A 57202-nucleotide genomic window follows, 5' to 3' on the forward strand; every position below is an offset into this window, starting at 1 on the left:
GGCGGATGGGCCCCGGCTTCATCGGGGGCGATGCCGGGTCGGCCCTGGTGCTGACCAAGCGGCCCGGCTTCGCCCGGCTCCGCTCGCTGGCCTCCAAGGGGCTGCCGGAGATCGAGTCGCTGCACCGGGGTGACGAGCCGCTGTTCCCGCCGAGCATCACCCGGGGCCGCCCCACCGACTTCAGTGCCCGTATCGGCCAGCAGTTCGCCACCCGCAGTCCCGCCTCCGTGGCGATGGCCCAGATCCAGGACCACATGACGGAGATCGCCGAGCGCGCGCTGGCCGGGGCCGGGATCACCATGCAGGACGTCGCCCGCGTGTCCTTCATGAACTACTCGCGCGAAGTGGTCGAGCAGCGCTGCATGGCGGCCTGGGGCCTGCCGCTGTCCCGGTCGACCTGGGAGTTCGGCCGGGAGGTCGGCCACTGCGGGGCCAGCGACCACCTGCTCTCCATGGAACACCTGGTACGGACCGGCGAACTGGGCCCCGGTGACCACGTCCTGCAACTCGCCACGGCCCCCGGCCTGGTGGTCTCCAGCGCCGTCCTGGAGGTCCTCGAATCTCCGGACTGGACCGCATGACGAACCCGGGCCACGAAGAACCGTGCGTGACGAACCGGGGCGACGGAGAGCCACGCATGACGAACCCGGGCGACGGAGCACCACGCATGACGAACACGGGCAACGACGAACGGAGTACTGCCGTGAACCCCATCGAGCACCCGACGGGCTCCCTCCCCCCGGTGGCCGTGGTCGGTGTCGGATGCCGGTTTCCCGGGGGCGTCAACTCGCCCGGTGAGTTCTGGGACCTGCTGATGGCCGGGCGCAACACCGTCGGTGAGATTCCCCCCGGCCGCTGGGAGAGCTACCGGGACTTCGGCCCGCGGTTCGACGCGGCGCTGCGGACGGCCATCCGCTCCGGCAGCTTCCTGGACGACGACATCGCGGGCTTCGACGCCGAGTTCTTCGGCATCTCGCCCCGCGAGGCCGAGCTGATGGACCCGCAGCAGCGCCTCGTGCTGGAGGTGGCCTGGCAGGCACTGGAGCACGCGGGCATCGCGCCGCACACCCTGGCGGGCAGCGACACCGGTGTGTTCGCCGGCGTCTGCACCTACGACTACGGCGCCGGCCGGCTGGAGGACCTGCCGGACATCGAGGCGTGGACGGGCATCGGGGCGGCGGTCTGCGGGGTGTCGAACCGCGTCTCCCACGCGCTCGACCTGCGCGGGCCCAGCCTCTCCGTCGACACCGCGTGCTCGGCCTCGCTGGTGGCGCTGCACACCGCCGCGCAGAGCCTGCGGCTCGGCGAGTGCACCCTGGCGCTGGCCGGGGGAGTCAACCTGGTGGTCTCACCGGGGCAGACGCTCGCCCTGGGCGCGGCGGGCGCGCTGGCGCCCGACGGCCGGAGCAAGCCGTTCTCCGCGTCCGCCGACGGGTACGGGCGGGGCGAGGGCTGCGGTGTCCTGGTCCTCAAGCTGCTGGCGGACGCCGAACGCGACGGTGACCGGGTGCTCGCGGTACTGCGCGGCAGCGCCGTCAACCAGGACGGCCGGACCAACGGCATCATGGCCCCCTGCGGGCAGGCTCAGGAGCACGTCATGCGGCGCGCGCTGGCCGCCGCGGGCGTCACGGCCGACACGGTCGGCTTCGTGGAGGCCCACGGCACCGGCACCCGCGTCGGCGACCCCATGGAGGTCGGGGCGATCGGCGCGGTCTACGGCCAGGGCCGCTCCGGCGACGAGGCCTGCGTGATCGGGTCCGTGAAGTCCAACATCGGGCACCTGGAAGGGGCCGCCGGGGTCGCCGGGGTCATCAAGGCGGTCCTCACCCTCGGTGCCGACGTGATCCCGGCCAGCCTGCTCGACGGTGCGCCGAACCCCGAGATCGACTGGGCAGGCCTCGACATCCGGCTGGCGACGAGTGCCGTGCCGTGGCCGGAGCGCCCGCACCCCCGCCGGGCCGCCGTGTCCGGGTTCGGCTACGGCGGGACCGTGGCCCACGTGGTCCTGGAACAGGCGCCCACGGCAGCGGTTCCCGCACCGGACGCGGAGCCGGCCGGAGCCCTGTTCCCGGTGTCCGCGGCCTCCCCCGGGGCGCTGGGCGACCGGGCCGCCGCGCTCGCGCGACGGGTCGAGGAGGGCGCGGACCTGGCCTCGCTCGGGCACACCCTGGCCCACCGGCTCTCCCCGCTGGAGCACCGGGCCGCGGTCGTGGCCACCGATCGCGAGGAACTGGCCGCGGGGCTGCGCGCGCTGGCCGCGGGCGAGCCCGCGCCCGGTGTCGTCACCGGCGCCGCCCTGCCGGCCGCCGGCCGTCCCGTCTGGGTCTTCTCGGGCCATGGCTCCCAGTGGGCCGGGATGGGCCGCGAACTCCTGGAGGCGGAGCCGGTCTTCGCCGAGGTGATCGACTCGCTGGAGCCGGTGTTCAAGGAGGAGATCGGGTTCTCGCCCCGGCAGATGCTGCTGGAGAGCGAGCACACCGAGGTCGACGGCGCCCAGACCATGATCTTCGCGATGCAGCTCGGGCTCGCCGCGCTGTGGCGCTCCCGGGGCGTCGAGCCCGCCGCCGTCGTGGGCCACTCGGTCGGCGAGATCGCCGCCGCCGTCACCGCGGGGGCACTGAGCACGACCGACGGGGCCCGGCTGATCTGCCGCAGGTCGTCGCTGCTGCGCGAGGTCGCGGGGCGCGGCGCGATGGCGATGGTCTCGCTGCCCTTCGACGAGGTCGCCGAGCGCCTCGCGGGCAACGGGGCGGTCGTCGCGGCCATCGCGTCCTCGACGGCATCCACCGTGATCTCGGGCGACCCGGGGGCGGTGGAGGAGATCGTCGGCCGCTGGAGCGAGGAGGGGACGGTGGTACGGCGGGTCGCGTCCGACGTGGCCTTCCACAGCCCGCACATGGACCCCCTGCTGGAGCGGCTGCGCGCGGACGCCGGCGAACTGGAGCCGCGCACCCCGCACACCCGCCTGTACACGACCGCGCTCGCGGATCCGCGGGCCGGGGTGAGCGCCGACGGCGCGTACTGGGCGGCGAACCTGCGCAACCCGGTACGGCTCGCCGCCGCGGTCGCCGCCGCGGCCGAGGACGGCCACCGCGCGTTCGTCGAGCTGTCCCCGCACCCCGTGGTCGCGCACTCGATCCACGAGACGCTGGCCGCGTGCGACGTGGAGGACGTGTTCGTCGGCACCACGCTCCGGCGGAACCGGCCCGAGGCCGCCACCTTCCGGGCCGCCGTGGGCGCGGCCCACTGCCACGACGTGGCCGTGGACTGGTCGACGCTCCAGCCCGGCGGGCCGCAGCACTTCGAGACCCTGCCGTCCTACCCCTGGCAGCACCGCCCGCTCTGGCGGTCCGCCGCCGGGACGCGGGGCGGCGAGCGGGGTCACGACGTCGGCTCCCACACGCTGCTCGGCACGCCCGGTGGCGTCGCGGGCAGTGAGGTGCGGCTGTGGCACAGCACGCTGGACGACGACAGCCGCCCGTACCCGGGCAGCCACGCCCTCAACGGCGTGGAGATCGTCCCGGCCGCCGTGCTGGTGGCCACCTTCCTGGCCGCCCGGCCCGAGGACGGCGAGAGCGTCGCACTGGCGGACATGACGATGACCCACCCGGTGCTGACGGCAGGTCAGCGGCAGATCCAGGTCGTCCGCGACGGCGCGGCGGTGCGGCTGGCCTCGCGCACGGTCGCCGACGCGTCCGACCCGAACCCCGGCTGGCTCGTCCACACCGAGGCCCGGACGGTCGCGCCCGACCTCGACGGCCTGGCGCGGCAGTCCCTGCTGGATCCCGGCGAGCACCGTCTCGAACCCGCCGACCCCGGCATGGTCGCCCGGCGGCTGGCCGAGGTGGGTGTGCCCTCGACCGGTTTCGAGTGGGGCGTGGAGAGCCTGTCCGCCGGTCTCGGCGTGCTGCGCGCCCTGGTCTCCTCGCCGGACACCACGTCCTGGGCCCCGCTCCTGGACGCGGTGATGTCGATCGCGCCCGCCGCCTTCGAGGGCCTTCCGCTGCTCCGCATGGTCGTGCGCGTCGACGGGATCACCGTGGCGGGCCCGCCCCCGAGCACCGCGACGGTCGAGGTGGTGCCCGACCCCGGTGTCGCCGACACCGTGCACGCCCTGGTCACCGATCAGGACGGCCGCCCGGTGGCGAGCCTGCGCGGCCTGCGCTACCCGGTGGTCGAGCAGTCGCCCGTACCGGAGGCGAACGAGCCGGGGAGCGAGGCGCTCCCCGAAGCGGTGTCGTTCTCGGGTCTCGCGCCGGACGAACTGCGCTCCCGGCTGCTCGAAGTGGTGCGCGAACAGATCGCGCAGGAGATGCGACTCGCGCCGGCCTCCCTGCACGTCCGCCGCCCGCTGGTGGAGCAGGGGCTCGACTCGGTGATGACGGTGGTGGTGCGCCGCCGGCTGGAGAAGCGACTCGGCCGGGACGTGCCCGCCGACATCTTCTGGAAGCTGCCCACCATCAACGCCATCGTCGACCACCTCACCGAGAGGTTCACCGAGGACGGCCGTGCGTCCTGATTCCCGTACGGATACCGCACGGCCCCGGGGACGGCGAGGTGAAAAGGCCGCGTGGGGCGGCGAAAAAGCTTAGGGAAAACCTGAAGAACACGCCCGTAGGATCGTTGTTGAGCGGAGACAGCCGATGCCAATCGGAGCGCCCTTGAAACGACTTGAGCCAATGGCTCTGACTGCAAGGTGTGGGATATGAAGGCACTCGTACTGGTGGGTGGAATTGGCTCCAGATTGCGGCCGATAACGCACACCTCGGCAAAACAACTCATCCCGGTGGCCAACAGGTCCGTTCTGGCCTACGTACTGGATTCCCTCAAGGAAGTCGGAATTACGGAGGTCGGGATAGTCGTCGGGACGACCGCGGCGGAGATCCAGGCGGCGGTGGGCGACGGTGCGCAGTTCGGACTGGACGTCACCTACATCATGCAGGACGTCCCGCGCGGTCTGGCTGACGCCGTACTCATCAGCCGCGACTTCCTCGGTGACGACGACTTCGTCATGTACCTGGGTGACAACTACGTCGTGGACGGCATCGTCGACTTCGTCGCGGACTTCCGCAGGGACTCGCCGGCCGCCCAGGTCATGCTCGCCCAGGTCGCCGACCCGCGTGCGTTCGGCGTGGCCGAGCTCGACGCCGACGGCCGGGTCACCGCGCTGGTGGAGAAGCCGCAGGATCCCAGGAGCGACCTGGCGGTCGTCGGCGTCTACATCTTCGGACCGCAGGTGCACGAGGCCGTGGCCCACATCGTCCCCTCCTGGCGCAACGAGCTGGAGATCACGGACGCGATGCAGTGGCTGATCGACCACGGGTCGGCCGTCGGCGCCACGGTGATCGACCGGTACTGGAAGGACGCCGGGAACGTCACCGACATGCTGGAGATGAACCGGCACCTGCTGGAGACGCTGGAGCGGCGCGTCGACGGCGAGGTGGACGAGGCCAGCGAGCTCGTGGGCCGGGTGGTGGTGGAGGCGGGAGCGAAGATCACCGGCTCGCGCATCGTCGGCCCGGTGGTCATCGGTCCTGACACGGTGGTGCAGGACTCGTACATCGGTCCTTTCACCTCCGTCGAGGGCAACTGCCGGGTCGCGCACAGCGAGCTCCAGTACTCGATCGTGATGCGCGGCGCCTCGATCGAGGGTGTCGCCCGGGTCGAGAACTCCCTGATCGGCCGGGACAGCGAGGTCAACGCCGCACCACGGACGTCGACCGCGCACTGTCTGGTGCTGGGCGACCACAGCAGGGTCCAGGTCGCAGGTTGAACACGCCCCCGGGGACGGTGAGTACGACGGTGGACGCACGGCAGGAGGACCCGCGGCACGACGGCGCGGGCGCGGAACGGGGACGGCACGTCCTGGTCATCGGCGGCGCCGGTTTCATCGGCTCGCACTACGTGCGCGAACTGGTCCGCGACGGCGGCCCGGCGCGGGTGACCGTGCTGGACAAGCTGACGTACGCCGGGAACAGGGCGAACCTGGCACCCGTCGCGGGCCGCCACACCTTCGTCCAGGGCGACATCTGCGACGCCCGGCTGCTCGCGGAGGTGGTCCCAGGACACGACCTGGTGGTCAACTTCGCGGCCGAGTCGCACGTCGACCGCTCGATCGCCGACGCGGCTCCTTTCGTACGCACCAACGTGCAGGGGGTGCAGACCCTCATGCAGGTGTGCCTGGAGGCCGGCACGCCCAGGATCGTGCAGGTCTCCACCGACGAGGTCTACGGCAGCATCGAGAGCGGCTCCTGGGACGAGGACGCGCCGCTCTCGCCCAACTCCCCCTACGCGGCGTCCAAGGCGGGCGGCGACCTGGTCGCCCTCTCCTACGCCCGTACGCACGGGCTGCCGGTGAGCGTGACGCGCTGCGGCAACAACTACGGGCCGTACCAGTTCCCCGAGAAGGTCGTCCCGCTGTTCACCACCCGGCTGCTGGACGGGTACGGCGTCCCGCTGTACGGGGACGGCGGCAACGTCCGGGACTGGATCCACGCGGCGGACCACGTGCGGGGCATCCGGCTGGTCGCCGAACGCGGCCTGCCGGGGCAGATCTACCACATCGCGGGCACGGCGGAACTGACCAACCTCGAACTCACTCAGCACCTGCTGCACGCGTTGGGCGCCGGCTGGGACCGGGTCGAGCGGGTCGCCGACCGCAAGGGGCACGACCGGCGTTACTCGCTCTGCGACGCCCGGCTGCGGGCGCTCGGCTACGCGCCGGGCGTGCCGTTCGAGCAGGGCCTCGCCGACACGGTGCGCTGGTACGCCGAGAACCGGGACTGGTGGCAGCCGCTGTGCGACCGCGCCCCGGCCCCGGGCACGGCGGGTGCGGCCCCGGTGGGCGCCGCCCGCACCCATGACTAGGCAGACACCGTCCGAGGTGTCGCCCTTCGCCGGCGAAGTTCCCCTTCGCGTTGATTCCCAGATTCCCAGATTCCCAGATTCCCAGATTCCCAGGAGATTTGATGGCGCACTGTCTGGTGACCGGCGGAGCCGGTTTCATCGGCTCCCACGTGGCGGAGGCCCTGCTCGCGCGCGGGCACCGGGTATCGGTTCTGGACGACCTCAGTGGCGGCAGCGCCGAGCGTGTTCCCGAGGGCGCGCAGCTGTTCACCGGTTCGGTGACCGACGCGGAACTGGTCGAGGGACTCTTCGCGGAACAGCGGTTCGACCGGGTGTTCCACTTCGCCGCGTTCGCGGCGGAGGCCATCAGCCACTCGGTGAAGAGTCTGAACTACGGCACCAACGTGATGGGCAGCGTGAACCTCATCAACGCGGCGCTGCGCACCGGTGTCTCGTTCTTCTGCTTCGCCTCCTCGGTGGCGGTGTACGGGCACGGCGAGACCCCGATGCGGGAATCGTCGATCCCGGTACCGGCCGACAGTTACGGCAACGCCAAGCTCACGGTCGAGCGCGAGCTGGAGACGACGATGCGGTCCCAGGGGCTGCCGTTCACCGCTTTCCGTATGCACAACGTGTACGGCGAATGGCAGAACATGCGCGACCCCTATCGCAACGCGGTCGCCATCTTCTTCAACCAGATCCTGCGCGGCGAACCGATATCGGTCTACGGCGACGGCGGCCAGGTACGGGCCTTCAGTTACGTCAAGGACGTGGTGGACGTCATCGTGCGCGCCCCGGAGACCGAGCGGGCGCACGGCCGCGCGTTCAACGTCGGCTCGTCCCGCACCAACACGGTCCTGGAGCTGGCGCAGGCCGTGCGCCGCGCGGCCGGGGTCCCCGACCACCCCATCGCGCACCTGCCCGCCAGGGACGAGGTGATGGTCGCCTACACCGCCACCGACGCGGCCCGCGAGACCTTCGGCGACTGGGCGGACACACCGCTGACGGACGGGCTGGCCGCGACCGCCGCGTGGGCCGCTTCCGTCGGCCCCGCGGAGCTGCGCCCCTCCTTCGAGATCGAGATCGGCGGAGAGCGCGTCCCGGAGTGGGCGCAGTGCGTGGCCGACCGGCTGGGAGCCGCGAGCCGATGACCGCCGGCACGAGCACGTCGCACTTCGAAGCGCACCTGACAGTGGAGGTAGGACACAGTGAACGAGCTTGAGATTCGGCGCCGGGTGCAGGAACTGGAGCCGTGGGTCAACGACTTCGTCTTCGAAGGAGTCCGTTATGCCACCGCCTCCACGCGCGACTACCTGCTGAGCCACCCCCCGCAGGAGCGGGCCGACGCGTTCTTCGCGGCCTTTCCCGCGGCCAAGCGGGTCCTGGAACTCGGCGCGCTGGAGGGCGCGGACACGCTGGCGATGGCGGGCCGGTCCGGCGTCGAGATCCTCGCCCTGGAGGGGCGCGCGGAGAACCTGCGGCGGGCCGAGTTCGTCATGGAGGTGCACGGGGCCGGCAACGTCGAACTGCGGCTCGCCGACGTGGAGTCGATGGACTTCGCAGAGCTCGGCCACTTCGACGCCACGCTGTGTGCCGGGCTCCTCTACCACGTGCAGCGGCCCTGGCAGCTCCTCGCGGACATCGGCGCCGTCTCCGACTGCCTCTATGTCTCCACCCACTACTGGGGCGGTGCGCAGGGGCTGACCGACATCGAGGGTTACGACGTCCACCTCGTCCGCGAGGACCACCCCGAGCCGCAGGCCCGCGGCCTGAGCGTCGACGTGCGCTGGCTGGACCGGCCGTCGCTGATGCGCGCCCTGGAGGAGGCGGGCTTCACCGACGTCGAGGTCCTCCAGGAGCGCAGGACGGACGAGGTCTGCAACATCGTGGCCGCCTGCCGCAAGGCCGGCGTGCCCCGCTCGTGACGGTCCGGGCCGAGAGGGAGGAAGTGGACGGATCCATGACTGCACCAGCACACCACCGCGCCACGGCGGTCGAGCAGTTCCGGCGGGACGGTTTCGCGAACGCGGGCGCGGTGCTCCCCCCGGAGGCGGTCGCCCGCCTCAAGGAGGGCGCCGTCCGGCTCATCGCCGCCTTCACCGACGAGGGCCTGCGCGCCGACGACTACTGGAACTTCCCCGTCGAGGGGGACGAGCGTCCCGTTCTCTACCGCGTGCACAACCTGGAGAAGCAGGACTGGTCCCCCGAGCGGGAGTTGCTGCACCGCGAGGAACTGGCGGAGCTCGCCGCCGCCTTCGTGGGAGGGCCGGTCGTGCCCACCGCCTACGCACTCGTCCTCAAGGAGCCGTACCGCGCCGCGGAGGTCCCCTGGCACCGCGACCGCGTCAACGTCGGCCCGCACACGGTCTGCAACCTGAGCATCTGCCTGGACGACGCCGGCCCGCAGAACGGCTGCCTGGAGGCCGTCCCGGGCTCCCACCTGCTCCCCGACGACGCCGAGGTCCCCGAGGTCCGTGCGAGCGGACCCGTGGTTGCGGTCCCGGCGCGCGAGGGCGACGTGGTGGTGCACGACGTCCGGCTCGTCCACGGTTCGGGCCAGAACACCAACGGCGCCTGGCGGCGGACCATCGTCATCGAGTACGCCGACCCGGCCGCACCGCCGGCGCCCTGAGCGCCGAGCCGCAGGGCACAACATCGACCGGCAGGTCAGGGAGTCTTTCGGATGAGAATTCTGTTCACCGCCTCGAACTGGGCGGGGCATTACATGTGCATGGTGCCCCTGGCCTGGGCGCTGCGCGCCGCGGGACACGAGATCCGGGTGGCGTGCCCGCCGTCGCAGGAGCGGGGCGTCGCCGCGACCGGCCTGATGCCGGTTCCGGTGCTCGACGGCCCGGACATGATGGAGAGCGCCCGGCTGGCGTTCTACGTGCAGGCCATGTACACACCGCCGCAGTCCGGTCCGCGCCCGCTGCCGCTGCACCCCTTCACCGGTCAGTCGATGCAGTCGCTCAACGACTTCGACCCCGGCGAACTGCGTGACTTCTGGAAGAAGTCGATCGACGCGGTGCAGCGCAGCTACGACAACGCGGTGAACTTCGGCGAGCACTGGCGGCCCGACCTGGTGGTGCACGACATCATGGCCGTCGAGGGCGCGCTGGTCGCCGCGCTCCGCGGGGTGCCGAGTGTCTACGTCTCCCCGGGGTTCATCGGCACCGTGGAGACCGAGCCGGGGCTCGACCTGGTGTCGGCGGACCCGCTGTCGTGCTTCGAGAAGTACGGGGTCGAGTGGGGCCGCGACAAGATCGAGTACGCCGTGGACCCCTCGCCCGACGTGGCGGTGCCGCCGATGGGCGGCGCACTGCGGCTGCCCATGCGCTACGTCCCGTACAACGGCGCCCAGGGCGTGGACCCCTGGCAGCTGGGGCCGGTCCGGGGCAAACGCGTGTGCATCGTCTGGGGGAAGTCGGCATCGGGCATCTTCGGCGCCGACGTACCGGCGCTGCGGCACGCCATCGACACGTCGGTACGCCAGGGCGCGGAGGTGGTGCTGACCGCGCCGGTGGAGCAGGTGGACAAGCTGGGCACCCTGCCGGCCGGCGTCCGGGTGCTGCGCGACTGCCCGCTGGAACTCATCCTTCCGCAGTGTGACCTGCTGATTCACCACGGCAGCGCCAACTGCTACATGAACGGCATCGTGGCCGGGGTTCCGCAGCTCTCGCTCGCCCTCAACTACGACACGCTCATCTGCGGCCGGCGCATCGACCCGGCCGGCGCGACCGTGACCCTCTCCGGGCTCGAGGCCTCGGCCGAGAAGGTCGAGGAGGCGCTGGGCAAGGTGCTGTTCGACCACCGCTACCGCCTGGCGGCGCAGAAACTCCGGGACGGCGTCGAGCAGGCACCCTCGCCCGCCGCGGTCGCCGGGCTGCTGACCCGCCTCGCGCAAGAGGGCGGGCTCTCGGCGCAGGACGTCGCCGGGATCACCAACCACACCGCACAGGCCCGGAGGATCTCATGACGGTCGGGCCGGCGAAGGGGCAGCACGCCGTGGTCACCGGGGGCGCCGGCTTCATCGGCTCCCACCTGTGCGAGCGGCTCGTCGAGCAGGGCCTGCGGGTGACCTGCGTGGACAACCTGTCGACCGGCAGGACCGCCAACCTCGAGGCGCTGGCGGGCGACGAGCGGTTCACGCTGCTGCGGGCCGACGTGAGCGAGCCGTTCTCGGTCCAGGGGCCGGTGCACCACGTCGTGCACCTGGCGTCACCGGCGTCCCCCCTGGACTATCTGGCGCTCCCGCTGGAGACGCTGCGGGTCGGCTCGGCCGGGACCGAGAACGCGCTGCGCCTGGCGCACGAGCACGGCGCCCGCTTCGTGGTGGCCTCCACCTCGGAGATCTACGGCGACCCCGCCCAGCACCCGCAACGCGAGAGCTACTGGGGCAACGTCAACCCGATCGGCCCGCGGTCGGTGTACGACGAGGCGAAACGGTTCACCGAGGCGCTGACCGCCGCCTACTCACGCACGCTGGGCGTGAACACCGGCATCGCCCGCCTCTTCAACTCCTACGGTCCGCGGATGCGCCGCGACGACGGCCGGGTGGTGCCGACGTTCATCGGCCAGGCACTCGCCGGTTCGCCGCTCACCATCAACGGGACCGGCGACCAGACCCGGTCGCTCTGCTTCGTCGAGGACACGGTGCGGGGGCTGCTGGCCCTGATGGGCTCCTCCTTCCCCGGCCCGGTGAACATCGGCGCGACCGGCGAGATGACCGTCCGTGAGATCGCCGAGGCGATCGCCGGACACGCGGGGGCCGAGCTGCGGACGGAGTTCCGCGAGCCGGCCGAGGACGAGCCTGGCCGGCGCTGCCCCGACATCGAGACCGCCAGGGTGCAGCTGGGCTGGAAGCCCGAGGTGCCGCTGGCCGAAGGCATCAGACGCACCCTGCTCTGGTGGGGGAGCACCTACGCGCACGACACGGACCGCGACGGCGTGAACGAACCGAGCGACATCGGAAGTGGAGCGGCATGACAGGCGAGACACCCGCGGTCAAGGGAGTGCGTATCCCGAGGACCGTCGAGGAGCTCAACATGGTCTGGGAGTGGAACGACCCGGAGGGGATGCAGGTGCGCCTCGCGGGCTACCAGCCGCGCGACGAGTACCTGCACGACCGGGCCGGGCGGATCGACCAGATCGCCGGGGCACTGTCCCTGGACGCGGGCACCGACCTGTTCGAACTCGGCAGCGGCGAGGGTGTCATGGCCCGCGAGCTGGCGCTCCGGGTCAACAGCCTGCTGTGCGCGGACGTCAGCCTGTCCTTCCTCGACAAGGCCCGCGCCACCTGCGAGGGCAGGCAGAACGTGGCCTTCCACCACATCGAGAACGACTACCTGGCCCAGCTGCCCGAGGCCTCCTTCGACGCCGGGTTCGCGCTCAACGTCTTCATCCATCTGAACGCCTTCGAGGCCTTCCTCTACCTGCGGGAGATCCGGCGGGTGCTGCGCCCGGGCGGCCGGTTCCTCTTCAACTACCTCGACTTCGGCGAGGTGACCGGGCCGCAGTTCCACGAGTACGTCAAGAGCTACCCGGGCGCCCACCCGGTCGCCGTGAAGGGGTTCATGTCCTGGCTCGGCAGCGACGTGGTCCGCAAACTCGCCGCGGAGGCCGGGCTGGCACCGGTGCCCGGCTCGCAGGAGGACCACGGCGGCGTCTGCTTCCTCACCCTGTGCAGGCAGGAGGAGGCATGAGGTACCGCACGCTGGGACGCGAGGGCCCCAAGGTCTCCTCCGTCTGCCTGGGCACCTGGGCGCTGAGCGGATTCTGGGGCAGCAGCACCGAGCCGGCCGTGGAGGCGGTACGGCGCGCCTTCGACCTGGGCGTGAACTTCTTCGACAGCGCGCACTCCTACGGCGAGGGCAAGGCCGAGGCCGGCCTGGCCCGCGGTCTCGGCGACCTGCTGCGCACCCACCGCTCCGAGCTCGTCATCGCCACGAAGGGCGGGCTTGAGCTGCACGGCAACGGTGTGGTCCGCAACAGCGACGCCGCCTTCCTGCGGGCCAACCTGACCGACAGCCTGCGCACCCTGGGGACCGATTACGTGGACGTGTTCCTGGTCCACTGGCCCGACCCCCGCATCCCGCAGGCCGAGACCGCGGGTGTGCTGGCCGACCTCGTGGCGGAGGGGCTCACCCGGCAGGTGGGCGTCTCGAACCACACCGTCGAGGAGATGACCGAGTTCTCCGCCGTGACACCCCCGCAGGTCGCCCAGGTCCCCTTCAACATGCTCGACCGCTCGGTCGAGAAGCGGGTGCTGCCGCACTGCGAGGCCACCGGGACCGGCGTCATGGGATGGTCGGCGCTCGCCCACGGGGTGCTGGCGGGAGCGCTCCGCCCCGGCCAGGTGTTCCCGCCCGACGACTGGCGCGCCTACTCCCCGATCTTCCGGGGCGAGCGCTTCGCCGAACTGCTCGCGGCCGTGGACAGGCTGCGGGGATTCGCCGCCGAACGCGGGCACAGCGTGGCCCAGCTCGCGCTGGCCTCAGTGCTGGCCCACCCCGCCCAGGTCGTCCCGGTCATCGGCGCCCAGCTTCCCGAGCACCTGGAGGACAGCGTGCGGGCCGTGGACATCCACCTCGACGAGAGCGATCTGCTGGCGCTGGAAGGCCTGTTGGCCGGTGCGCCCGAGCTGGACGGCAGCGGGGACCAGCCGCCCGCGCGTGCGGAGAGGGCGGCCTGAGATGACGTCACACATCCCGGTGCAGGAGCTCAACGACTGGTACGACCGGCTCACCGTCGAGATCATCGAGCGGGTCTGCGAGCCGGACTCCTGCTGTCTGGACATCGGCGCCGGAGGCGGCGAGATACTCACGCACATGCGGCGGGCCGCCCCGCGCGGCCGGCACCTGGCAGTCGAGCCCCTGCCGCACTACGCCGAACAGCTGCGCGGCGACTTCCCCGAGGTCACGGTGTGGCAGGCCGCCGCCGCCGCGACCGCGGGCCGCGACAGCTTCGTCCACGTGGTCTCCAACCCCGGCTACAGCGGCCTGCGCCGGCGCCCGTACGACCGTGCCGACGAGACCCTGGTGGAGATCGCGGTCGACACCGTACGGCTGGACGACGTGGTCCCCGACGGCACCCGCCTGGACCTGGTGAAGGTGGACGTCGAGGGGGGCGAGGTGGGCGCCCTGCGCGGAGCCGCCGAGCTGCTGCGCAGACAGCGCCCCGTGGTGGTCTTCGAGCACGGCGGTGACCACGCCATGCGCGACTACGGCACCACCAGCGACGACCTGTGGGCGCTGCTGGTCGACGACCTCGGCTACACGCTGTACACCCTGTCGGCCTGGCTGGCGGCGGAACCGGGCCTGGACCGGGCCGCCTTCGCCGACGAGCTGCGCGCGCAGTGGTACTTCGTCGCCGACCACGAGCCCCCGTCCGCCCGTTCCCTCCGAGGAGAGGTGACCCCGTCATGACCGAGACAACCGACCCCTCCCTCGCCTCCCGCACCGTCCCCGAGTGCCGCATCCGGGAGACCGGCCTGCTCCCCGAGCACGTCACCGCCTTCCGGCGGCAGGGTGTGCTGGCCGTGCGCGGCCTGCTCGACCCCGCCGAACTGCAGTCGGTGCAGGAGGCCGCGGGCGGCCTGATCGACGACGCCTGGCGCACCCGGTCGATGCACGACACCATCTGGACGCTGGAGCCCGACGACCCCGACGCGGCCCCGGTGCGCATCGAGTACGTCATGGACAAGTCCCCGGTGCTGGCCCGGCTGGCGGGCCACCCGCTGCTGCTGCGGGCCATGGAGACCCTGGTGGGTCCGAACGTCATCCCGACCTGGGACAGCATGGTGTTCAAGACCACGGCGGGCGCGCCCCGGCTGCCCTGGCACCGCGACGGCCAGATGTACCCCGAGGCGGTCGCCGTCACCGGCGGCGGGCGCGTCATCGACGTGGGCATCTACCTCGACCCCGCGCCCGAGGACAACTGCGTCTGGGCCGTCCCGCAGTCCAACTACTGGCCGGACGAGCGGTTCACCGAGACCGCCGCCCGGCTGAACGCCACCGAGTGGGACACCACCGGGGCCGTCCCCGCCGTGATGGAGCCGGGCGACGCCCTGCTGCACAACATCCTGACGCTGCACGGCGCCCCGGCGGTGGTCGGCAAGCAGCGCAGGGTCGTCTACTACGAGTACCGGCCGGGCGAGGTGGAGCACCACCTGGGCCCGCACGTGCCCGCGTACGTGGGGCTCAAGCAGCAGGTGCTGCGCGCCTGCCTGGAGCAACGGGCGGCGTCCGCGGCCCACCGCGACGAGGAGCCCTTCGACTACCGCCCGGTGGAGCAGTACCGGCTGTGGGACGAGTCCCCCGAGATCTCCGGTCTGCGGTTCCCGCACGAGGAGTACTGGCGGTGACGAATCTGCTCCACCGCCTGCCGCTGCCGGGCACGCGGACCCCGGCGGCGCCCGCGCGCCCGCGCCGCACACCCACCGCCCAGGAGATCGTCGCCGAACGGTACCGGGAGCGGACGGACCCGCGCCCCGGTGACTGGGCCTACGCCCACCTCCTCGACCTGCGGCTGGCCCTCGCCGAGCAGCTCGCCGGGGCGTCCGGACGCTGGCTCGACCTCGGTGCGGGCACCTCGCCGTACCGCGAACTGCTCCCCGGCGCCCGGCTGGAGACCGCCGAGATGCGCGGCGGCGAGGACCTGAGCGCCGATCACGAGCTCGACGACGAGGGGCTGAGCAGCCTGCCCGACGGCTCGTTCGACGGTGTGCTCTCCACCCAGGTCCTGGAACACGTGACGGACCCGGACCGGCATCTGCGGGAGGCGCTGCGGCTGCTGCGGCCCGGCGGCACGCTGGTGCTCTCCACGCACGGGGTCTGGGAGGAACACGGCGGACAGGACCTGTGGCGCTGGACCGCCGACGGACTCACCGCGCAGGCCGAGCGGGCCGGCTTCACCGTGGACCGCGCGGTCAAGCTCACCTGCGGGCCCCGGGGGCTGCTGCTCCTGCTGCGCCACCACGGCCGGCAGCACGGCTGGCCCGGCGGCGGTCCGGTGGGACTGCTGCTGCGCGCCCTGGCCCTGGCCGACCGGCTGCGCCCGCGCGTCCTCGACGACTACCTCGACCGGGTCTTCGCGGACCTCGGCCGAGCCGAGGGCCCGGCCGAGCCGTTCTACCTGGACATCCTGCTGGCCGCCACCAAGCCCCGTACGCCGGAGAACCCGGAAAGAGACGCGAAGTGACCCAGAACCCGCCGAGCCCCACCATGTGCGTGCTGCCGTGGATCCATCAGTGCGCCTCCATCGACGGTGTCTACGGCCGCTGTTGCGTGGACGACTCGATGTACCACAACGAGCTGTACGAGTCCGTGGGCGAACCGGTCTTCAAGCTGAACGCCGACGCCATCGGCTGTACCCCCCACTCGCGGTACGCGGCGGACAACCCCGACGAGGTGCGGGGGCTGACCGAGGCGTTCAACAGCCCCAACATGCGGCGGACCCGGCTGGCGATGCTGGCCGGCGAGCGCGTGTCCGCGTGCGACTACTGCTACCACCGCGAGGACCGGGGCGCGACCTCCTACCGGCAGAGCATCAACGAACGGTTCGCCGACACGGTGGACCTGGACGAGCTGGCCGCACGCACCGCCGACGACGGGACGTACGACGAGTTCCCGTTCTTCCTCGACATCCGCTTCGGCAACACCTGCAACCTGCGCTGCGTGATGTGCGCCTACCCGGTCAGCTCCGGCTGGGGCGCCAAGAAACGGCCGTCCTGGTCGTCCGCGGTGATCGACCCCTACCGCGCGGACGAGGAGCTGTGGGCGACGCTGCGCGAGAACGCCCACCTCATCCGGCGGCTGTACTTCGCGGGCGGCGAGCCGTTCATGCAGCCGGGCCACTTCGCGACGCTGGACCTGCTGATCGAGACCGGCAACGCGGGCAACGTCGACATCGTCTACAACTCCAACCTCACGGTGCTGCCGGAGAAGGTCTTCGGCCTCTTCCCGCACTTCAAGAGCGTCGGGATCGGTGCCTCCTGCGACGGGGTGGGCGAGGTCTTCGAGCTCATCCGCGAGGGCGCGAAGTGGGACGTCTTCGTGGCGAACCTGCGCCGCATGAAGGGGGAGGTGGACCTGTGGCTCCAGGTCGCCCCGCAGCGGCTGAACCTGTGGGGGCTGCGGGACCTGCTGCTGTTCGCCCGTGCGGAGGGCCTGGAGGCGGACCTGGCCAACGTCGTGCAGTGGCCCGACGACCTGTCGGTCGCCAACCTCCCGGACGAGGAGAAACGCCGGGCGACCGTCGAGCTGACCGAACTGGCCGAGTGGTGCGACGGCCTTGGCTGGACCAAGCCCGCCGCGCACCTGCGGGCGCTGCGCGCGTTCATGAACGCGGCGGACCCGGCCGAACTGATCACTGAAGGAGGAGTATGAGCGGGTCGGCGAAAGCTGCCTTGATCGCCGAGGGGCTGCGCAAGACGTACGGGGCCGAGAGCGCGCTGGACGGTTTCGACCTCGTGGTGCCCGAGGGCACGGTGTGCGCCCTGCTCGGTCCCAACGGCGCGGGCAAGACCACCGCCGTGAGGATCCTGAGCACCCTGCTCAAACCGGACGGCGGCCGTGCCGTGGTGGCGGGCCACGACGTGACGCGCGCGCCCGCCGAGGTGCGCCGCTCGATCGGCGTCACCGGCCAGTACCCGGCGGTCGAGGAGATCCTGACCGGCCGCGAGAACCTGGAGATGTGGGGCCGCCTCTACCACGTGGGCGTCAAGGAGGCACGGCGCCGTACGGAGGAGCTGCTGGAGCTGTTCGAGCTGACCGAGGCCGCCGACAAGCGGCTCAAGCACTACTCGGGCGGTATGCGGCGCAGGCTGGACCTGGCGGCCGGCTTCTTCACCGTGCCCAAGGTGCTCTTCCTCGACGAGCCCACCACCGGCCTGGACCCCCGCAACCGCAACGAGGTCTGGAAGATGGTCCGTTCGATGGTCGGTCAGGGCACCACCGTGCTGCTCACCACGCAGTACCTGGAGGAGGCGGACCGGCTCGCGGACCAGATATCCGTGATCGACCAGGGACGCGCGGTCGTCGAGGGCACCCCCGAGACCCTCAAGTCCCTGGTCGGCGGCGACCGGATCGTGGTGACGCTGGCAGCCGGGTCCGACCTCGCGGGCGCCGCGGCGGACGTCGCCCGCCTGGCGGGGGCCGAACCCGAGGTCGACACCGAGACCCGCCGCATCGACGCGCCGGTACGGGACCGGGTCGGGGACCTGGTGGAGATCGTGCAGTCGCTGCGCGAACGGGGGCACCAGGTCGCCGACGTGGCGCTGCGCCGTCCGACGCTGGACGACGTGTTCCTGCACGTGACCAACCGTGCCGCTCGTAGGAAGGAGCCGGTCGGATGATGACCGTGCTGGAAAAGACCCGCTGGGCCGCCGTCGACGGCTGGGTGGTCGGCCGCGCCAACATGATCAACTGGCGCCGCAACCCCGGACTGATCTTCTACTGCGCGATGTTCCCGATCATGACCGTGGTCTTCGGCTACGTGTTCGGCAGCGCCATGTCCGTGGCGGGCGGCGGGGACTACCGCGAGTTCCTGATGCCGGGGCTGTTCGGCCAGGCGATGATGTTCGGCGTGGTGACGAGCATGCTGGCCGTCACCAGCGCGGTCTCCCGGGGGGTGACCGACCGGTTCCGCGCGATGCCGATGGCGCAGTCGGGCGTCGCGCTCGGCCGCAGTTTCGCCGACATGTTCAGCTCGGTGATCGAGCTGACGATCCTCCTCGGCTGCGGCCTGCTGGTCGGCTGGCGCTGGCACGAGGGAACCGGCAACGCGCTGGCGGCCCTCGGACTGCTCCTGCTGTGGCGCTACTCCCTCATCTGGGTCGGCGTCTATCTGGGGCTGCTGCTGCCCCCGGAGGCGGCCGGCGCGGCCTATGTGCCGATCCTGCCGCTGACGATGCTGGCCAACACCTTCGTGTCACCGGAGAAGATGCCCGGCTGGCTGGGCACCATCTCGGAGTGGAACCCGCTGTCTTCCACGGTGACCGCCTGCCGGGAGCTGTTCGGCAACCCGGGTGTCACGGGCAGTTCCTGGGTCGCCCAGCACGCGATCGAACTGGCCGTCGCCTGGCCCCTCGTACTGCTGCTGATCTTCGTACCGCTGTCGGTACGCCGCTACCGGACGCTCAGCCGGTGACCACAGGAGAAGGGACACCGGCGATGGAAGCCGAGTCGCGAGCCGTCCGGCTCTACCGGACGATGCGCCTGATCAGGGAATTCGAGGAGCGCTGCCTGGCGATGTCGCTGACCGGCGAGATCGTCGGCGGTATCCACCCCTACATCGGCCAGGAGGCGGTGGCCGCGGGCGTCTGCGCCGCACTCGGCCGCGATGACATCCTGACCAGCACTCACCGGGGCCACGGCCACGTCCTCGCCAAGGGCGCCGACCCGAGGCGGACGCTGGCCGAGCTGTGCGGGACGACCGCCGGCCTGAACCGGGGCCGGGGCGGTTCGATGCACGCCGCCGACGTCGGTCTCGGTGTGTACGGCGCGAACGGCATCGTGGGGGCGGGCGCGCCCATCGCCGCCGGTGCGGCCTGGACGTTCCAGCAGCGCGGCGACGACCGGGTGGCGGTGAGCTTCTTCGGCGACGGCGCGCTCAGCCAGGGCGTGGTGCTGGAGTCGTTCAACCTGGCCGCCCTGTGGCAGCTGCCGGTGGTCTTCGTCTGCGAGAACAACGGCTGGGCGACCAGCCTGCCGCTGAAGCGGTCGCTGGCCGGTGACGCGGTGGAGCGGGCCGCCGGGTTCGGTCTGACGGCGCGCGCGGTGGACGGCATGGACGCCGACGCCACCGCGGACGCCGCCGCCGAGGCCGTCGCACGCTGCCGCGAGGGCGGCGGCCCCACCTTCCTGGAGTGCCGGACCTACCGCTTCCACGGCCACCACTCCTTCGAGGAGCAGGTGGGGCTGACCTACCGGGACGCCGCCGAGGTCGGCGACTGGCACGCGCGCGACCCGCTCGTCGCCCAGAGCGCCCGGGTGCCGGAGGCCACGGCCGGCGCCATCGACGCCGAGATCAGCACGCTGATCGACGAGGCCGTGGAGTTCGCCCGCGCCGGGCAGGCCCCCGAGGCGGACGAAGCGCTCCACCACCTCTATGCCGACGGCACGACCGCGCGACCCGGAGTGATGATCTGATGGCTGCAGTTGCGTACATCACGGCGCTGAACCAGGCGCTCCACGACGAGATGGCCGTCGACGACCGCGTCTGCGTGTTCGGCGAGGACGTACGGCTCGGCCTCACCCAGGTCTCCAAGGGGCTGCACGAGCGCTACGGCGACGGACGGGTCGTCGACACACCGCTGTCCGAGCAGGCCTTCACCAGCCTGGCCACCGGCGCGGCGATGGCGGGGCAGCGGCCCGTCGTGGAGTACCAGATCCCCTCGCTGCTCTATCTGGTGTTCGAGCAGATCGCCAACCAGGCGCACAAGTTCTCGCTGATGACCGGGGGACAGGTGGAGGTCCCGGTGACCTACCTGGTGCCGGGTTCCGGTTCGCGCTCGGGGATGGCGGGCCAGCACTCCGACCACCCCTACAGCCTGTTCGCGCACGTGGGCGTCAAGACCGTGCTGCCCGCCACCGCGTCCGACGCCTACGGCCTGCTCCTGTCGGCCGTGCGCGACCCGGACCCGGTGATCGTCTTCGCGCCGAGCATGCTGATGGGGACGGTCGAGGAGGTGCCCGGCGAACTCGGCCCGGTACCGCTGGGCTCGGCCCGGATCCACCGTACGGGCGAGGACGTCACCGTCGTCGCCACCGGCCACTGCGTGCACGTCGCGCTGGCCGTCGCCGAGGCGATGGCGGACGAGGCCTCCATCGAGGTGGTGGACCCGCGCACGATCTACCCGATGGACTGGGAGACGATCCGTGCGTCGACGCAGAAGACCGGCCGGCTGGTCGTGATCGACGACGCCAACCGGATGAGCGGCATCGGCGGTGAGGTGCTGGCCACCGCGGCGGAGCAGTTCGACCTGGTGACCCGGCCCCGGCGGGTGACGCGGCCGGACGGCGCCGTCATCCCGTACGCGCTCGTGCTGGACCAGGCGCTGCTGCCGAACGCGGGCCAGCTGACCGACGCGATCCGCGCCGTCCTGAAGTGACGCGACGACGCGATCCGGATTCGAACGGAAGACGGGAGAGAAGATGAGTTCCGAACGCCGGCCCCGAGTCATGACGATCACCGTGGGGACCAACGAGCTGCGCTGGCTGGACCGTTGCATCCAATCCTTGCTGGACAGCGACACCACCGGGTTCGACCTGGAGGTCTGCTACGTCGACAACGACTCGGCGGACGGCAGTGTCGAGCACGTGCGTACGGCCTACCCCGCGGTGACGGTCATCCGCAACGAGCGCAACCTGGGCTTCGCCGGGGCGAACAACGTCGGCATGCGCCGGGCGCTGGAGACCGGCGCGGACCACGTGTTCCTCGTCAACCCCGACACCTGGACACCGCCCGGCCTCGTGCGGGGACTGACCGAAGTGGCCGAGCAGTGGCCGCAGTACGGCATCCTCGGCCCGCTCCAGTACCGCTACGACGCCGACTCCACCTCGCTCGACGAGTTCAACGAGTGGACGCAGACCGCGCTGTGGCTCGGTGAGCAACACGCCTTCGCCGGCGACGGGCTCGACCACCCGTCGCCGGCCGGCCCCGCGCAGGGGCGGGCCCCGCGGACCCTGGAACACGCCTACGTACAGGGCGCGGCGCTCTTCGCCAGGACCGAGATGCTGCGCGAGACCGGGCTGTTCGACGAGGTGCTGCACACCTACTACGAGGAGACCGACCTGTGCCGCCGGGCCCGCTGGGCGGGCTGGCGGGTGGCCCTGCACCTGGACCTGGGCATCCAGCACCGGGGCGCCGGAGGGGCCGCCGTGGCCAGTACGTACAGCCGGGTCCACATGCGGCGCAACCGCTACTACTACCTGCTGACCGACGTCGACTGGCACCCGGCGAAGGCCGCCAGGCTCGCCGGGCGGTGGCTCGTGGCGGACCTCCTGGGGCACAGCGTCGTCGGCCGCGTCCCCGCCGCGACGGGAGCGCGCGAGACGGCCGAGGCGCTGCGCTGGCTCGCCGACCGGGTGCCGACCATGCGCACCCGCCGCCGGGACCACCGCGCGCTGCGCTCCCGGGGCGGGCGGACCGCGCCGAAGGGAGCCCTGCGGTGAAGCCGTTGAAGGTCGCGCTGGTCAACATCCCGCTGCGGGTGCCGGGGAGCGACAAGTGGATCACCGTGCCCCCGCAGGGGTACGGAGGCATCCAGTGGGTCGTCGCCAACCTGATGGACGGACTGCTGGAACTCGGGCACGAGGTCTTCCTGCTGGGAGCCCCCGGCAGCCTGGCCGGGCGCCCCGGGCTGACCGTCGTGCCGGTCGGCGAACCGCAGGAGATCCAGCAGTGGCTGCGGACCTCGGACGTCGACGTGGTGCACGACCACAGCGGGGGCGTGATCGGTCCGGCCGGGCTGCCGCCGGCCACCGCGTTCCTCAGTTCGCACCACTTCACCACCCGGGCGGTCAACCCCGTGGGCTGCACCTACAGTTCACGGGCGCAGCGCGCGCACTGCGGCGGCGGTGACGACGCACCCGTGATCCCCATCCCGGTCGACCCGGCGCGCTACCGGCCGGCCGGGGGCGGGGTGGCCAAGGAGGACTTCCTGCTCTTCCTGGGGCGGGTCTCCCCGCACAAGGGCGCGTTGGAGGCTGCGGCGTTCGCGCACGCGTGCGGCGTGCGCCTGGTGCTCGGCGGGCCCGTCTGGGAGCCGGAGTACTTCGAGGAGATCACCCGCCGGTACGGCTCGGTCGTCGAGCCGATCGGTGAGGTGGGCGGTGAACGGCGGCTCGGCCTGCTCGCCTCCGCCCGTGCGGTGCTGGTCATGTCCCAGCCCGTCACCGGTCCGTGGGGCGGTGTGTGGTGCGAGCCCGGCGCCACGGTGGTCTCCGAGGCCGCCGCGAGCGGCACGCCCGTCGTGGGCACCGGCAACGGCTGTCTGGCGGAGATCGTGCCCTCGGTCGGCAGGATCGTGGACTACGGAACCGGCTTCGCGCCGGACGCGGCCCGCGGGACCCTGGAGGAGTTGCCGGCGCCGGACGAGGTGCGGAGCGCGGCGGAGCGGCTGTGGGGCCATGTGTCGATCGCCGGGCGCTATGTGGAGCAGTACCGGAGGCTGTTGTCCGGCGTGACCTGGAAGTGAGATGCCGGAGGCTGTTGTCCGGCGTGACCTGGAAGTGAGCTGCCGAGGTCCGCGGCGGCCGGGCCGCCCGGACCTCGGCAGCTTTTCAGCGCTCGTCCAGCCAGGGCCGCGGTTCGGGGTCGGTGACCTCCTCGACCGGCCCCATGAAGACCAGCACGTAGGCCCTGCGCGGCTGTCCGGTGAGGTTCGGGCCCGCGTAGTGCGGAGCGCGCAGGGCGTGCACCACGGCCTCCCCGGGCGCGAGGGGGACGGGCGCCCCCGCGGCCGGGTCCACCGCGTCGGTCACCAGGCCCCGGATGCGGTCGTCGCCGTCTATGTGCCGGTGCGGCAGTACCGGGCCCAGGTGGCCGCCGGGCACGTAGTGCAGACAGCCGCTGTCCACGGTGGCCTCGTCCAGCGTGGTCCAGATGCTCAGCCCCCGGCGGCGCCAGCGCGGGTCCATGTAGCCCTCGTCCTGGTGCCAGGGCGTCGCCGCGCCGTAGTTCGCCGGTTTCGAAATGGCGTGCCCGTAGAAGTCGAGTTCGTCCTCGGGGATTTCCAGGAGCCGCGCGGCGATCGCCCGGCACCGCTGGAAATGGGCGCTCTCGACCAATTCGGGGACGAACTTCTCCGGACGTACGATCTGCGGCAGCCGGGCCGGCTGATCGGAATCCTGTCGTGCCGCGATGTCGAAGTAGTCACCCGTCGCGAAGTCGGCGTTCTCGGAGAACAGGCGGTCGTACACACCGCGCAGCCACTCCAGCTCCGTGTCGTCCACCAGGCGTGGCAGCGACGCGAATCCGTCGTCCCGGAAGGCTGCCCGGTGCTCTTCGCCGATCACCGTTTCCATGGCCTCCATCAATGGCTCCCTTCGTCAGGTATTCGAGGAGTACGATATGGTCCTCCCCGAAATATGGCATCAGCTTCGGCCGGAGAATAGTGAATTAACTAGACTCTTTCCGGCGGTGTGGATTCCCCGGCCTGCGGGCGGCAATCCCATTGATACGCGTGCAATACTCTCGCAGCGACGTATGCAAAATACGGGAGCTGGTTTCTATGAGTGGACACAGTGCGATTGCATTGGATGTCGGGGGAGTCATCTACTTTGACGAGCCCTTCGAACTGGCATGGCTTCAGGGGACCTTCGATCTCGCGGTCGCCGCCGATCCCGGAGTCACCCTGCGGGATTTCGTCGAGGACACCGAGCGCTTCTACCTGGGCGGCGCCGCGCCCGACGGCCGGCCCGGCCTGCTCGCCTCGGCGGCGGCCGACGCGAGCTGGGCGCGCGTGCGCCGGGCCTGGCGCGAACTGGCCCAGGAGATACCAGGTTCCGTCGGGGCGGTGCGGGCGCTCGCCCTCGAACTGCCGACGGCCGTGGTCGCCAACCAGCCGCCGGAGTGCGCCGACGTGCTCGCCGACTGGGGGCTGACCGACTCCCTGGCGCCGGTGGTCCTCGACTGCTTCGAAGGGGTCGCCAAGCCCGACCCGCGACTGCTCGGCATCGCCCTGGCCAGACTGGACGTCCCGCCCGACAGGCTGCTGGTGGTGGGCAACCGCGTCGACCACGACGTGACACCCGCCCGCTCACTGGGCTGCCCGGCGGTCTTCGTGCTGGCGCGGGACGACTACCGCGTACCGCCGGGCGTCCATCCGGACATCACCCGGGCCTACCGCGCGCTGCGCCAGGTCCGTACCGCGCCGCCGGGGGACGACGTGCCGCGGGTGGCCTCGCTCGCCGAGCTGGTGGCGTCGCCCCTGCTGCGTCTCGGAGCGACGTGACCACGGCGGACCGGCCGCCCGGCCCGCGCACGGCGGTGATCGGGGCCACCGGTTTCATCGGGTCCCATCTGGTGGCGGGGCTCACCGCCGAAGGGTCGGGGCCCCCGGCCGCCTTCAACCGGGCGTTCCCACCGGTGACCGGCGGCCGTGCGGCCCCGGGGCTCGCGGCGGCGGACGTCGTGTACTTCCTGGCCGCCGGACTGAGCCCGGTCCTCGCCGAGCAGCGCCCCGACCTGGTGGAGGCCGAACGCGCCCTGCTGGCACAGGTGTTGGAGGCGCTGTCCGCACAGGGGCGCCGTCCGGTGCTCGTACTGGCCAGCTCGGGCGGGTCCGTCTACGCACCCGAGATCGCGCCCCCGTACCGCGAGGCCACGCCCACCAGGCCCGACTCCGCCTACGGGCACGCCAAGCTCCGCCTCGAGAACGAACTGGCGCAGTACGCGGACGCCGTCCGTGCCGTGGTGGCCAGGCTGAGCAATGTCTACGGCCCCGGCCAGCGGGCGGCGCGCGGGTTCGGTGTGCTGCCGCACTGGCTGTCGGCGGCCGCCAGGGGCGAACCCGTCCGGGTGTTCGGCGATCCGCACGTGGTGCGGGACTACGTCCACGTCGACGACGTCACCCGGCTCCTGCTCACGCTGCGCCGCGGGGCGCACGGCGGCCGTCTGCCCGCCGTGGTGAACGTCGGATCGGGCGCACCCACCTCGCTGAGCGGGCTGCTGGACATCGTCTCCACGGTGACCGGCGGCTCCGTCGCGGTGCGCTGGGAGCGGGGACGCTCCTTCGACCACCGGGGCAACTGGCTGGACGTCTCACGGGCCCGCGCCGAACTCGGCTGGCAGGCCACCGTGCCGCTGGCCGAGGGCGTACGGCAGTGCTGGGCCCGGGTGCTCGACGACCTCGCCCGGGTCCGGTCCGTCCCGACGCGCTAGGCCCGCGGTTCGCCCCCCGGGGCCCGGCCCGCTGCTCACCGGGGCCCGGAGGGGCGGGTGTTGCTCCGGTCAGGCCTTGGCCCGGCCGATTCCCAGGGTCGGGCTGGTCACCAGGTAGAGCCCGGTCGCGGGGTCGTAGAGGTCGTGCGCGTCCATCTTCCCGGGCGCCTCGCTGACCGGGGCCCGCGGCGTGCGGGCCGCCGCCATCAGCCGCGCGCTCTCGGCCGCCTCCAGCAGCTGGCGCACGGAGTTGTCCCCCGGCAGGGCGACCGCGTCGGCGTGCGCCTGCTGCGCGTGGTCCTCGTGCGTGCCGGTGACGGCGTCGTGGATGTCGGCGAGCCCCGCGACCAGCTCGGCGAACGCCACCGCGCCGTCGACCTGCTCGTACTCGGTGCCGGCCCGCTCCGGGGCCATCGCGTCGGCGAGCTCGAAGTAGGCCTCCTTGCCCGCGTGTTGCTGGTACACGCCGGACACCAGGGTAAACAGCCGCTGGTAGGAGTTGCGGTACAGCGACTCGTAGAACGTCCCGGCCTCCTGCTCGGTGACGTCCTCGTTCACCGTGGCCAGCACCGAGGCCGCCGCCAGCATGCCGCTGTACAGGGCCAGGTGGACGCCGGTGGAGAGCAGCGGGTCGAGGAAGCAGGCGGCGTCGCCCGCGATGTAGTAGCCGGGGCCGTGGAAGCTGTCGGCCACGTAGGAGAAGTCCTGCTCCACGTGGACGCCCGGCTGGTACTCGCCGTTCGCCATGAGGTCGCGGACGGTCGGGGACTCCTCGACCAGCGCGGCCAGCAGCCCCTCCAGGTCGTCGTGGTCCCGGCGGCGCTCCAGGAACCGGTCCTGGTGGCAGACGAAACCGACGCTGTAGCGGTCCCCGCGAAGCGGGATCACCCAGTACCAGCCGTCCTTGGCGCCGATGACGTTGATGCCGCCCGTGGGCGAGGTGGGCAGCAGGGAGCCGCCCTGCCAGTAACCCCAGATCGCGACGTTGCGGAAGATCTCCTGCGGGCGGCGGTTCTTCAGGTGCTGAGAGGAGATGACGCCGGCCCGCCCCGATGCGTCGATGACGTAGTCGAACTCCCCGCCGACCAGTTCACCGGTGTCGGGGTCCAGCCACTCGGCCCCGGTCGCCCGGTCGCCGTCGAACAGCACGCGCTTGACCGTGACGCCCTCGGTGACGTCGACGCCCTGCTTGACCGCGTTCTTCAGGAGCACGTGGTCGAAGTCGTCGCGGTCGACCTGCCAGGAGCGGACGTCCGAGCCGAAGATCTTCGGCCAGTCGATCGACCAGTCCTCCTTGCCCCAGCGGAGCAGCACGCCGTTCTTCACGGTGTAGCCGCGGGAGTCGACCTCCTCCAGGGCGCCGACGAGGTCGACTATCGTGCGGCACGAGGAGGCGATGGATTCGCCGATGTGGTAGCGGGGAAATGTCTCCCGTTCCAACAGCTTGACGGACATTCCCGCCTTGCTGAGCAAGGAGGCCGCCGTGGACCCTGCCGGCCCACCGCCGATCACGAGCACATTGTTGGACATCCGACTCCTCGCTAGGAATTCAGGTTTCACGGCGCAGGGCATTGCACATGCCTAATCGTGAAATACTTTCCAAAGTGTAGTCGTGACGCTCTAGTGGAATTTCTAGTACTTCTTCGCACGCGGCTATGTAGCATCCCGCTTCGGGGTTGGTGTCGAACTAAGCGACCCCGGTAAAGGAGCGTCATGGGAACCTGCGTACTGACCGGGGCACAGCTCGACAGCTTCGTCTCCGACGGCTTCATCCACCTGCCGGGTGCGTTCCCCGCGGAGCTCGCCGACGAGGCGCGCGCCCTGCTGTGGCGGCAGCTGGAGATGGACCCCGACGACCCGGCCACCTGGACGCGCGAGGTCGTCCGGCTGGGGGTGCGCGACGACGACGTGTTCGTCCGCGCCGCCAACACCCCCGTCCTGCACGCCGCCTACGACCAGCTCGCGGGGGAGGGCCGGTGGCAGCCGCTGACCCAGGTCGGCACCTTCCCGGTGCGCTTCCCCGTACCGAAGAGGCCGGAGGAGACCGAGGACTACGGCTGGCACATCGACGCCAGCTTCCTGGCCGACGACGCGGACGCCGACCGGGACTGGTCCGGTGAGCTGGACGTGATCCCGCCGGACTACGACAAGGTCTTCCGGTACAACGTGCGCTCCCGCGGCCGGGCGCTGCTGCTGCTGTTCCTGTTCTCCGACACCGGGGAACAGGACGCGCCGACGCTGATCCGCGCCGGCTCCCACCTGGACGTGCCACCGCTGCTGGAGCCGTACGGCGAGGCGGGCACCTACCTGGAGGCCGCCGAGGTGGGACGGGACCGTCCGCTCAGGTCCGCGACGGGCAAGGCCGGGGACGTCTATCTGTGCCACCCCTTCCTGGTGCACACACCGGTGGCCAACACCGGCTCCCGCCCGCGGTTCATGGCGCAGCCCAACCTGCTCCCCGTGGGGGAGCTCGAACTCGACCGCCCCGACGGGCGGTACACCCCGGTGGAGCGGGCCGTGCGCAGAGGCCTCGGCGAGGACGCGCCGCAGACGAGAGGACCGGTGACGCGATGACGGAGCAGCGGACCGAGGCGCCCCCCTGGACGGATTTGGTCAGGCTGGTGTTCGGCGGGATGGCCACCCAGGTGGTGGGCCTCGCGGTGCGGCTCGGCCTGCCCGACGCGATCGGGGACGGGGAGCGGGACGCCGGCGCCCTGGCCCGTGACTTCGGCAGCGAACCCACCGCCATGAACCGGCTGTTGCGCGGCCTGGCCGCGCTCGGGGTGCTGCGCGAGCGGGAGCCGGGCGTCTTCGCGCTGACCCAGGTCGGGCAGTTGCTGCGGGCGGAGAGTACGCCCTCCTTCCACTCACTGGCCCGGATGCTCACCGACCCCGCGGTCGCCACGGCATGGCAGCACCTGGACCACAGCGTCCGCACCGGCGGCCCGGCCTTCGACGAGGTGTTCGGCCGCGACTTCTTCGCGTACCTGGCTGGCGACGCCGACCTGTCGGGGCTCTACAACGCGGCGATGAGCCAGGGCACCCGGGGCGTCGCCTCGCTGGTCGCGTCCGAGCAGGACTTCTCGGCCGTCCGCACGGTGGTGGACGTCGGGGGCGGCGACGGGACGCTGCTGGCCGAGGTGCTGCGCGCACACCCGGCGCTGCGCGGAGTGCTGTACGACACGGAGGCGGGGGCCGCCCAGGCCAAGGACGTGCTGTCGGCGGAGGGCGTCGCGGACCGCTGCACGGTGGAGGTCGGCGACTTCTTCGCCGCCGTCCCCGGGGGCGGCGACCTCTACCTGCTCAAGAGTGTCGTCCACGGCTGGGAGGACGAGCGGGCCGCGACGATCCTCGCGCACTGCCGCCGGGCCCTGCCGGCGCACGGCCGGGTCGTCATGGTCGAGCACCTGCTGCCTGACACGGTGCCCGCGGACGCCGTGCCCACGACCTACCTCAACGACCTCAACCTGCTCGTCAACGGCAACGGCCTGGAGCGCACCCGCGGCGACTTCGAGCGGCTGTGCGCGGCGGCCGGTCTGACGGTCCTGGCGCTCGCACCGCTGGCCGGCACCGACCTGTGGCTGATCGAGGCCGTGCCCGCCCCGGCGGGGACGCCAGGATGACGTCCGTACGACTTCCCACGCCTCCCACCGGGCCCGACGAATATCATTTCCGGCTTTCGGTGAATTTCCGGACGGCCGCTGAGGGACGCTAGTGAATTCCCTATACTGCCGATCCGGACAGTGATTCACCTGAGTTTGTCACGTAGCATTTGCAATGACTGGTGATACGTATTTGCCCCGCGGTGTGTGGCAGCAGAATCCATGTGATCACGCCGTTCTGTGGGTCCCTCACGGCTGGGAGACGATTCTGTCTAAGAGAGCGCTCATAACGGGAATCACTGGCCAGGACGGCACTTATCTCGCGCGTCAACTCATCGAGTCCGGATACGAGGTATTCGGAATGGCCCGGGGCCAGGGCCGGCCCTACGCCCGCGACGGCCGTCCCCTGCACCCGGACATCCGCGTGGTGAGCGGCGACCTGCTCGACCAGACGAGCCTGATCGCCGCCGTCGAGCAGTCCGACCCGACGGAGATCTACAACCTCGGGGCCCTGTCGTACGTACCGGTCTCCTGGCAACAGCCCACCGTCGCAGCGGAGGTGACCGGCAAGGGCGTGCTGCGGATGCTGGAGGCCATCCGCATCACGGCGGGGCTCAGCAGCTCACGGACCACCAGCAGGGGCGTGCCACGGTTCTACCAGGCGTCGACGTCGGAGATGTTCGGCAAGGTACGGGAGACCCCGCAGAACGAGGGCACGCCCTTCCACCCCCGTAGTCCGTACGGGGTGGCCAAGGCGTTCGGGCACTACATGGTGCAGAACTACCGGGAGTCCTACGGGATGTTCGCGGTGAGCGGCATCCTGTTCAACCACGAGTCGCCGGTCCGCGGCCCCGAGTTCGTCACCCGGAAGGTGTCCCTCGCCGTGGCCGCCGTGAAGCTCGGCCTGATGGACAAGCTCCAGCTCGGCAACCTCGACGCGGAACGCGACTGGGGCTTCGCCGGGGACTACGTACGGGGCATGACCATGATGCTCGCCCAGGACGAGCCGGAGGACTTCGTCCTGGGCACCGGGATCACCCACCGGGTGCGCGACCTGGTGGAGTTCGCCTTCGCGCACGCCGGTCTCGACTGGCGTGAGCACGTGGAGGTGGACCCCCGGCTGCTGCGCCCGGCGGAGGTGGAGCTGCTCTGCGCCGACCTGAGCCGGGCCCGGCAGAAGCTCGGCTGGAAGCCCGAGGTCTCCTTCGAGGAACTGGTCACCATGATGGTCGACCACGACCTTCGGCTGCTGACCGACAGCGAGAAGGCCGTCGGCGAGGTCGTGCTCGAACAGGCCGGTCTGTGGTAGGCCTCCCGGCAGGCCGGGCGACGGACGTCGTGGACCTCCCCTCCCCGCCGTACCCGCCGGAGGCCGCGGGTGCGGAGTTCCACGACTGGTTCACGCGCTTCTCCGCCGCCGCGCAGTGCCTGGTGACCCGGGCGCCGCTGACCGAGCTGCGCGGATGGCGCTTCGACGCGGACACGGGCAACCTCGCCCACGAGTCCGGGGCCTTCTTCTCCGTCGAGGGCCTGCGGGTGCACACCAGTTACGGGCCGGTGCCCGAGTGGAGCCAGCCCATCATCAACCAGCCCGAGATCGGCATCCTCGGCATGCTGGTCAAGGAGGTGGACGGCGTCCCGCACTGCCTCGTGCAGGCGAAGATCGAGCCGGGCAACCACAACCGCGTCCAGCTGTCACCGACCGTCCAGGCCACCCGCAGCAACTACACACGTATCCACCGCGGCCGCAGCACCCGCTACCTGGAGTTCTTCACCCGGCCCGGCGCCGGCCGGACGCTGGTGGACGTCCTGCAGTCCGAGCAGGGCGCGTGGTTCCTGTGCAAGCGCAACCGCAACATGGTCGTCCAGGTGGCCGAGGACGTGCCCGCCGCCGAGGGGTACCACTGGCTGGCGCTGACCGAACTGCGGCGGCTGCTGCGGGTCGACGGCCTGGTCAACATGGACACCCGGACGGTGCTGGCCTGCCTGCCGACGGACGCGTTCCCCGACTTCAGGCCGGTGCCGGTAGGTGGCCTCGCGGCGGCGCTCGTCCTGTCGGCGACAGGCGCGGGCCCCGCCCTGCACGAGAGCGGGGCCGTGCTGCGGTGGTTCACCGGAGCCAAGAGCCGGCACGAACTGACCGCGCACCGCAGGCCCTTGCGCGACCTCCCCGGGTGGCACAGCACCCCGGAGCAGATAACCCACGAGGACGGACGGCACTTCGGCATCATCGGCGTGACCGCCGAGGTCGCCCACCGCGAGGTGGCCGTGTGGGACCAGCCGCTGCTGTCCCCGGAGGGCCGCGGCATCGTCGCGTTCGTCATCAAGGCCATCGAAGGGGTCGCACACCTGCTGGTCCACGCCCGGTTCCAGCCCGGCCTGCTGGACGGCGTCGAGATGGGGCCGACCGTGCAGTGCGTCCCGGACAACTACCCGGCGGGGCCGCCCCTGTTCCTCGACCACGTCCTGGCCGCAACGCGCGAACAGCTCCTCTACAGCGCCGTCCTGGCCGAGGAGGGCGGGCGCTTCTACCACTCGCAGAACAGCTACCTCCTGGTCGAGGCGGACGACGACTTCCCCGTGGCCGTACCCGAGGACTACTGCTGGATGACCGTCCATCAGCTCACCGGGCTCCTGAGGCACGGCTACTACGTCAACGTCGAGGCCCGGAGCCTGCTCGCCTGCCTGCAGAGTTGGTGACCCCCATGAACAACGAGCGTCCCGTGCGGCTGGGCATTCTCGGCTGCTCCGACATCGCCCGACGCCGTACCCTCCCGGCCGCCCTGAAGGTGCCGGAGGTGACGGTGACCGCTGTCGCCTCCCGGCGCGCGGACACCGCGCGTGCGGTGGCCGCCGAATTCGGCGGCGACGCCGTCGCCGGTTACGAGGCACTGCTGGAGCAGCCGGATGTCGACGCCGTCTACATCTCCCTGCCCACCGGTCTGCACCACGAGTGGACCGTGCGGGCACTGCGGGCCGGAAAGCACGTGCTCGCGGAGAAGCCGCTGACCGACCGGTACCCGGACACCGTCGCCGCGGTCCGCCTCGCGGACTCGCTCGGCCTGACCCTGCGGGAGAACCTGACCTTCACCCAGCACTCCCTGCACGACGCCGTGCACAAGATGCTCGGCGAGGGCGCCATCGGTGAACTGCGCTCCATGACGAGCGAGTTCGGCTTTCCCCCGCTGCCCGCCGGCAATGTCCGCTACCGGGCGGACCTGGCCGGCGGCAGCCTGCTGGACGCGGGCGTCTATCCGCTCGCCGCGGCGAGCATGTTCCTCGGGCCCGACCTCGACGTGGTCGGGGCGACGCTGCGCAGGGGAGCCGGCACCGAGGTCGACGTGGCGGGCGACGTGCTGCTGTGCGCGCCGGACGGCCGCACGGCGCACGTGGCCTTCGGATTCGAGCACGCCTACCGCTGTGCGTACACGCTGTGGGGGAGCGAGGGCCGGATCGTCGTCGAGCGTGCCTTCACCCCGCCGCCCGACTTCCGCCCCAGGGTGCGCCTGGAACGCGCCGACGGGGAGCGGGAGCACGTCCTGCCGGCCGACGATCAGTTCGCCGGCACCCTCACGGCCTTCGCCAGGGCCGTCACCGGGGGCGGGGCGGCGGCCCGCAGCACCCACGTCGTCGCACGGGCGCGGTTGGTGGCCCAGGTGCGGGACCGGGCACGGCTGCTCGGCGACGGCTGGTCAGGAGGAGCAGATGGCCGATGAGCGCGAGCGCGTTCTCGTCGCCGGTGGCACGGGGTTCGTGGGCCGTCAGCTGTGCGCGCACCTGATCGCGGCCGGGTCGGAGGTGACCACGATCGCCCGGCGGACACCGGACTTCCCGCTGCCGGGCCGGCTGCTCACCCTGGACGTCACCACGGCGTCGCCCGGTGAGCTGGCCGACGTGATCGACGCCGTCCGGCCGCACACGGTGGTCAACGCCATCGGCAGCAACTGGGGGATCGCCGAACGGGACATGGAGACGAACTGCACCGTGCCGACCCGCCGGCTGCTGGACGCGCTGCGGCGGGCCACGTGCCGGCCCTACGTCGTCCACCTGGGCTCGGTGCTGGAGTACGGACCGACCCTGCCCGGCGAGACGACCAGGACCGCGTCGCCGCCCCGGCCGACGACCGCTTACGGCAAGGCCAAGCTCATGGCGAGCCACGCGGTCCTGGAGGCCGCGGCGGAGGGCATCGTGGCGGCGGGCGTGCTGCGGATCGCCAATGTGGCGGGACCCGGCACCCCGGCGGTCAGCCTGCTCGGCCGGGTGGCCGGGGGGCTCGCGGACGCGGTCGCGCGGGACATGCTCCCGGCGGTCGTGGAGCTGTCCCAGCTGCGCGCCCATCGCGACTACGTGGACGTGCGCGACGTGTCGGACGCGGTGGTGGCCGCCACCCGGGCCCGCGTTCCGGGGCTGGTCGTCCCGATCGGACGCGGCGAGGCCGTGCCGGTGCGGGGCCTGGTCGACCTCCTCGTCGAGGTGAGCGGTGTGCCCGCCGAGGTCCGGGAGCTGCATGCCGACGCCACCGGCGCCGTCGGTGACGACTGGATCCAGGTCGACCCCCTGCCCGCCAGGGAGCTGCTGGGCTGGACCGCCGTCCGGACGTTGCGCGAGTCCGTGAGCGGGCTGTGGGCCGACACCCTGCGCACCCGCGGGCTCCACGGCCGCGCGGGGCTCTCCGGCGCACCGCACCGGGCCCCGGAGCGCACAGGGACGAACGAGCTGACGCGGAAAAGGGTGGGCGAATGGAGTACATGATCATTGAGATGGACGAGACGGTCCGGGACCGCCTGGCCACTCTCGCGCAGGACAAGGGGACGACGATCTCCGGGCTGGTCAGCGACCTGGTCGCGGACGCCCTGACGGAGAGCGAGCCGGTGGGACGGCCGCGGGTGGCACCGCGGCGGAAGCCGGACCGCACCCGGGCGGAGCGGGAGAGCGAGGCGGCGGCCGACGCGGCACTGGCCGCCCGCTTCGGCGACTGCGCCACCCAGGTGGGCCTGCAGGTGGGGTTTCTTCCGCCGGGATGGTGACCGGGGGCGGCTCGTGCTCCATGCATATGAAGAAGCCCCGGACGGCGTGCCGTCCGGGGCTTCTTCATGTGGTGGCTGGGGCCGGGATCGAACCGGCGACCTATCGCTTTTCAGGCGATCGCTCGTACCAACTGAGCTACCCAGCCACTCGGATCTTGCGATCCGTAGCGGTCCTGACGGGATTTGAACCCGCGGCCTCCACCTTGACAGGGTGGCGAGCACTCCAAACTGCTCCACAGGACCAAGCTTGTGCGAGCACGAGTCTCGCACAGGTGTTGCGTACCCCCAACGGGATTCGAACCCGTGCTACCGCCTTGAAAGGGCGGCGTCCTGGGCCACTAGACGATGAGGGCTAATTGGCCCGCCTGTGCGCCTTGCAGCGCGTCGGGGACGTGAGAAGCATATGGGATGCCGGGGGCGATCGCCAAAACGGTTTACCCGGACCGGGGCGCGGGCGTTTCCGAGGGGCCGTCCCCCGGGCTGTTCCCGTCCGGCAGATGGCGGCTGACCTCGGCCGTCGTCAGGCCGAGACCGCCGAGCGTGATCTCGTCCCAGGCCTGTAGCCGGCGGCTGTCGCGGTCCAGGTAGAGGAGCGAGGCACGGATCTTCTGCGGGTCGTCGTCCTCCACGGCGCGCAGTCCGCCGCCACCGGTGGAGCCCTCGACCATCAGCCGGGTGCCGCCGGCCAGCAGCTCGGTCTTCCGTTCGTGGGTGTGGCCGGCCAGGGCGAGCGGTACCTCCCCGGCCGACTGGGCGGCGGCCACCGGATTGTGGGCGACCGCGATGTCGACGGGCGTGCCGGCCGCCCTCTGGTCGCGGAGCGCGGCCGCGAGCTGGACCCCGGCGACGCGCTCGCTGCCGTCCCCCTGCGGCGCGACCGAGCGGTCCGGGGTGAACTGCGGATCGCCCGTGCCGGCGACGCGCAGCCCGCCCGCGACGGTGACGGCGCTCCCGTTGTCGAGCACGTGCACGTTCTTCAGGCGGGACATGTACGCCTGGGTGGCCGCCGAGTCGTGGTTGCCACGGACCCAGAGGTACGGGGCTCCCAGGTCAGGGATCGCGTCGAGGAAGACGTTCTCGGCGGAGCTGCCGTGGTCCATGGTGTCACCGGAATCGATGATCGCGTCGATGTCGTACTGCTCGACGAGCGAGCCGATGATGCTCCAGGACGCCGGGTTGAGGTGGATGTCCGAGACGTGCAGGACGCGCATCGTGGTGGGGGACGGCTGGTACGCGGGCAGGCTGGAGGTCGCGTCGTAGAGCTTGGTGACATTGGTGACCAGCCGGGCGAGCTCCTGCTGGTACACGTCGAAGTCGGAGACGATGCTGCGGGCGTCACCGACGACCGAGGGGGCCGAGGAGAGCAGCCCGGAGAACTTCGGCTCCAGGACCGACTTCGGGTTCCAGGTGGCGAACGCGGTGACGCCGGACGCGGCCAGCAGGGCGAGTGCGAGGCCCCCGGCGGCCAGGGCGCGGCGGGGGCGGCGGTACACCGCGAGCCCGAGCGCGCAGGCCCCCGCGAGAACGGCCACGGAGGACCGCAGGGCCAGGTCGAACGCACCGGCCCCGACGTCCTGGGTGATCTCCTCCTGGAGCCCGGAGATCCGCTCCGGATGGTTGACCAGGGCCGCCGCCCGGTCCGGGTCGAGCTGGTCGACGTCCACGTCGAGCCGGAGCGGGGCGGTGTGCGACTTGAGCTCCAGGGCGCCCAGCGGGGACACATTGATCTTGGTGCCGCCGCTGAGGGACGGACGCAGGGTCATCGTGGTGTCCACCGGCCCGACCGGCGTACGCACGTCGCCCACCGTGAGGAGCCCGAGCCAGGCCCCGAGCAGCACGACGGCGACGAGGCCCAGGCCCCGCGCCCAGGGGTGCGGGGTGTGCAGGAGGGCGCTGGTGGGCGCGGTGTGGTGCGAGCGGTAGCGCCGGGTGAGGCGGGCGGTGGTGGCGCGTAAGCGGAGGCGGGCTCGGGCCATTGGGGGCGTATGCCCGGCGGGGGGACAGCCATGCCGGAGAAACGGTTCCGTACGCAGGAAGAGTGAGCCGGCCCGGGGCGGACGGAGGCCCGGCCGGGGCGGTCACGGCAATGCCGGGCACGCCCGCGTCCCCGTCTGCCGCGCCCGCGCCGCGTCGGTGTCGGTGCCGGACCGGGGCGGGGTCGGCAGAATGGGAGGGTGCTGGAGATGACGCGTGAGGAGTTCGAGGAACTGGTCGCCGAGGCGCTGGACCGGATACCGCCTGAGCTGACGCGGTTGATGGACAACGTCGCGGTCTTCGTCGAGGACGAGCCCGCGAAGAACGACCCGGACCTGCTGGGCCTCTACGAAGGGACGCCGCTGACCGACCGCGGGGAGTGGTACGCGGGTGTACTGCCGGACCGCATCACCATCTACCGCGGACCCACCCTGCGGATGTGCGAGAACAGGGAGGACGTGGTCGCGGAGACGGAGATCACCGTCGTCCACGAGATCGCCCACCACTTCGGGATCGACGACGAGCGCCTGCACGCCCTGGGGTACGGGTGAGCGACGCGCGGCCGGGGAGCGGGCGTGGCGGCGGCGGGGGCGTGGGCGGGGGCGTGGGCGCTTCGGGCGGCGGCCCCGGCACGGACCCCGAGGGTGGCCCGGGGCCCGCTCCCGACAGCTGCGGGGCCGCTCCCGACAACGGCCGCGGAACGGCCCGCCCGTGGCCGGTGCTCGGGGCGGTGTCGGCCGGTGGCGCGCTCGGGGCCCTGACGCGTTACGCCGCGCTGCTGGCCTGGCCCGCGCCCGCCGGAGCCGTCCCCTGGGTGGTGCTCGGCATCAACGTGCTCGGGTCCGCGCTGATCGGGGTGCTGATGGTGCTGGTGGCCGAGGGCGGGCGCGGCGCGCATCCGCTGGTGCGGCCGTTTCTGGGGGTGGGCGTGCTCGGGGGCTTCACGTCGTTCTCCACGTACGCCATGGACATGAGCGGACTGCTGGGGCGCGGGGCGCCCTTCGCCGCGCTCCTGTACGGGGGCGGCACGCTCCTCGGCGCGCTGGCCGCGGTCTGGGCGGCGGCGGCCGTGACGCGTCGCCTGAGCGGTGACCGCTCGCCCGCGGTACGGGGACGGCGGACCCGGGGGCGTACCGCGTGAACTGGCTGCTGGTGCTGATCGGCGGGGCGGTCGGGGCGCCGCTGCGGTATCTGACGGACCGTGCGGTGCAGGCGCGGCACCCGTCCGCCTTCCCCTGGGGGACGTGCACGGTGAACGCCGCCGGGAGCCTGGTGCTGGGGGTGGTCACGGGGGCGGTCGCGTCCGGCGCGGCCACCTCGTCCGTGCAACTCCTGGTCGGCACGGGGCTCTGCGGCGCCCTCACGACGTACTCGACCTTCTCCTACGAGACGTTGCGGCTGGCCGAGAGCGGGCAGCGCTTCCTCGCGGGGGCGAACGCGGCGGTGTCCGTACTGGTCGCGCTGGGCGCGGTGACCCTGGGGCTCGCGCTCGGCGGATCCGGCGGGTAGCGCGGGGCCGGGCGGGCGGTGTGCGTGCGGGGCGGGAGGTGTGGCGACGGTGTCCGGGGGGTGGCGGCGCGGTGGTGGTCGCGTGCCCGCGCGTGTCCCCGGCGGGGGAATGGGAGTTGAGAGGGCAGACCCCAACTCGCCGTACGGCCCCGGGAGTGTCGCAGACCCGTGCGCCGACACCCCCTTGGCCGTCATTGCCGGAGGTGCGCCCGTGCGCCAGTTGCCCACCCCTGTCCGACTCGCCGCCGCGGCGCTCGCGGTGGCGGCCTCCGCAGGTTGCATGAGCGTGAGTGACGGCGAGGGCAGACCCCTCCCGGCCCGCCCCGCCGCCAAACAGGAGCAGGCCGGCCCCGACGCGGGCGCGGCGGAGAGCGGCGAAGGCAGGCGGCGCACCGACTCGAAGCCCGTCTCGCGTGCCGAGGGTGGTACGGGGGAGGGACCGGCCGAGGGTCCGACGGTCGCCCCGGACGCCTCGCCGGGCCCCGAGGCCACCCCCTCGAAGGGCTCCCCCGGCGACGCCCCCCACGCCACGCCGTCCCCGGGGGCCGGAGGTGGTGGCGGCAGGGCCACGCCGTCCACCAGGGCGCCCTCACCGTCCGCGACCCGCCCGACCCAGCGGCCCAGTCCTTCGCCGCCGCCGACCAGGCCGCCCGAGCCGACCCCGACACCGACCGAGCCGTCGACGCCGCCCCCGCCGTCCGAGTCCCCCGCGGCGCAGAACCGTGCCGATGGGACGCAGGCGCCCGTGCGATACCGCGGGGGACAGCCGGGTCAGGTGGTAAATCCGCAGGTGGAAGCGGTGTAGCGCCGTCGATTTGCCAGGTGAGGGGGAGGGTGCGTATGGTTATAGATCGTTTGATCCCATTGCCCGGCGCCGACACAGAAGAGCGCCGTGTGGCGCGTACTCTCCCTTGCCGTGACTGACCGCATCGAGGCGGTTTCACTTGCGATTCACGGAGTTTGGGCGCGTGCCGAGACTCCGAGAGGTTTCGCATCCGCATGTCTGTTTCCAGTTCTGACCGCACCGCCATGCCCACCGAGGCCGCCGAGCAGCAGCTCGACGCCCCGGTCGAGGCTGTCGAAACGGTCACCGTCGACGTCGAGACCGTCGACACCACCGAGGTCGTCGAGGCCGCCACCGAGATCGTCGAGTCGGCGATCGTCGGGTCCTCCGACGCCGAGGTTGAGGCCAAGGTCGAGGCCGCCTCCGAGCCGGTCGCCGCCGAGGCCGCCGCCTCCGAGCCGGTCGCCGCACCCGAGGCCGCCGCCTCCGACGAGATCGCCGCCGACGACGTCGACGCCGAGCCCGTCCACACCGGCCCCACCTTCGCCGACCTGGGCCTGCCCGAGGGCATCGTCCGCAAGCTCGCCCAGAACGGCGTCACCGCCCCCTTCCCGATCCAGGCCGCGACCATCCCGGACGCCCTGGCCGGCAAGGACATCCTCGGCCGTGGCCGCACCGGCTCCGGCAAGACCCTCTCCTTCGGTCTGCCGACCCTGGCCACGCTGGCCGGCGGCACCACCGAGAAGAAGAAGCCCCGCGCGATCATCCTCACGCCGACCCGTGAGCTCGCGATGCAGGTGGCCGACGCCCTCCAGCCGTACGGCGACGTGCTCGGCCTGAAGATGAAGGTCGTCTGCGGCGGTACGTCCATGGGCAACCAGATCTACGCACTGGAGCGCGGTGTCGACGTCCTCGTCGCCACCCCGGGCCGCCTGCGCGACCTGCTGAACCGTGGCGCGGCCTCCCTGGAGAACGTCCAGATCGCCGTCCTCGACGAGGCCGACCAGATGTCGGACCTGGGCTTCCTGCCCGAGGTCACCGAGCTGCTCGACCAGATCCCCGGCGGCGGCCAGCGGATGCTCTTCTCCGCCACGATGGAGAACGAGATCTCCACCCTGGTCAAGCGCTACCTGACCAACCCCGTCACGCACGAGGTCGACAGCGCGCAGGGCAACGTCTCGACCATGACCCACCACGTCCTCGTCGTGAAGCCGAAGGACAAGGCGCCGGTCACGGCCGCGATCGCCGCCCGCAAGGGCCGCACGATCATCTTCGTCCGTACGCAGCTGGGCGCCGACCGTATCGCCGAGCAGCTCCAGGACTCGGGCGTCAAGGCCGACGCCCTGCACGGCGGCATGACCCAGGGCGCCCGTACCCGCGTCCTGGAAGACTTCAAGAAGGGCTACGTCAACGCCCTGGTCGCCACCGACGTCGCCGCCCGCGGCATCCACGTCGACGGCATCGACCTGGTCCTGAACGTGGACCCGGCCGGCGACCACAAGGACTACCTGCACCGCTCGGGCCGCACCGCCCGCGCCGGCAAGTCGGGCGTCGTGGTCTCCCTCTCCCTGCCGCACCAGCGCCGCCAGATCTTCCGGCTGATGGAGGACGCGGGCGTCGACGCCTCGCGCCACATCGTCGGCGGCTCGGGCGCGTTCGACCCGGAGGTCGCCGAGATCACCGGCGCCCGCTCGCTGACCGAGGTCCAGGCCGACTCCGCGACCAACTCGGCCAAGCAGGCCGAGCGTGAGGCCAAGGAGCTCGCCAAGGAGCTGGAGCGCATCCAGCGCCGCGCCACCGAGCTGCGCGAGGAGGCCGACCGCCTGGTCGCCCGCGCCGCCCGTGAGCGTGGCGAGGACCCGGAGGCAGCAGTGGCCGAGGCCGCAGCCGCCGCCGAGGCCGAGGCCCAGGAAGAGGCCCAGGCCGCTGCCGCCGCCGCTGCCAAGGCAGCGGAGGAGCAGCGCCAGCGCCGCGACGACCGGGGCAACTTCGAGCGCCGTGACGACCGTGGCGGCTACCGCGGCAACAACGACCGCGGCGGCGACCGCGGCGGGTTCCGTGGCGGCGACCGCCGTGACGACCGCGGCGGTGACCGTGGTGGCTTCCGCGGTGGCGACCGCAACGACCGTCCGTCCGGTGGCTACCGTGGCGGCGACCGCAACGACCGTCCCGCGTCGGGCGGCTTCCGTCGCGACGACCGTCCCTCCGGCGGTTTCCGCGGCAACGACCGTCGTGACGACCGCGGTGGCGACCGTGGCGGCTTCCGCCGCGACGACCGTCCGTCCGGTGGTTTCCGTGGCGGCGAGCGCAGCGGCAGCGACCGCCCGGCGGCCACCGGCTACCGCGGCAACGACCGCAACGACCGTCCGGCGTCCGGCGGCTTCCGTCGCGACGACCGCAGCGACCGTCCGGCCTCCGGCGGCTTCCGTCGTGACGACCGCGGCGACCGTCCCACCGGCGGCGGCTTCCGCTCCGGCGGCAGCGACCGTCCGTTCAACCGTGACCGTCGTGACGAGCGCCCCTCGGGCGGCTTCCGTGGCGGCGACCGTCCGTCCTCCGGCGGCGGCTTCCGCGGCGGTGACCACCGCGGCAGCTCCACCGGCACCGGCACCGGCTCCTTCGGCCGCCGCGACGACAAGCCCCGCTGGAAGCGCAACGGCTGATCCAGCCTGAACGTGCAGCACCGGAAAGGGCCCGCTCCCCAGGAGCGGGCCCTTTCCCGCACCCGCGCAGGCCCGCACGCCACGCCCTCACGGGGCCCACGCAGCACGACCGCACGGGGCACGCGGCACGCCCTCACGACGGCGCCGGCCAGGTTTCCGCGGATACCCGATCGGCTGTCACGGACGGGGCAGCTATGCTCTTGGGAGTCCTGCCGGGGGCCATTAGCTCAATTGGCAGAGCAGCGGACTTTTAATCCGTTGGTTGTCGGTTCGAGTCCGACATGGCCTACAGGACGAAGTGGCGGGCTCACGCCCGCGACGTGCGGGGGAGCGCCCCGGCCGGTTCACACCGGTCGGGGCGCTCCTTCGTTTGCGGGCGGGGCGGCTGGCGGGCGAGCGGTCCGTGGCCTGGGTGGTCGGCGGGGCTGTCCGGATGGCGTAGGGTTGTGTTTACCGACGCGGGGTGGAGCAGCTCGGTAGCTCGCTGGGCTCATAACCCAGAGGTCGCAGGTTCAAATCCTGTCCCCGCTACTGAAGAAGTAGTGCACACGGAAGGCCCGGAACTCGAAAGAGTTCCGGGCCTTCCGCGTTGGGTCGTCGTGGGTAGGGACCGGGCTTCCGTCCCCCACTTGGCCGATGCCGATTCGCCGTACGGCGCGGCTCCGGCCAGCCTGGGTGGGGAGCGGTACCGTCCGCACCCGGTGCGGACCTGGGCAGGAGAACTGACGGTGGTGGGGTACGGGCGGGAGAGCGGCGGCGCCGGAGCGAGGGGCTGGGCCGGGGGCCGGGGCGGCGCCGGTCCCGCGGGCGGCGGGCGTGGCAGGAAGACGCGGCGGTTCGTGCGGGCGCTGCCCGCGCTGATGATTGCGGGCGGTCTCCTCTACGACGCGCTCACGCCGTCCAACTTCACCTCCTCGCCGCTGTTCGCCGCGGCCCCCCTGGTGGCCGCACCCTTCTTCTCGCTGACCAACACCGCGCTGACCGCGTGTGCCTCCGTGCTCGCCGTGCTGGGGCTGCGGATCGCCAACGACGCGCTGACCACCGTGGTCGGCCTCACCGAGCTGCTGACCGTGCTGACGGTGTCCGTGCTCGCGATCCTGATCAACAGAGTGGTACGCAAGAGCGACCGGCAGCTGGCGTCGGCGCGGGTCATCGCGGAGGCGGCGCAGCGGGCCGTCGTGCCCACCCCGCCGGCCAGGATCGGCGGGCTGGAGGTGGCCGCCCGCTACAAGGCGGCCGAGGCTGACGCATTCATCGGGGGCGATCTGTTCGCCGTGCAGGACACCGCGTACGGGGTGCGGCTGGTCGTGGGGGATGTACGGGGCAAGGGGCTGGAGGCCGTCGAGGCGGTCGCGGTGGTGGTGGGCGCCTTCCGGGAGGTGGCCGAGACGGAGAGCTGTCTGGAGGGCGTCGCCCAGCGGCTGGAGCGGGCGCTGGCGCGCGAGGGGCGGCGCAGGGAAGGGCTGGACGCGCTGGAGGGGTTCACGACGGCGGTGCTCGCCGAGATTCCGCGCGGCGCCGGGATCGTACGGCTGGTGAACCGCGGGCACCCCGAGCCGTTGCTGCTGTACGCGGACGGTGCGCTGGACGTGCTGCAACCCACGGAGTTCGCGCTGCCGCTGGGGATGGGGGAGCTGGGGTCCTGGCCGGACCGGGCGCGGGAGTTCCGTTACCCCGAGGGTTCGACCCTTGTCTTCTACACTGACGGCCTCTCCGAGGCCCGGAACGCGGAAGGGGTCTTCTACGACCCGGCGGTCCGGCTGCGGCACTCGCTCTTTCCCGGGCCCGACGCCGTGCTGGACGCGCTGACCAGTGACGTGCGGGTGCACACGGGCGGCAAGCAGACGGACGACATGGCACTGCTCGCGGTGGGCCGCCCCGGGGTGGGGCAGTCGGAGCCGCGGCGGACCGTGGAGATCGTGAAGCGCCCTTGAGCGTCCGTGAGCGCTGGGTGGGTGCCGGTGTACACGGGGGCCACGGGTCGTTACCGGCTGTGCCGGTGGGGGAGCCCTCCGCGTAACAATTGACGATCTATCAGGTACGGAGGGTTTGCGGGTCGGGAACCGGGTGAAGCGAGGGGCTGCTGTGTCGTCCTGATTTGCTGTCATATCCAGCTGTATGCACCGGCCATGACCGCCTGCGCGGCGTTAACGATCACTTGGATCGGCTTGGAATTCCACTTGTGTGTCTATTAACGTTCGATAACGCAGCGCGGTCGTCCCAGCCGTCGTCAGAGACGGCGCCGTGCGCGTGCGCCGAATTCCATGTGGAAACCGGGGAACCACCAATTGGGGTGAATCGGGTCGAACCTGGCCCGTAGGAGACCTTCCTGCTCCGAACCCGTCAGCTAACCCGGTAGGCGAGAAGGAAGGAAAGGAGCGCGCCCCAGTGGCGTCCAACAGGCCTGCCCCCATACCCCCGGTCCCCGCTCTCTCGGCCCCCTCCGCGGCCCCCGCGTTCGCGGCCCCCGCTTTTTCGTACGAGGCGTACGGCGTCCCGAGCGACACGGACGGCCCGATGAGCGGCCCAGCCGACGGCTTCGCGAAGTTCGACGGACCGGCCGACGCGTTCGCTGCGGGTGACGGATTCTCCGGCGGGGACGCGTTCCCCGCCAAAGCTGCGTTCCCCGCGGGCTCCTTCGGTGCTCCCGCCGCCTCGGCCGAGGAGTGGAACCCCACCGAGGACTCTCTCGTTCCGGTCCGTGGCAAGCACCGCGTCGCCAAGCAGCGCGGCTCCCTGGCCCGTAGCTCCACGGTGCTCGGAGTCGGCGTCATCGCCGCCGTCGGCGCCGGCGGGATCGCCACCGCCCAGGAGAAGCCGGCCGTCTCCATCTCGCTGCCCGACCAGCTCACCGACTCCCTGGAGTCGCTCGCGGACTCGCTGCCGGACGCCGAGTCGCTGCCGGGCGTGGGGGCGCTGGTCCCGGATTCGGGGACCGGCGCCGACGTCGGGTCCGCCACGGCTTCGGTGACGGCCTCCGTTCCGGCCCCGGACCCGGCCGCTCCGGCTGCCGGGCAGACCCCCGGTGCGGGCGAGAGCCTGCGGGCCCGGATCCTCAACCAGGCCGAGCAGCAGCGGTCCGTCGCCGACGAGGCCGCGCACGAGGCCGCCCGTGAGCAGGCGGTCAAGGACGCCGAGGCCGAGGCCAAGAAGCAGCGGGCCCAGGCAGACGCCAAGGCGGAGAAGGCCGAACAGGCGAAGCGCGAGGCCGAGGCGAAGGCAGCGGCGAAGGCCAAGGCGGAGGCCGAGGCGAAGGCTGAGGCCGAGCGGCTCGCCAAGCTGGCCGCCAGCTACTCGCTGCCCACCTCCTCGTACACCCTCACCTCCACCTTCGGACAGTCCGGTTCGATGTGGTCCTCCGGGCACCACACCGGTCTCGACTTCGCCGCCCCGACGGGCACGCCCGCCAAGGCCGTGCACGGCGGGACGATCAAGTCCGCGGGCTACTCGGGCTCGTACGGCTACCGGATCGTGCTGGAACTCGATGACGGCACCGAGATCTGGTACTGCCACCTCTCGCAGATGAACGTCACGGCGGGCGGCGAGGTCTCGACCGGGCAGACCATCGGCAACGTCGGCGCCACCGGCAACGTCACCGGCCCGCATCTGCACCTTGAGGTGCACACGCCCGGCGGCGACGGCATCGACCCCGCAGCCTGGCTGCGCGGCAAGGGCCTGACGGTCTGAGGGACGTCCGGTCCGAGGGACCGGAGGTCCGAGCACCTGACGGTGTGGGGCCGACGGTCTGAGGGACCGGCGGCCCTTCGGAATCGATGGGTGATGCACGGAATAGCTCCGGCGGGCCGGGTGGTTGATCCAGTTATGACCTCTCACCTGCGCCCGCTGGGCAATTCCGGCCTCGATGTCTTCCCCCTCGCCCTCGGCGGCAACGTCTTCGGGTGGACCGCCGACCGTGACCGGTCCTTCGCCGTGCTCGACGCGTACACCGCGGGCGGCGGCAACTTCATCGACACCGCCGACTCCTACTCCGCCTGGGTCCCGGGCAACGAGGGCGGCGAGTCCGAGCGCGTCCTTGGCGACTGGCTGACGTCACGCGGCAACCGCGACGACGTCGTCATCGCCACGAAGGTCGGCGCCCACCCCTCGTACAAGGGGCTCTCCGCCGCCAACATCAAGGCCGCGGCCGACGAGTCGCTGCAGCGGCTGCGCACCGATCACATCGACCTCTACTACACCCACTTCGACGACCCCTCCGTGCCCGTCGAGGAGATCGTCGGCGCACTCGACCAGCTCGTCCGGGACGGCAAGGTGCGGGCCGTGGCCGCCTCCAACATCTCCCCCGACCGGCTGCGCGAGTCGCTGGACCTCGCCGAGCGTGAGGGACTGGCGAAGTACACCGCGCTCCAGCCGCACTACAACCTCGTCTCGCGCGACACCTACGAGGGCGAGCTCCAGGAGGTCGCCTCGCAGGCCGGTCTCGCGGCCGTGCCGTACTTCGCGCTCGCCTCGGGCTTCCTGACCGGCAAGTACCGTGCGGACGGCGGCGAGGTGCAGAGTGCGCGCGCCGAGGGCGCGGCCAAGCACCTGGAGACCGAGCGCGGCCGCAAGGTCCTCACCGCGCTCGACGAGGTGGCCGGGGCGCACGGCGCCGAGGTCGCGACCGTGGCACTGGCCTGGCTGGCCGCCCGGCCGACCGTGGTGGCGCCGATCGCCAGTGCCCGTACGGTCGAGCAGCTGCCCGCGCTCCTCGCGGTGGCGGACGTGACCCTGACGGACGCCGAGCTGACGAAGCTCACCAGCGCTTCCGCCTGACGGGCGCACGACTGCTGCCCACTGACGGGGCCGTGTCGGCGCTAGTAGCTCTTGTACGGGTTGTAGGTGGCCGCGTACGCGGGGTGGTACGGCGGGGGCAGCAGCCGTATTCGGCCGGTGACCTGGGCCGCGTACACCAGGGCGGGGCCCGCGATCCGTTTGCCCCGCCAGAGTCGGTCCAGCAGGTCACGCTCGCGGGCGGTGAACTCCGCGGCCAGCTCCGGGGTCGCGGCCCCGCGCCGCGCCCGGTACCGCAGGAAGGCCAGCGCCGTCGCCGCCTGCTCGTAGTCGGCGACGGCCTTGGCGGCCCCTGGCCCGTACGTCCTGGCCGCGTACCCCCTGGCCAGTGAGCGGGCCCGCATCGAGGACAGGGCGAGCGGCTCCGCCGGGTCCAGCCAGCCCGCACCCGCGTACGCGGGCAACTCGGCCGACAGCAGTCGCAGTTCCCGCTGCCTGGTCCAGATCGCCAGCCAGGTCAGGAAGGCGAAGGCAGGAACCATGAACAGCCCGTACACCCCGTAGAAGGCGAGCGGCCCGAATGACGCCGAGCCGTTCCACAGGGAGTGCATGCCCATCGCGAGCAGCAGACCGAGCAGCGGCAGGGCGAACCGCCGGATCCGCACCCAGGCACGGTTGCGCATCCGCCGGGTCGGGGTGAGCGCCACCAGACCGAAGCCGATGCCGGTCAGCACGGTGAAGAGCGGGTGCGCGAAGGGGGACATGACCACCCGCACGAAGAACGTCCCCGCCGTCACCGAGCCGAGCCCGGAGAAACCGAACTCCTGGTCCTCACCGAAGGCGTTGCCCAGATAGAGGATGTTCTCGGTGAAGGCGAAGCCGGTCGCGGTGAAGCCGGCGAGGACCACGCCGTCCACGATTCCGGTGAAGTGCCGTCTGCGGAACAGGAAGAGGAGCAGGATCGCCGCCGCCTTCGCGCACTCCTCGACGAACGGCGCGACGACGGTCGCCCCCAGGGTGTCCGCCCCGTCGGGATCCGCGGTGGCCACGGCTATCCAGCGGACGGCGAAGCTGTTCGCGGTGATCGCGACGAGCGCGGCCGCGCAGGAACCCCAGGTGAAGGCGAACACCAGATTGCGCCAGGGCCCCGGCTCGACCCGGTCGAGCCAGTGGAACGCCGCCAGCAGCAGCGGCACCGGGAACACGGCGAGCCCGAGGCCGACCAGCAGGCCGCGGGTGCCGGTCTGCTCCCGTACGAGCGCGAGCAGCACCAGCCCCGACAGGGCGAGCAGCACGATCAACGCGGTGGCGCGAACCGCTCTGTTGCGCCAGAGGGCGCGGTGCCGGACGCCGCGCAGGACTCCCGGCCGCCGGGAGCGGCCCGCCGCGGGCGCGACGGCGGCAGGCTCCGGCTGGGCTGCCGGTGCCGCCGGGGGCGGGGTCGATGCGTACGTCTCGTACATCTGACGACCCTAACGACTGCCACTGACACTCGCGATCGTGTTCGGACAGTCGCTGTGGATGAACGGTGCGTCAACTGCCCTTGCCGACGCGCCGGAACAGCAGGTCGTGGACCACGTGTCCCTTGTCCAGGCCCTGGCCCTCGAACCGGGTCAGCGGCCGGAAGGCGGGCCGCGGGGCGTACCCGCCGTCCGCCTGGGTGTTCTCGAAGTCGGGGTGGGCGCTGAGCACTTCGAGCATCTGCTCCGCGTACGGCTCCCAGTCGGTCGCGCAGTGCAGGACCGCGCCGGGGGCGAGCCGGGTCGCGGCGAGGGAGAGGAACTCCGGCTGGATCAGCCGCCGCTTGTGGTGGCGGGCCTTGGGCCAGGGGTCGGGGAAGTACACGCGCAGCCCGGACAGGGAGTCGGGGGCGAGCATCTCGCGGAGCAGGATGACGGCGTCGCCGTTGGCCACCCGGATGTTGGAGAGGCCGCCCCGCTCGGCGAGACCGAGGAGGTTGCCCTGGCCGGGGGTGTGCACGTCGACGGCGAGGATGCCGGTCGACGGGTCGTCGGCGGCCATCTGCGCGGTCGCCTCGCCCATCCCGAAGCCGATCTCCAGGATGACCGGGAGACCGTCGAACATCTCCTTCAGGTCGAGGACGCGCTGTCCGTCGATGTCGGTGCCCCGGGTCGGCCACCACCGCTTCAGTGCCTCGGCCTGGCCGGTGGTGACCCGGCTGCGGCGCGGCTGGAAGCTGCGGATCCGCCGCTCGAAGTGCGAACCGGCGGGGTCGGGCGAGGGGCCCGTGCCCTCGGGGAACATGCGCAGGGCCCGCGGCTGCATCCGTTCGGCACGCTCGTGGGCGGCGCTCTGCTCGGCGGCCCGCGCGGCGGCGGCCACCTGGGAGGGGCCGGGGGCGACGTGGGCCTGCGGTTCGGCACTCGGCGCGGCGGACTGCTCGGGGCTCTGGGGCATCGTGGGGCTCTCGCTGTTCTGGGACACGGTGCTTTCGATTCTACGGAGACGGCCGGGGGGCGGTCACCGTCGCGCCCGGGGGCGGGGCGCGCGGCCCTCTGCACGGCAGGAGTCCGGATCCTCTGCCCGTGGCACCGTCGGGCCCCGCAGGGCGGCGGTGCCTTTGGCTCTGCGCGGTGGCGCCTCGGGCCCTACGCGGTGGCGCCTCGCGTCCTGCGCGGTGGCGCCCCGAGCCCTACGCGGCGGCGCCACGGGTCCCACTCGTGGCACACCGGGTCCCGCACGGGACGCCTGGGGCCCGCCGTACCAAGGGCCCGCGCGTACCGTGCCCGCTCGTCCCGTGCCCGCTCGTCCCGTGCCCGCGCGTCCCGTGCCCGCGCGTCCCGCGCCGTCCGCGTCCCGCGCCGTCCGCCCCCGCCCTCAGACGCCGGACGGGCTGAAGTGTTCGCCCGTCAGTACTCCCAGCACCCGGCGGGCCACCTCCCGGCCGATCGGCAGGGAGGCCGTCGCCGCGGGGGAGGGGGCGTTCAGCACGTGGACCGTGCGTGGGGCCTCGCGTATCAGGAAGTCGTCGGCGAGGGTGCCGTCGCGCAGTACCGCCTGGGCCCGGACGCCCGCGGGGGACGGTCGCAGGTCGTCCTCGGTGACCGCGGGCAGCAGCCGCCGCACCGCTTCGGTGAACGCGCGCCTGGACAGCGACCGGTGCAGCTCCCCTGCCCCGTACCTCCAGTGCCGGCGCGCTATCCGCCAGGATCCCGGCCAGGCCAGCGTGCCCGCCAGGTCCGCCGGGCGGACCGCGCCCCAGTCGTATCCCTCGCGGGCCAGCGCCGGCACCGCGTTGGGCCCGACATGGACGCCGCCGGCGATGCCACGGGTGAGGTGCACGCCGAGGAACGGGAAGGCCGGGTCGGGGACCGGGTAGACCAGGCCGCGCACCAGCTCGGGGCGGGCGAGGTCGAAGTACTCGCCGCGGAACGGGACGATCCGCATGCCGGGCTCGTCGCCCGCCATCCTCGCCACCCGGTCGCAGTGCAGGCCCGCGCAGTTGACCAGGGCCCTCGCCCGGACGACCCTGCCGTCCGCGGTACGCACCGCGACGCCCGAGGCGCGGCGGGCGATGAGGCGCACCTCCGCCCCGTACCGCACCTCGGCGCCCGACGAGCGGGCCAGCTCCTCCGTCACCCGGCCGTAGTCGCAGATGCCGGTGGTGCCGACGTGGATGGCGGCGAGGCCGCGCACCTCGGGCTCGTACTCCTGGATCTGGGCGGGGCCCAGCTCGCGCACCGGAATGCCGTTCTGCCGTCCGCGCTGGACGAGCGCGTGCAGGCGGGGCAGCTCGGCGCGCTCCGTGGCGACGATCAGCTTGCCCGTCACCTCGTGCGGAATTCCGTGCTCCGCACAGAACTTGATCATCTCCGCGGCGCCGCGCACCGCGTACCGCGCCTTGAGGGAGCCGGGGCGGTAGTAGATCCCGCTGTGGACCACCCCGCTGTTGCGCCCGGTCTGATGTCTCGCCGGGCCCGTCTCCTTCTCCAGCACCATGACGCGGGTGCCGGGCGCGGCCCGGGTGACGGCGTGAGCGGACGCCATCCCGACGATTCCCCCGCCGACCACCAGCACATCGCAGTCGTCACTCATCGCTGCCACCTCCCACCCCGAATAGTGCACTGGCCCACTGACAACGCTCATAAACCCCGTGGGCGGGAGAAACCGCCGTGGCCGTGAGCGATTCAGCCGTGGCCGGGTGCTCGGACCTGGACCCGCGGCCCGGGGCCCGGCGCGCGGGTCAGGCCGGCGCCACCAGCAGCGGCCTGGCCCGTTCGCGCAGCTCCACCACGCGCGGCTCGTCCCCGTACGGCTCCAGCCGGTGCAGCAGGTCCCGTACGTACTCGGTGGTGCGCGCAGAGGAGATGCGTCCCGCGACCTCCACCGCACGCGTGCCCGCCGCGCACGCCGCGTCGAGGTTGCCCGACTCCAGCTCGGCGACCGCGCTCACCACCAGGCGCAGCCCGTGCGAGCGTACGAACTCCTCGGTCGGCCGGGACAGCGCCTGCTCGGTGAACCGCCGGACCTGGCGCGGCAGCTTGAGGTCGCGGTAGCACTCGGCCGCGTCCGCCGCCAGCCTGTCGTACGAGTAGAAGCCCAGCCAGGACGGGTCGGGGTCGCCCTCCCGCGAGCGCTCCAGCCAGCCCTCCGCCGCCTTCAGCGCGGCCCCGGCCGCCGCCGCGTCGCCCGCCTTCGCGTGCGCGCGTGCCTCGACGAGGCGGAAGAAACTCATGGTGCGGGCGGTGGCCAGGCCGCGGTTGCGCTCCAGGGCGGCCTGCGCCAGGTCCACGCCTTCGTCGGCGAAGCCCCGGTAGGTCGCCTGGAGGGACATCGACGCCAGCACGTAGCCGCCCAGCGGCACGTCGGCGGCCGCGCGCGCGAGCCGCAGGGCCTGGATGTAGTACCGCTGGGCGGCCTCCTGCTGACCGGTGTCGAAGGCCATCCAGCCGGCCAGCCGGGTCAGCTCGGAGGTCGCGCCGAAGAGCGAGCGGCCCACGTCGTCGCTGTACGAGCCGAGCAGCAGCGGGGCCGCGTCGACGCGCAGGCACTCGGGGACCATCGAGGAACGCCAGTCACCGCCGCCGTACTTGGAGTCCCAGCGGCGCGCGTCCTCGGCGGCCTCGCGCAGCTTGGCGACGTCGCTGTGGCCCACCCGTAACGGTGTCGCGTCGGCGGCGGCCTCGGCGGCGGCCGAGTCGCGCGCCACCGACGAGTCCGCCGGGGTTATCAGCCAGCGGGAGGCGGGCGTCGCGTACGCGCTCACGGCGAAGGAGCCGGCCAGCGACTGCCAGATCCCGCCACTGCCCGCCCTGCGGCCCGCCAGGTCCAGCCGGTACAGCTCGGTGGCGTGCCGCACCGCCACCGACACGTCGCGCGGGAAGGCGAGCCCGACCTCGGGCGCCGGGTCGGCGTCCGCGAGCCCGATCTCGTGCAGCGGGACCGGACGGCCCAGCTTGGCCCCTATCGCGGCGGCGATGAGGTGCGGGGCGGCGCCCTGCGGCACCATCCCCTTCGAAACCCACCGCGCCACCGACGTCTTGTCGTAGCGAAGCGTCATGCCACGTTGCGCACCGAGGTCGTTGACCCGGCGCGCCAGCCCGGCGTTGCTGATTCCCGCGAGGGCGAGAACCGTGCCGAGCTTGTCGTTCGGCCCGCGTTGCTCCCTGGACATTGCGCCACCCCTCACGCAGACGGCCGCCGCGGGCCCGGCATAGGCACGCGGCATTCGTAAACCCAGCGTAGTTCGCCGCATCCCAAGCGTTAAGGGCATGTGTCCCGTATGGCGAGATTGTTGCCCGCGAGTCAGGTACGGGAGGCGGTGGGAGGAACGTTCCGCCCGATTCGTGCTCCTGCCGTGTGGCCGTGCGCCCGCCCGTGCGCTCTGGCCGGTGCTCGGGGGCGGCGCTTCCATGGAACGTGCGTGGGTCGGCCCGCTGCACCGGATCCGGTGGGCTGGGGGACTCCGCCACCTTCATCCCCGCGGGTGGCGGAACGGTCCGGGAGGTGAACAGCGCCTCCCGGGCTGCGCGCTGTCCGAAACTTGGCCGGATGAGGTCTATGGCGGAACGCGGGCGGGCGGCGCTCGGAGCTCGCGCCGCACGGGTGTACGACCGGGTCCCCGCGACTCGGGGCCGCACGGGTGGCCGTCGGGGTCCGCGCCTCGGGGCCGCACGGGTGGCCGTCGGGGTCCGCGCCTCGGGGCGGCAGCGGCGACCGTCGGGGTCCGCGCCTCGGGGCGGCAGCGGCGACCGTCGGGGTCCGCACTCGCGCCGCAGCGGCGGCCCGCCCGGGTCCGCGCCCCTCTCGCGACGGCTGCGCCGTCCCGGTCCGCGTCCCCGCGCAAGGGCGCGCAGTGCGTCCTCGGACGCCGGGCAGGTCGCAGGCCTACCCCCGCCCCGTCCCATTTGCCGCCCAACTCCCCCTTTGCCCCCGCGTATTGTCCGCCGCCACCGCCCCCCGCACCCCCACCCGTGCGCCGCACTCGTGGCAGCATGGTGCTCACGCGCGACGAGCGCGGCACGGCGCGTGCGCAAGGGGACCTGACGGCCCGGCCGGCCGGGGCAGAGGTCGTGGTCACAGCGGCCTGACGGCCCGGCCTCCCACCGCACGTCCCGCGCGGGCGAAGTTGTCCACAGCCTGTGGAGGCGGCGATGCGTTGGTTGGTGGGATGGAGCAGCGTCGCCGCGAGCTTCGGCACGGTCGGAGCCGTCGGTGCCCCCGGTACCGAGCACGAGGGCGACACCGTCCAACCCGTCGGCGCCCAGCTGCTGTGGGGTGACCCTGACCCCCTGTGGGCGGTCGGCGACTGGCGCCCCGACGAGGTGCGGACCGTCAGCGTCGACGCCTTCACCCGGCTCGCCGTCCTCGGCTGCTGCGGCGCCACCGACGAAGAACTCCGCGTCGGCCTCTTCGCGGCGCGCGGCGGCGCACTGAGGCACCTGACCGCCTGGCCCGGCAGCTACACCGCCGTCGTCCAGACCGGCAGACGCGTGACGATCGCCGGTGACCTGGCAGGAGCCCGCCCGGTCTTCTACACGCCCTGGGCCAACGGCACCGCGTACGCCACCGCCGCGCTCCCCCTCGCCGACCTCATCGAGGCGCAGCTGGACATCGGCCACCTCGCCGCCCTCCTCGCCTGCCCGGACGTCCCCGAGGCGCTGCGCGACGGCACCCCGTACACCGGCGTCAGGCGCATCCCGCCGGGCCACGCACTCGTCCTGCGCGAGGGCTCCCGGGAGATCACCGGTTACGAGCCGGTCGCCTCGCTCGCCGTCGCCGCACCCCAGGTCGACCCGGAACGGGCCGTGGAGGGTGTGCGCGACGCCCTCGTCGAAGCGGTACGGGCCCGTCTCACCGCGCCCCGGCACGCCCCCGACACCCCGCTCCCCGACCCGGGCCCCGTCCCCGGCATGGGCCCCGCCGAACGCCGGGCCCGCCGCCGCGGCGCCCCCGTCCCCGGCATCGGCTCCGACCTCTCCGGCGGCAGCGCGTCCGCCACCCTCGCGCTCCTAGCCGCGGGGCTGCCTGGCCTGCCGGGCACCGTCCTCGGCCACGGCACCGGGGCCGGCGAGCGCCTCCTCGCCGTCACCTTCAACGACCTGGCCGCGTCCGCCCGCACGCACGACCGCGAACTCGACCACGAACTGGAGCGGGCCGGCGCGATCGCCGCAAACCCCCGGCTGCACCACGTCGTCGTCGCCGGGGCCGAAGAGGCCCTGCCGTACGCCGACCTGGAGTCGGGCCCGCTCACCGACGAGCCGGGCCCCTCCCTGGTCACCGCCGAACGCGCCCGGCTGCGGCTCCAGTCGGGCAGCGCCGACCACCTCGTCGGCAACGGCGCCCGGCAGGTCCTGGACGCCCACCCGGCGCGCCTCGCCGACCTCCTCATCGACCGCAGACGCCGTCACATCCTGCGTCCCGCGACCGCGTTGGCGAAGGCCGAGGGCACCTCCCCGCACTCCCTCCTCGTCCCGCTGACCGTCTACCGCGCCGCCCGCCGCCTCGCCCGTACGTCCTACCGCTCGGGCATCGAGGACGCGGCGGACCGCCTCACCAGCCGTGGTGTCGTCGACGCGAGCGGCCCGGTCGGTGCCCTGGACGCCTCACTTGAGGCCCTCGCCTGGTCACGGCCGGGGCCTGCCGCCCGCTGGCTGACCGGTGAGGCCCTCGCGGAAGTATCGATCCGTCTCCAGGAGTCGGCCCTGCGCCCCGCCTCGGTGCAGCGACCCGGCGAGGCCCGTGCCCGCGCCGCCCTCGCCCGCCACGCCTACGACCACCGGGTCTTCGAGCAGGCGGCGGAGGTCCGCAGCCAGCGGCTGCACGCCCCCTTCCTCGACAACCAGGTCGTACGGGCCTGCCGCGCCTTGCCCGAGACGCTCCGCGTCCAGCCGGGCGCCCGCGCCGCGATACTCCGCGCCGTCCTGGCGGGGGCCGGCGTCCACGACCTGCCGCCGGGCTGGGGCGCGGCCACCGCGCACACTGCCGCCACGGCGACGGCCCAGGCGGGCATCCACGCCGCGCAGGACAACCTCGTCGCGCTCTTCGAGGCGCCGCTGCTCGCGGACGCGGGCCTGATCGAGGCGCGCGTCGTACGCAAGGCGGTACGGGCGGCGGCGGCGGGCGAACCCGTCCCGCTGGACGGCCTCGCCGACCTGGTCTCCACGGAGCTCTGGCTCCGTCGGCTGCTCGCCAGGCGCGGCACGTGCTGGACGGGGTCGGCGGCGCCGAGACAGCGGGCGGTGGCGGGCGGGGTCCCGCACCGGCGCAGTCTCTAGGCCCCGGGTCCTAGGGGCGTGGGGCGCCTCCGTGCGCCCGGGGCGTGGCGCGGACGACCCCGCTAACCGCAGCCGATGCGCGAGCCCGCCCAGTCGGCGAAGGCCGCGTCCGACTCCGAACCGGGGCCGTCCACCGACTGCGTCACCAGCCGTAGCGTCCTGCGCCCCGTGATCCCCACGTGCACCGGCACCGCCGCGTCACCGCCCTTGAGCACCGGGGAGCGCCACAGCAGCGCGCCGTCCCCGTACACGGAGAAGCGCACCGCCCCGCTGCCCATCGTCAGGTCGTCGACCCCGACCTTCGCGTCGTACGCCGAACACCGCCGGTTCAGGTCGATCGTCACGGACGACGTCGCGGGCACCGACACCCCGTCCCCGTAACGCACCCCGCCGATGGACATGCTGCTCCGCTGCCAGAGCGCGCTGCTCGTGCCCAGTCGCACCTCCGGCTCGGTGTGGTCGCCCATCGGCCCGTAGACCAGCTCCGCGACGGGGTAGCCCTCCGGCGGCTTCGGCGCGGGCGCGGGGGGAGGGGGTGGGGGAGGTGTCGGCGTCGGCTTGGGCGGCTTGGGCGGCTTGGCCGGAGCGGGCCGCGCCGGGGGCGGTACGGGCTTCGGCGTCGGTTTCGGGGCGGGCCGCACCACCGGCGGTTTCGACGGAGCGGGCGGCGGCGGCTTCGGCGCGGGCGCGGCTGAGGACGGCGGGGGAGGGGGCGGCGACGGCGTGGGCCGCACCGGCACCGGCACCGGCTTCACGGCCGGCGGTTTGGCGTCCACCTTCGGCGGCGCCGGCGCCTCGTCGCCCACGAACGCGAACACCAGCCCCGCCGTCACCGCCACCGCGAGGGCCGCACCGATGCCCACCTTCGCTGGAGCCCCAAGCCCCTCGGCCGCGAGGCCACCGCCGGCGGCACCGCCGGAACCCGCCGCACCGGCGCCCGCCGCCCCCGCGCCTGCCGCCGCCCCGCCGGCCACGATGCCCGCGGCCTTCACCGAGTAACCGGCGGCCACCCAGCCGATCACCGCCACCGGCAGCAGCGCCGGAATGCCCGCGTTCACGTCGCTCAACTCACCTGCGGCGACACGGCACTTCGCGCACTCGGCGAGGTGCTTGCGCAGACCCCGCTCGGCGCGCATCCGCAGGCCGCCGCGCGCGTAGGCGCCCAGCCGGTCCGCGTACTGCGCGCAGTCGCCGCCTGCGGTCAGCGCCGTACTCACATGTGCCTGCAGATACGCCTGCTTCAGCCCCTCGCGTGCCCGGGAGGCCAGTACCGCCGTGGCGTTCGCCGTCAGTCCGAACAGCGGCGCGACCTCGCTGGGCGACTCCTCCTCGACCGTGGTGTGCCACAGCACGGCCTGCCAGCGCTCGGGCAGTGACCTGAAGGCCTGCATGGCGAGCGTCTGCTCCGCCTCGTGCATGGCGCGTACGTCCGCGCCCAGGTCCAGGGTGTCGTCGTCGCGGGCCTCGGACGTCCGGGCCGCCTGGTCGGCGAACACCGCGAAGTCGTCGACGAGTTGCTCCCGCCTGGCGGTCTTCGTCCAGCCCGCCGCCACCCGCCGCACCGTGGTCAGCAGGTACGCCCGTACGGCGTGCTCGGGCCCGGCGCCGCCCCGCACCGCCTGGAGGGTACGCGCGAAGACCTCGGCGGTCAGATCGTCAGCGGTGTGCGCGTCGCGGCAGCAGGTGCGCGCGTAACGCCGCACCGGCTCCGAGTGCCGCCGGAACAGCTCCTCGTACGCACTGTTGTCACCCGAGCGCATCCGCTCGATCAAGTCGGCGTCCGATGCGCCCTGTTCACCGCGCGAGGTGCCACCGCCGCGCTGCTGCGGCACACTCGTCGGGTCGGGCCCGCGCTCCGTCTCCGGCGTGGGAGTGGCCCCCAGTGGCCCACCCTGACTCGGCACCTGCCGCTCCGGCGGCCCGGTGAGCTCACCGCTGCCGGCCTCTGAGGCAGCTGCCTCACCGGTGGAGGCCCCGGCCGCCGCGGCGTCCGCCGCCCCAGAAGCACCAAAAGCACCAGAAGTACCGGGCGCGTCCGCCGCCCCCGAAGCCCTGCCGGTCTCGCCGTCCCCGACTCCCCCGAGCGCCTCGTCCCGCTCGTCAACACCCATGGCCGAAGCCCCCGTACGCACCCTCTGACCGGAACACCGGCCCAGACTCGCACAGGGCGACGCGCCGAAACCCGATCAAGCCCGCCAACCACTCGTCCGGGGGTTTCGCCCGAAACGGAGCGCTAATCCTCACCCGTTAGGGGAGTAGTCGGCGGGCCCTCACGACCGGCCGGGAGACCGCAAGCGCTCACGACCGGCCAGGAGACCGCGGGCGCTCACGACCGGCCGGGAGCCGGCGGTCCGGGGGCCCCGCTCAGGCGGGCCGCGACCGCAGCCCCTCCAGCAGGATGTCCAGGAGCCGGGACGACGCCGCCGCCTGCTGCGCCGCGTCC

The 57202-nt window shown here is 72.6% G+C and carries 48 protein-coding genes, 5 tRNA genes and 1 riboswitch (2 of these 54 only partly in view); of the genes, 41 read left to right on the forward strand and 12 right to left on the reverse strand.

Annotated elements, in window-relative coordinates:
* From ACIQM4_RS12760 to ACIQM4_RS12860, 21 genes are all read left to right on the forward strand, one after another.
* On the forward strand, nucleotides 1-581 hold the 3' portion of the coding sequence (locus tag ACIQM4_RS12760) for a ketoacyl-ACP synthase III family protein (protein ID WP_401589912.1). Its footprint begins 454 nt before the window's first position; only the last 581 of its 1035 coding nucleotides appear in the window; the start codon falls outside the window, past its left edge; its stop codon occupies nucleotides 579-581.
* An 86-nt stretch (nucleotides 582-667) separates the two neighbouring features.
* The gene (locus ACIQM4_RS12765; protein WP_401589915.1) at nucleotides 668-4519 is read left to right on the forward strand and encodes a type I polyketide synthase; all 3852 of its coding nucleotides are present in this window, start codon (nucleotides 668-670) and stop codon (nucleotides 4517-4519) included.
* Nucleotides 4520-4705: 186 nt separating this feature from the next.
* Nucleotides 4706-5773, forward strand: coding sequence for a glucose-1-phosphate thymidylyltransferase (locus ACIQM4_RS12770; RefSeq protein ID WP_401589918.1), 1068 nt, complete (start codon nucleotides 4706-4708; stop codon nucleotides 5771-5773).
* A 29-nt stretch (nucleotides 5774-5802) separates the two neighbouring features.
* On the forward strand, nucleotides 5803-6867 hold the full coding sequence (gene rfbB / locus ACIQM4_RS12775) for a dTDP-glucose 4,6-dehydratase (RefSeq protein ID WP_401589921.1): 1065 nt from the start codon (nucleotides 5803-5805) through the stop codon (nucleotides 6865-6867).
* Between the two features lie 101 nt (nucleotides 6868-6968).
* Nucleotides 6969-7997 (forward strand): NAD-dependent epimerase/dehydratase family protein, encoded by a 1029-nt coding sequence (locus ACIQM4_RS12780; RefSeq protein WP_401589924.1) that lies wholly within the window; start codon nucleotides 6969-6971, stop codon nucleotides 7995-7997.
* Between the two features lie 57 nt (nucleotides 7998-8054).
* Nucleotides 8055-8771 carry a class I SAM-dependent methyltransferase gene (locus ACIQM4_RS12785; RefSeq protein WP_401589927.1) on the forward strand — a complete coding sequence of 239 codons (717 nt, stop codon included), beginning with the start codon at nucleotides 8055-8057 and terminating at the stop codon, nucleotides 8769-8771.
* 35 nt (nucleotides 8772-8806) lie between these two features.
* The gene (locus ACIQM4_RS12790) at nucleotides 8807-9478 is read left to right on the forward strand and encodes a phytanoyl-CoA dioxygenase family protein (protein ID WP_401589930.1); all 672 of its coding nucleotides are present in this window, start codon (nucleotides 8807-8809) and stop codon (nucleotides 9476-9478) included.
* A gap of 51 nt (nucleotides 9479-9529) precedes the next feature.
* Nucleotides 9530-10822, forward strand: coding sequence for a nucleotide disphospho-sugar-binding domain-containing protein (locus tag ACIQM4_RS12795; RefSeq protein WP_401589933.1), 1293 nt, complete (start codon nucleotides 9530-9532; stop codon nucleotides 10820-10822).
* Nucleotides 10819-11832 (forward strand): SDR family NAD(P)-dependent oxidoreductase, encoded by a 1014-nt coding sequence (locus ACIQM4_RS12800; protein ID WP_401589936.1) that lies wholly within the window; start codon nucleotides 10819-10821, stop codon nucleotides 11830-11832. The genes ACIQM4_RS12795 and ACIQM4_RS12800 overlap by 4 nt, the downstream gene beginning before the upstream one ends.
* Nucleotides 11829-12548 (forward strand): methyltransferase domain-containing protein, encoded by a 720-nt coding sequence (locus ACIQM4_RS12805; protein ID WP_401589939.1) that lies wholly within the window; start codon nucleotides 11829-11831, stop codon nucleotides 12546-12548. The genes ACIQM4_RS12800 and ACIQM4_RS12805 overlap by 4 nt, the downstream gene beginning before the upstream one ends.
* Nucleotides 12545-13537: an aldo/keto reductase gene (locus ACIQM4_RS12810; RefSeq protein WP_401589942.1), complete on the forward strand. Its 993-nt coding sequence runs from the start codon at nucleotides 12545-12547 to the stop codon at nucleotides 13535-13537. The genes ACIQM4_RS12805 and ACIQM4_RS12810 overlap by 4 nt, the downstream gene beginning before the upstream one ends.
* Before the next feature lies 1 nt (nucleotide 13538).
* The gene (locus tag ACIQM4_RS12815; RefSeq protein ID WP_401589945.1) at nucleotides 13539-14270 is read left to right on the forward strand and encodes an FkbM family methyltransferase; all 732 of its coding nucleotides are present in this window, start codon (nucleotides 13539-13541) and stop codon (nucleotides 14268-14270) included.
* Nucleotides 14267-15208 carry a phytanoyl-CoA dioxygenase family protein gene (locus tag ACIQM4_RS12820; RefSeq protein ID WP_401589948.1) on the forward strand — a complete coding sequence of 314 codons (942 nt, stop codon included), beginning with the start codon at nucleotides 14267-14269 and terminating at the stop codon, nucleotides 15206-15208. Before ACIQM4_RS12815 ends, ACIQM4_RS12820 begins: the two co-directional genes overlap by 4 nt.
* Complete coding sequence (locus tag ACIQM4_RS12825; RefSeq protein WP_401589951.1) at nucleotides 15205-16044, forward strand: class I SAM-dependent methyltransferase; 840 nt, start codon at nucleotides 15205-15207, stop codon at nucleotides 16042-16044. The genes ACIQM4_RS12820 and ACIQM4_RS12825 overlap by 4 nt, the downstream gene beginning before the upstream one ends.
* Nucleotides 16041-17231 carry a twitch domain-containing radical SAM protein gene (locus ACIQM4_RS12830; protein WP_401589954.1) on the forward strand — a complete coding sequence of 397 codons (1191 nt, stop codon included), beginning with the start codon at nucleotides 16041-16043 and terminating at the stop codon, nucleotides 17229-17231. The genes ACIQM4_RS12825 and ACIQM4_RS12830 overlap by 4 nt, the downstream gene beginning before the upstream one ends.
* Entirely contained in the window at nucleotides 17228-18199 is a 972-nt protein-coding gene (locus ACIQM4_RS12835) for an ATP-binding cassette domain-containing protein (RefSeq protein ID WP_401589957.1), read from the forward strand. Before ACIQM4_RS12830 ends, ACIQM4_RS12835 begins: the two co-directional genes overlap by 4 nt.
* Complete coding sequence (locus ACIQM4_RS12840; protein ID WP_401589960.1) at nucleotides 18199-18993, forward strand: ABC transporter permease; 795 nt, start codon at nucleotides 18199-18201, stop codon at nucleotides 18991-18993. The genes ACIQM4_RS12835 and ACIQM4_RS12840 overlap by 1 nt, the downstream gene beginning before the upstream one ends.
* On the forward strand, nucleotides 18990-19994 hold the full coding sequence (locus ACIQM4_RS12845; protein WP_401589963.1) for a thiamine pyrophosphate-dependent dehydrogenase E1 component subunit alpha: 1005 nt from the start codon (nucleotides 18990-18992) through the stop codon (nucleotides 19992-19994). Before ACIQM4_RS12840 ends, ACIQM4_RS12845 begins: the two co-directional genes overlap by 4 nt.
* Nucleotides 19994-20956, forward strand: coding sequence for an alpha-ketoacid dehydrogenase subunit beta (locus ACIQM4_RS12850; RefSeq protein ID WP_401589966.1), 963 nt, complete (start codon nucleotides 19994-19996; stop codon nucleotides 20954-20956). Before ACIQM4_RS12845 ends, ACIQM4_RS12850 begins: the two co-directional genes overlap by 1 nt.
* Before the next feature lie 43 nt (nucleotides 20957-20999).
* Complete coding sequence (locus tag ACIQM4_RS12855) at nucleotides 21000-22019, forward strand: glycosyltransferase family 2 protein (protein ID WP_401589969.1); 1020 nt, start codon at nucleotides 21000-21002, stop codon at nucleotides 22017-22019.
* Nucleotides 22016-23044, forward strand: a complete 1029-nt coding sequence (locus ACIQM4_RS12860) for a glycosyltransferase family 4 protein (RefSeq protein ID WP_401589972.1) — start codon at nucleotides 22016-22018, stop codon at nucleotides 23042-23044. Before ACIQM4_RS12855 ends, ACIQM4_RS12860 begins: the two co-directional genes overlap by 4 nt.
* Nucleotides 23045-23129: 85 nt before the next feature.
* Here ACIQM4_RS12860 and ACIQM4_RS12865 read toward each other — a convergent pair whose 3' ends face one another.
* On the reverse strand, nucleotides 23130-23882 hold the full coding sequence (locus ACIQM4_RS12865; RefSeq protein WP_401589975.1) for a phytanoyl-CoA dioxygenase family protein: 753 nt from the start codon (nucleotides 23880-23882) through the stop codon (nucleotides 23130-23132).
* Between the two features lie 221 nt (nucleotides 23883-24103).
* Between ACIQM4_RS12865 and ACIQM4_RS12870 the strand changes: the two genes are divergently transcribed.
* Complete coding sequence (locus ACIQM4_RS12870) at nucleotides 24104-24802, forward strand: HAD family hydrolase (RefSeq protein ID WP_401589978.1); 699 nt, start codon at nucleotides 24104-24106, stop codon at nucleotides 24800-24802.
* Nucleotides 24799-25731 (forward strand): NAD-dependent epimerase/dehydratase family protein, encoded by a 933-nt coding sequence (locus ACIQM4_RS12875; protein ID WP_401589981.1) that lies wholly within the window; start codon nucleotides 24799-24801, stop codon nucleotides 25729-25731. The genes ACIQM4_RS12870 and ACIQM4_RS12875 overlap by 4 nt, the downstream gene beginning before the upstream one ends.
* Before the next feature lie 69 nt (nucleotides 25732-25800).
* On the opposite strand, the gene ACIQM4_RS12880 is transcribed toward ACIQM4_RS12875, so the two are convergent.
* Nucleotides 25801-27261: an NAD(P)/FAD-dependent oxidoreductase gene (locus ACIQM4_RS12880; RefSeq protein WP_401589984.1), complete on the reverse strand. Its 1461-nt coding sequence runs from the start codon at nucleotides 27259-27261 to the stop codon at nucleotides 25801-25803.
* Nucleotides 27262-27444: 183 nt separating this feature from the next.
* Between ACIQM4_RS12880 and ACIQM4_RS12885 the strand changes: the two genes are divergently transcribed.
* From ACIQM4_RS12885 to ACIQM4_RS12915, 7 genes are all read left to right on the forward strand, one after another.
* Entirely contained in the window at nucleotides 27445-28305 is an 861-nt protein-coding gene (locus ACIQM4_RS12885) for a phytanoyl-CoA dioxygenase family protein (protein WP_401589987.1), read from the forward strand.
* Nucleotides 28302-29354, forward strand: a complete 1053-nt coding sequence (locus tag ACIQM4_RS12890) for a methyltransferase (protein ID WP_401589990.1) — start codon at nucleotides 28302-28304, stop codon at nucleotides 29352-29354. The genes ACIQM4_RS12885 and ACIQM4_RS12890 overlap by 4 nt, the downstream gene beginning before the upstream one ends.
* A 247-nt stretch (nucleotides 29355-29601) precedes the next feature.
* Complete coding sequence (locus ACIQM4_RS12895; protein WP_401590170.1) at nucleotides 29602-30642, forward strand: GDP-mannose 4,6-dehydratase; 1041 nt, start codon at nucleotides 29602-29604, stop codon at nucleotides 30640-30642.
* Nucleotides 30643-30671: 29 nt separating this feature from the next.
* On the forward strand, nucleotides 30672-32033 hold the full coding sequence (locus ACIQM4_RS12900) for an NDP-hexose 2,3-dehydratase family protein (RefSeq protein WP_401589993.1): 1362 nt from the start codon (nucleotides 30672-30674) through the stop codon (nucleotides 32031-32033).
* A 5-nt stretch (nucleotides 32034-32038) separates the two neighbouring features.
* Nucleotides 32039-33049 carry a Gfo/Idh/MocA family protein gene (locus ACIQM4_RS12905; RefSeq protein WP_401589996.1) on the forward strand — a complete coding sequence of 337 codons (1011 nt, stop codon included), beginning with the start codon at nucleotides 32039-32041 and terminating at the stop codon, nucleotides 33047-33049.
* On the forward strand, nucleotides 33039-34085 hold the full coding sequence (locus tag ACIQM4_RS12910; RefSeq protein ID WP_401589999.1) for an NAD-dependent epimerase/dehydratase family protein: 1047 nt from the start codon (nucleotides 33039-33041) through the stop codon (nucleotides 34083-34085). Before ACIQM4_RS12905 ends, ACIQM4_RS12910 begins: the two co-directional genes overlap by 11 nt.
* Nucleotides 34082-34360 carry a hypothetical protein gene (locus ACIQM4_RS12915; RefSeq protein ID WP_401590002.1) on the forward strand — a complete coding sequence of 93 codons (279 nt, stop codon included), beginning with the start codon at nucleotides 34082-34084 and terminating at the stop codon, nucleotides 34358-34360. The genes ACIQM4_RS12910 and ACIQM4_RS12915 overlap by 4 nt, the downstream gene beginning before the upstream one ends.
* Before the next feature lie 69 nt (nucleotides 34361-34429).
* On the opposite strand, the gene ACIQM4_RS12920 is transcribed toward ACIQM4_RS12915, so the two are convergent.
* From ACIQM4_RS12920 to ACIQM4_RS12935, 4 genes are all read right to left on the reverse strand, one after another.
* A tRNA-Phe gene (locus tag ACIQM4_RS12920) sits at nucleotides 34430-34506 on the reverse strand.
* Between the two features lie 22 nt (nucleotides 34507-34528).
* Nucleotides 34529-34603, reverse strand: a tRNA-Asp gene (locus tag ACIQM4_RS12925).
* Between the two features lie 37 nt (nucleotides 34604-34640).
* Nucleotides 34641-34713 (reverse strand) — tRNA-Glu (locus ACIQM4_RS12930).
* An 81-nt stretch (nucleotides 34714-34794) separates the two neighbouring features.
* Nucleotides 34795-36336, reverse strand: a complete 1542-nt coding sequence (locus tag ACIQM4_RS12935; RefSeq protein WP_401590004.1) for a metallophosphoesterase — start codon at nucleotides 36334-36336, stop codon at nucleotides 34795-34797.
* 198 nt (nucleotides 36337-36534) lie between these two features.
* On the opposite strand from ACIQM4_RS12935, the gene ACIQM4_RS12940 reads away from it, so the two are divergent.
* The 10 genes from ACIQM4_RS12940 (at nucleotide 36535) to ACIQM4_RS12985 (ending at nucleotide 46063) form a co-directional block, all read left to right on the forward strand.
* Nucleotides 36535-36885, forward strand: a complete 351-nt coding sequence (locus ACIQM4_RS12940) for a metallopeptidase family protein (protein WP_401590007.1) — start codon at nucleotides 36535-36537, stop codon at nucleotides 36883-36885.
* A gap of 53 nt (nucleotides 36886-36938) precedes the next feature.
* A complete protein-coding gene (locus ACIQM4_RS12945; protein ID WP_401590010.1) occupies nucleotides 36939-37475 on the forward strand; it encodes a CrcB family protein in 537 nt (178 codons plus the stop codon).
* Nucleotides 37472-37843: a fluoride efflux transporter CrcB gene (gene crcB / locus ACIQM4_RS12950; protein ID WP_401590013.1), complete on the forward strand. Its 372-nt coding sequence runs from the start codon at nucleotides 37472-37474 to the stop codon at nucleotides 37841-37843. The genes ACIQM4_RS12945 and crcB overlap by 4 nt, the downstream gene beginning before the upstream one ends.
* A gap of 211 nt (nucleotides 37844-38054) precedes the next feature.
* A complete protein-coding gene (locus tag ACIQM4_RS12955) occupies nucleotides 38055-38648 on the forward strand; it encodes a hypothetical protein (protein WP_401590016.1) in 594 nt (197 codons plus the stop codon).
* A 194-nt stretch (nucleotides 38649-38842) separates the two neighbouring features.
* Nucleotides 38843-41290, forward strand: coding sequence for a DEAD/DEAH box helicase (locus ACIQM4_RS12960; protein WP_401590019.1), 2448 nt, complete (start codon nucleotides 38843-38845; stop codon nucleotides 41288-41290).
* Between the two features lie 216 nt (nucleotides 41291-41506).
* Nucleotides 41507-41579 (forward strand) — tRNA-Lys (locus ACIQM4_RS12965).
* Nucleotides 41580-41747: 168 nt separating this feature from the next.
* Nucleotides 41748-41821, forward strand: a tRNA-Met gene (locus tag ACIQM4_RS12970).
* A 98-nt stretch (nucleotides 41822-41919) separates the two neighbouring features.
* The gene (locus tag ACIQM4_RS12975; protein WP_401590022.1) at nucleotides 41920-43224 is read left to right on the forward strand and encodes a PP2C family protein-serine/threonine phosphatase; all 1305 of its coding nucleotides are present in this window, start codon (nucleotides 41920-41922) and stop codon (nucleotides 43222-43224) included.
* A gap of 309 nt (nucleotides 43225-43533) precedes the next feature.
* Nucleotides 43534-43667: riboswitch (cyclic di-AMP (ydaO/yuaA leader) on the forward strand.
* Between the two features lie 11 nt (nucleotides 43668-43678).
* A complete protein-coding gene (locus ACIQM4_RS12980) occupies nucleotides 43679-44977 on the forward strand; it encodes a M23 family metallopeptidase (RefSeq protein WP_401590025.1) in 1299 nt (432 codons plus the stop codon).
* 135 nt (nucleotides 44978-45112) lie between these two features.
* Nucleotides 45113-46063, forward strand: a complete 951-nt coding sequence (locus ACIQM4_RS12985) for an aldo/keto reductase (protein WP_401590028.1) — start codon at nucleotides 45113-45115, stop codon at nucleotides 46061-46063.
* Between the two features lie 41 nt (nucleotides 46064-46104).
* Here ACIQM4_RS12985 and ACIQM4_RS12990 read toward each other — a convergent pair whose 3' ends face one another.
* The 4 genes from ACIQM4_RS12990 to ACIQM4_RS13005 form a co-directional block, all read right to left on the reverse strand.
* Nucleotides 46105-47484, reverse strand: coding sequence for a PrsW family intramembrane metalloprotease (locus tag ACIQM4_RS12990; RefSeq protein ID WP_401590031.1), 1380 nt, complete (start codon nucleotides 47482-47484; stop codon nucleotides 46105-46107).
* A gap of 70 nt (nucleotides 47485-47554) precedes the next feature.
* Nucleotides 47555-48439, reverse strand: a complete 885-nt coding sequence (gene trmB / locus ACIQM4_RS12995) for a tRNA (guanosine(46)-N7)-methyltransferase TrmB (protein WP_401590173.1) — start codon at nucleotides 48437-48439, stop codon at nucleotides 47555-47557.
* Between the two features lie 420 nt (nucleotides 48440-48859).
* Nucleotides 48860-50077: an L-2-hydroxyglutarate oxidase gene (gene lhgO / locus ACIQM4_RS13000; protein ID WP_401590034.1), complete on the reverse strand. Its 1218-nt coding sequence runs from the start codon at nucleotides 50075-50077 to the stop codon at nucleotides 48860-48862.
* A 148-nt stretch (nucleotides 50078-50225) separates the two neighbouring features.
* Nucleotides 50226-51656: an MFS transporter gene (locus ACIQM4_RS13005; protein WP_401590037.1), complete on the reverse strand. Its 1431-nt coding sequence runs from the start codon at nucleotides 51654-51656 to the stop codon at nucleotides 50226-50228.
* A 979-nt stretch (nucleotides 51657-52635) separates the two neighbouring features.
* Here ACIQM4_RS13005 and ACIQM4_RS13010 point away from each other — a divergent pair.
* Nucleotides 52636-54759, forward strand: coding sequence for an asparagine synthase-related protein (locus ACIQM4_RS13010; RefSeq protein WP_401590040.1), 2124 nt, complete (start codon nucleotides 52636-52638; stop codon nucleotides 54757-54759).
* 62 nt (nucleotides 54760-54821) lie between these two features.
* Here ACIQM4_RS13010 and ACIQM4_RS13015 read toward each other — a convergent pair whose 3' ends face one another.
* Together ACIQM4_RS13015 and ACIQM4_RS13020 are read right to left on the reverse strand one after the other, a co-directional pair.
* Complete coding sequence (locus tag ACIQM4_RS13015) at nucleotides 54822-56870, reverse strand: sigma-70 family RNA polymerase sigma factor (RefSeq protein WP_401590043.1); 2049 nt, start codon at nucleotides 56868-56870, stop codon at nucleotides 54822-54824.
* 253 nt (nucleotides 56871-57123) lie between these two features.
* Nucleotides 57124-57202, reverse strand: the end of a protein-coding gene (locus tag ACIQM4_RS13020; RefSeq protein WP_401590046.1) for a TetR/AcrR family transcriptional regulator. It continues 767 nt past the right edge of the window; the window shows 79 of its 846 coding nt (coding positions 768-846); the start codon falls outside the window, past its right edge; the stop codon is at nucleotides 57124-57126.

The sequence above is a fragment of the Streptomyces sp. NPDC091272 genome (assembly GCF_044757485.1).
Lineage (GTDB): Bacteria > Actinomycetota > Actinomycetes > Streptomycetales > Streptomycetaceae > Streptomyces.

Excerpts from the sequence above, each read along its gene's own strand:
- ACIQM4_RS12765 (WP_401589915.1), top strand. The coding sequence starts at position 668 with ATGACGAACACGGGCAACGACGAACGGAGTACTGCCGTGAACCCCATC.
- ACIQM4_RS12770 (WP_401589918.1), top strand. The coding sequence starts at position 4,706 with ATGAAGGCACTCGTACTGGTGGGTGGAATTGGCTCCAGATTGCGGCCG.
- ACIQM4_RS12780 (WP_401589924.1), top strand. The coding sequence starts at position 6,969 with ATGGCGCACTGTCTGGTGACCGGCGGAGCCGGTTTCATCGGCTCCCAC.
- ACIQM4_RS12790 (WP_401589930.1), top strand. The coding sequence starts at position 8,807 with ATGACTGCACCAGCACACCACCGCGCCACGGCGGTCGAGCAGTTCCGG.
- ACIQM4_RS12795 (WP_401589933.1), top strand. The coding sequence starts at position 9,530 with ATGAGAATTCTGTTCACCGCCTCGAACTGGGCGGGGCATTACATGTGC.
- ACIQM4_RS12800 (WP_401589936.1), top strand. The coding sequence starts at position 10,819 with ATGACGGTCGGGCCGGCGAAGGGGCAGCACGCCGTGGTCACCGGGGGC.
- ACIQM4_RS12805 (WP_401589939.1), top strand. The coding sequence starts at position 11,829 with ATGACAGGCGAGACACCCGCGGTCAAGGGAGTGCGTATCCCGAGGACC.
- ACIQM4_RS12810 (WP_401589942.1), top strand. The coding sequence starts at position 12,545 with ATGAGGTACCGCACGCTGGGACGCGAGGGCCCCAAGGTCTCCTCCGTC.
- ACIQM4_RS12815 (WP_401589945.1), top strand. The coding sequence starts at position 13,539 with ATGACGTCACACATCCCGGTGCAGGAGCTCAACGACTGGTACGACCGG.
- ACIQM4_RS12820 (WP_401589948.1), top strand. The coding sequence starts at position 14,267 with ATGACCGAGACAACCGACCCCTCCCTCGCCTCCCGCACCGTCCCCGAG.
- ACIQM4_RS12835 (WP_401589957.1), top strand. The coding sequence starts at position 17,228 with ATGAGCGGGTCGGCGAAAGCTGCCTTGATCGCCGAGGGGCTGCGCAAG.
- ACIQM4_RS12840 (WP_401589960.1), top strand. The coding sequence starts at position 18,199 with ATGACCGTGCTGGAAAAGACCCGCTGGGCCGCCGTCGACGGCTGGGTG.
- ACIQM4_RS12850 (WP_401589966.1), top strand. The coding sequence starts at position 19,994 with ATGGCTGCAGTTGCGTACATCACGGCGCTGAACCAGGCGCTCCACGAC.
- ACIQM4_RS12855 (WP_401589969.1), top strand. The coding sequence starts at position 21,000 with ATGAGTTCCGAACGCCGGCCCCGAGTCATGACGATCACCGTGGGGACC.
- ACIQM4_RS12865 (WP_401589975.1), bottom strand. The coding sequence starts at position 23,882 with ATGGAGGCCATGGAAACGGTGATCGGCGAAGAGCACCGGGCAGCCTTC.
- ACIQM4_RS12880 (WP_401589984.1), bottom strand. The coding sequence starts at position 27,261 with ATGTCCAACAATGTGCTCGTGATCGGCGGTGGGCCGGCAGGGTCCACG.
- ACIQM4_RS12885 (WP_401589987.1), top strand. The coding sequence starts at position 27,445 with ATGGGAACCTGCGTACTGACCGGGGCACAGCTCGACAGCTTCGTCTCC.
- ACIQM4_RS12890 (WP_401589990.1), top strand. The coding sequence starts at position 28,302 with ATGACGGAGCAGCGGACCGAGGCGCCCCCCTGGACGGATTTGGTCAGG.
- ACIQM4_RS12905 (WP_401589996.1), top strand. The coding sequence starts at position 32,039 with ATGAACAACGAGCGTCCCGTGCGGCTGGGCATTCTCGGCTGCTCCGAC.
- ACIQM4_RS12910 (WP_401589999.1), top strand. The coding sequence starts at position 33,039 with ATGGCCGATGAGCGCGAGCGCGTTCTCGTCGCCGGTGGCACGGGGTTC.
- ACIQM4_RS12915 (WP_401590002.1), top strand. The coding sequence starts at position 34,082 with ATGATCATTGAGATGGACGAGACGGTCCGGGACCGCCTGGCCACTCTC.
- ACIQM4_RS12935 (WP_401590004.1), bottom strand. The coding sequence starts at position 36,336 with ATGGCCCGAGCCCGCCTCCGCTTACGCGCCACCACCGCCCGCCTCACC.
- ACIQM4_RS12960 (WP_401590019.1), top strand. The coding sequence starts at position 38,843 with ATGTCTGTTTCCAGTTCTGACCGCACCGCCATGCCCACCGAGGCCGCC.
- ACIQM4_RS12985 (WP_401590028.1), top strand. The coding sequence starts at position 45,113 with ATGACCTCTCACCTGCGCCCGCTGGGCAATTCCGGCCTCGATGTCTTC.
- ACIQM4_RS12990 (WP_401590031.1), bottom strand. The coding sequence starts at position 47,484 with ATGTACGAGACGTACGCATCGACCCCGCCCCCGGCGGCACCGGCAGCC.
- trmB (WP_401590173.1), bottom strand. The coding sequence starts at position 48,439 with ATGCCCCAGAGCCCCGAGCAGTCCGCCGCGCCGAGTGCCGAACCGCAG.
- lhgO (WP_401590034.1), bottom strand. The coding sequence starts at position 50,077 with ATGAGTGACGACTGCGATGTGCTGGTGGTCGGCGGGGGAATCGTCGGG.
- ACIQM4_RS13005 (WP_401590037.1), bottom strand. The coding sequence starts at position 51,656 with ATGTCCAGGGAGCAACGCGGGCCGAACGACAAGCTCGGCACGGTTCTC.
- ACIQM4_RS13010 (WP_401590040.1), top strand. The coding sequence starts at position 52,636 with ATGCGTTGGTTGGTGGGATGGAGCAGCGTCGCCGCGAGCTTCGGCACG.
- ACIQM4_RS13015 (WP_401590043.1), bottom strand. The coding sequence starts at position 56,870 with ATGGGTGTTGACGAGCGGGACGAGGCGCTCGGGGGAGTCGGGGACGGC.